Genomic DNA, 49,749 nt, shown 5'->3' on the forward strand with positions numbered 1-49,749 from the left:
TAGGAAAGGTACAGTATAACTCCGGTCCGCAGTGTCTGTCATGCCGAACTTGTTTCGGCATCCCCTTGTTTTTACGGGTACTCCGGAGAAAGCTGGAGATGCTGCGACGTCAGCATGACAGTGGCTAAGGGTGCTGTCATCCCGTTCTCCGCCACGGAACGTTATCTCCTCTACAGGCAGGTGCTTCGAAAATGGCAGTAGCTGCCAACATACGCCTGTTCTTGGGTTTTGTTATCCCGAACGGCCTCGGCGTACTGCCTCACAGCGCTGGCTACTTAAAAGATCTACTGCCATCATCATGCTTGCCTCCTTTGCTTTTATGATAAAGAAGAAAGGGAACTATACCTGCAGTTCCCTTTCTTCTTTATGTACTTACACTGGCGTAGGGCTATAACCACATGCGGCTTGAAGCTCAAAACTTGCAGCTCCTAAGCATACTGCTCCAGCATTCTTTCCATGTCCTCTTTGCTGGCAGGTTTCGACAGGTAATCGTTGAAGCCTGCGGAAAGGTATTTTTCCTTTACACCCTTAATAGCATGCGCGGTAAGGGCCACAATGGGTGTGGGTAGCAGTCCTTGTTCCACTTCCAGGTCGCGGATGGCACGGGTCGCAATATCGCCGTCCATTTCCGGCATCTGTATATCCATCAGCACAAAATGCGGTTTATCGCGGCGGAACTTTTCAACAGCTTCTACGCCGTTGCGGGCAACGATGATTTCGCTGTTGGCAAATACCCGCTCCACCATGATGCGGGTGTAGAGCAGGTTGGTGGCATTGTCTTCTGCAATCAGGATCTTTTTCCGGCTGCCTTCCACCTGTTGAGCGGGTGCTGCTGCGGGCAATGCCAAAGGGTGGGAAACCTCTGCCGGTGGTGCCGGCAGCAGGTTGTTGAGTGCCTCGAAAAGTGCCGTTGGTGTAAGCGGCTTGGCAAGCGTGGCTGCCTGCAGCAGCTGCACGTTACTGTTATCCATAGTTGTGTTTGCTGCATCGCACAAAAGCAGCACGGCTATGGCTTCGGGCCCTTTTTTCATTTCGTTGCGCACCAGTTCCAGTAGTTGGTGTCCTTTGATCACCGGCATTTGCTCATCAATGATGGCCAGGTCAAAATCGGGGGTAGTAGCCAAAAAGGTCATGGCTTCGGTAGCACTTTTTGCCTGCACCACTGCCAGCCCTTTATGGCGCAGCCAGCCGCTGATGGTTTGGCGCAACCCTTCATGATCGTCCACCACCAGTACCTTCTTCAGCCTGGGGTGGGTACGGGTGTCAAATGCAGGCGCCTCAGTGCAGGGCAGCTCCAGGCTGAAACGAAAAGTGCTGCCAGCGCCCAGGGTGCTATCCAACTCCAGGTTGCTGCCCATCATCTGCAGCAGGCTGGAGCTAATGGCCAGTCCCAGCCCGGTGCCGCCATACTTGCGGGTAGTGGAAATATCGGCCTATGCAAATGCCTGGAAAATATGTTTGCGGTTGGCTTCGGCAATGCCGATGCCGGTATCGGAAACGGAAAAGTTCAGCCGGGCTATGCCCGGTTCGGTGCCTGGCAGGTAGGCGATGCGGAAAACGATGGTTCCTGCTTCCGTAAATTTTACGGCATTGCTGAGCAGGTTGGCCAGCACCTGCTGCAGGCGCATACCATCCAGCAGGTAGTGGCGGGGCATGGCGGGATTTATATCCAGCAGCAGCTCCACGGGTTTGTTGCGCAGGGTATGTTTTACCAGGCTGCAGGTATTTTCGGCCAGCTCCACCAGGTCGGTACGGTCCATATCCAGTTCCATCTTGCCCGCCTCTATTTTACTGAAGTCGAGGATATGGTTGATGAGTTCCAGCAGCGACTGTACCGAGTTGCGCACCTTGTCGATATACTGTTTTTGCATTTCGTTGAGGCCGGTTTCCATCAACAGGTCGGTAAAGCCCACCACGCCGTTGAGGGGCGTGCGTATTTCATGGCTCATATTGGCCAGGAAATCCGATTTGTGGCGGTTGGCATTGGTGGCCTCGGCTGCCAGCAGGGTAGCCTGCTCCGTTGCTGCACGCAGGTGCTGGGTTTGCTCGTTGCGCATGATCACCGAGCCAAGGTTGTGACCCAGGATGGCCAGCAGGTGCCGCTTGCTGCGGTCCCACACCACACGGGTGTGCACCGCATCAAAGCCAATAAACCCGTACAGTTTGCCTTCGGCCATAACAGGCAATGCCAGTAATGATTGCACGCCCTGTGGTTCCAGTATGTCCCGCTCGGCCTGCCAGCTGGGGGGCAGTTCGCCTACGTTGGGAATATAAACTTCTTCGTTGGCCTCCAGTTTTTTCATCCATTCTGGAAAGATCTCGCAGGGTATACCCTGGAGGTTGTCTTTTTCTGCCGACACCCCGTCGGCACACCATTCGTGGGTATTGCTCATAATGGTACCCGATTCGGAAAGGGCAAAATAGTAGGCGCGGTCAACCCCGGCAAAGGACCCGATCTGTGCCAGCACCGATTCCAAGGCGACATCAAATCCCTGCTCGCTGCTTTGAATGAGGGTGCTGGTGGCATCTGCCAGCAGGGTATCGAAGGCGGCATGGAAACGCAGGGCCGCCTCGTTGCGGCGTTCCTCCGAAATATCGATGATGGAAAGCAGGTAAAAAGGTTTGCCTGCGGCATTTTCGTAGCTCACCAGGCCTCGGTACCAGGTATTGTTATCCCTGGTGCGGCTAAATTCAAGGGCTATCTCTTCCCCGCTTTGGCGGGCCTGCTCAAAACAGGCTTTTGTTTGCCGGGCCAGTTCGGCATCCTGTACTTCATCGATGGTTTTACCCAGGTAAGTCCGTTTAAGCTCCTGCTGCAGGTTGGCGTTGTGGGCAAATACCTGCTGGTGCAGCAAGTCTTCGTTTAGCAGAAATACGGTTTTGCGTGCATGACGAACCAACCTGGAAAATGCCGGCTCAAAAGGAATGGCGCTCATAAGATGCGGATGTCTGTTGTAAAATACATTGGGTTTCAAATGGCCGGTACTACCTGGCTAATGGAACGGCGGCACAGCCATTGTTCTTAGGTGCGGGCCACTGGCCCATTCAGTATCCCAGCTTTGAAACGGAACAGGTGCAAAGTTGAGCCGAAAACACATACCATGTTCTGGCCTTTAACGACCCGGGTGCCGCTGGCAACAAAAAGTGCCAGCTTCTGTAAGCCGGCACTTGAAACAGGTACCTAAATGTTTGCATAGCCTGGAGTTTACTCCAGCAACCCGTTGATGGGTATCTGGTCGAGGTAAGGTTGTAAAAACCGCATGTCGGTAAAGGCCTTGTACTCGCACACTTTTTTGCTTTGCTGGTCGCACAGCAGTTCTACATAGAATTGATCCAATTGAAAGAGGAAGCGGATTTGTTCCGGCGCTTTTTGCTTGGCTACCAGGATGCCCTGGTGCAGCACTGCTTTGTTCTTGTCGTTTTCCTCCAGCACGATGAATTCGGACAGTTTCATAACGGATGCATTTGAGGTGATACCCTTGCGGGCAATAGGGCTTAAATGAACCGGTGATGCAGGCGGACTGAAATAGCTACGTAAAATTTTGAATCCCGGACTGCACAAGGTTGCGTGAGGCTGTTATTTTATAGGGCTTCCATTTGGAGCAACCGGGCTTGAGGCTGATGCGATGTGAACCGTTGGGCGGTTTGTTTGAAGATAAGCAATTGCTGTTACACCAACAACAGCTAAGCGCGAACATTGTTCTGGAAAAAAGAAAAACCCCGGCAGTACCGGGGTTTGTATCAGGCGTCTTTAGGTGGCGGTGTGCCCCGGAAGGCATCGGGCTTCTGGGGTGTTTTGAGGGTAATGGGTTTGCCTTCCCTTGCCGATTGATAGATGGCTTCCATGATGCGGTGGTCCTGCAGGCCTTCGGCGCCGGGAGTATAAGGTTCCTTGTTGTGCAATACGCACCAGGCCATGTGGTCCATTTCCAGTGCAAACTGGTTTTGCTCCGGTATTTCGGGCGCCTGCTTCCAGTCGTACTGCTCCTTGGCCTGAGACATTTCCAATTGCAAACCATGGTAAGCAAAGGCGGGGTCCAGTCCAAACCAGGCGCCGTTATCGGCCAGGCAGCGGTACCTGCGCGACTGGTGTACGCTGTAGCTGGTTGCCGCATTTACCAGGATGCCACTGGGAAAGCGCATCTGCCAGAGCACCGATTCCTCTACCTGCCGGAACCGTTCGTCGCCGGGGGTATTGTACACCGATCCCATCACCCATTCGGGTTCTTCGCCGGTGAGGTAGCGGGCGGTGTTGAGGCAGTAAATACCGATATCGGGCAGTGCGCCACCGCCGGCCAGCTTTTTATCCAGCCGCCACTGCCCGTTGTTGGCAATATTCTGTGCGTTGAACATTTCCATTACCCGCACCTTGCCATGGGTTTTGTTGCGTACCAGTTCTTTGACAAAAGCGTTTTTGGGCTCATACTGTATGCGGTAGGCGATCATCAGCTTCCTGCCCGCTTTTTCGCAGGCATCGATCATCCGCTGGGCTTCGGCCGATGTGTTGGCCATGGGTTTTTCGCACAGTACATGTTTGCCCGCCTGCGCCGAGCGAACGGTGAACTCTTCGTGCATGCTGTTGGGCAATACGATATATACTACCTGTACTTCGGGGTTGTTGCGGATGGTATCGAAGTTCTGGTAGCTGTACACACTGGTGGATTTGATGCCATATTGCGCAGCCACCTGTTTGGCCTTTGCGGCATCGCCGCTCACCAGGGCTACCGGCTTGGCATATTTGCACTGGCCAAAAGCAGGCAGCAGCTCTTCAAGGGTCAGATGTCCGAGGCCTACCAGGGCAAAGCCGATCCGCTTGGCCGGGTCGAGGGGAGCCGGCACTTTTGCCGGAGCCCTTTCCGATGGATGATCGAGCGGGTAAAGCTTAACCGGGATGGTATCGGTAAGCGGCTGGCCGGCTCCCTGTGCGGCTGCACTGTTGCCGGGCAGTTGACTCAGCCCGGCAGCGGCCAAAAAACCCATACCGGCATCGGCCAGGAACTGCCGGCGGTTGCGTGCAGCGGGCTGCAGCAGGGATTGGAAAATGGAGGTGTTTTTCATTTTTACGTATGTAGGTGAGGGAGAAAAATACAGTAGTTGGTAGGTGGGGTAAGTGGAGGATGATGATGAACAACGGACGATGGACGATAGACGATGGACGATGTTAGATGCAGGTATATAGATGTGTAGAAGTGCCGCAAGGCACCTCTACACATCTGATTATTTGCCCTGCGGTTTTACCAGCCAGATGGTGTTAGCGGCATCGTCGGCAACCAGCATGTTGCCCTGTTGGGTAAAGGCAATGCCTACCGGGCGGCCATATACTTTTTCATCCTCGCCGGTAACAAACCCGGAAAGGAAATCTTCGGGATTGCCGGAGGGTTTGCCGCCGGCAAAAGGCACAAATACCACTTTGTAGCCGGAAAACTGGGAGCGGTTCCAGGAGCCATGCTGGCCGATAAAAGCGCCGCCTTTGTATTTACCGGGCAGGCTGCCTTTCTGGTCGAAGGCCAGCCCCAGCGATGCGGTATGGGCACCCAGCGGTACATCGGGTACAATGGTTTGTTTTACCAGTTCGGGTTTTTGCTGGTCCTTCATGCGGGGATCTTCGTTTTGCCCGAAGTAGGCATAGGGCCAGCCGTAAAATCCACCAGCCCGCACACTGGTGAGGTAATCAGGCACGAGGTCGTCGCCAAGCCCGTCGCGTTCATTTACTGCCGTCCACAGGGTGGAGGTGCCGGGTGCCCAATCCATGCCTACGGGGTTGCGCAGGCCTGCGCCATATATTTTTTCGCCGCTGCCATCGGGGTTGATTTCCAGGATGGCGGCCCGGCGCACTTCGTGTTCCATGCCGTTCTCGCCCACATTGCTGCCCGAGCCAACGGCTACATAGATCTTGGAGCCGTCTTTCGCCGCCAGCAGGTTGCGCGTCCAGTGGTTATTGTATCCACCGGCGGGCAGTTCCAGGATTTTTTTGCCCGCGGCCTTGATGCTGGTTTGCCCTGCCGTATAGGGAAACTGCAGGATACCATCGGTATTGGCTACATAAAACTGGTTGTTGAGTACCAGCATGCCCAGGGGCTGGTTGAGGCCTTCCAGGAAAGTAGTGCGCAGTTCGTAACGGCCATCGCCATCCGCATCGCGGAAGAGGGTAATGCGGTTGGCACTATTGCCCAGGTTCTGCGATTTGGCCTTTCCGCTCACCACAGCCTTTGCCTTGTCTTTGATATTGGGTTCGGTATTGGCTTCGGCTACCAGTATATCGCCGTTGGGTGTCGCGTACATCCACCGAGGGTTGTTGAGGCTATCAGCAAATTTGGAAACCGTAAATCCTGCCGGCGCCTGTGGTGTGCGGCCTTCGGGCCAGCCAATAACATTGCTGAACTTGGTACTGCTTTCGGTAGCAAAAGGTGCGGGAAGATTTACCTGTTGTACTGCGGTCTTGGCTGAAGCAGTATCGCCGGCATGTTCGGCTTTTTGCTGCTGGCTGTCGTTGCCGCAACTGCAAAGAAGCAGGATTGTAAAGCCTGCCGTAAGGGTAAAAGCGTGCATCGGTTTAGGTTTAGATCATTTTGCTGTCAAAACCCATGCCCTTTGGGGATCGTTGTTGGGTATAGCAATCGGTTATGGTAAGTCGCTTAAAAACAACAGACAAAGAATCGCAGGCAACTATTGGTATTGTACCGGCTTGCCGCAGCCTGCAGGCTATGGCTGGAATGTATAAAGACGGTCCTTGTAAAACCGGTAATTGCCCGTTCCTGTTCCCAAGCAGTTCCCACCTTGTCCCTACGCTGTCCCTAGTATATCCTAAGTATATCCCCACCTTGTTCCCACTTTACCGAAAAAGTGGGCGGTTGTTCGGGAAGCAGGTGTAAGCAAAGCGTTTCTTTTTGCGTTTGAAAAATGCTTTGGTAGCTTCCGGTTTGGGTGGCAGGAGAACAGATAAGGTGCAAAAGCAGGCCAGGCTTTTTATTCCGGTACTGTTCAGCGTAAAGCCTTTAGGGCTTTAACGGTTATCGATACAGGAGGTTAACGGAAGATGTTGTGTCTTTAGGCTGTTATCCGTTGTCCGTCCTCCGTAGTCTTGCCTGCACAAATGCACATTATCCAATATCTTCCAGCCGCAAATAAAACGATACACATGCAAGCCATTTCCACCGCTATCTGCTCTTTCGGTATGTCGGGCAGGGTATTCCACGCACCCTTCATCAGCCTGCACCCTGGCTTTCAGCTCCACAGTGTGTGGGAGCGCAGTAAAAAAGAAGCCGCCCAATTTTACCCCAGGGTAAAAAGTGCCGATACCCTGGAGGATTTACTCGCTGATGATGCCGTGGAACTGGTGATTGTCAATACCCCCAACTACACTCATTTCGAGTACGCCAAAAAAGCACTGGAAGCAGGCAAGCATGTAGTGGTAGAAAAACCTTTTACCACTACTACGGCCGAAGCCGATGAGCTGAATGCACTGGCAAAAGAAAAAGGCCTGGTGCTGGCCGTTTACCACAATCGCCGCTGGGACAGTGACCTGCTCACGGTAAAACAGGTATTGCAGCAAGGCCTGTTGGGTGAGGTGGTGGAAGCATCCATTTCCTTCGACCGGTTCAAGGAAGAACTGAGTCCCAAGGTGCACAAAGAGCAGCCGCACCCCGGCACCGGTGTGTTGTACGACCTGGGTTCGCATCTCATTGACAGCGCACTGCTGCTTTTTGGTATGCCCGAAAAAGTATTTGCCGATATCCGCATTGTGCGGCCCATTTCACAGGTAGATGATTATTACGAGGTGCTGCTGTATTATCCCAATAACCTGCGGGTGCGGCTGCATTCCAGCTACCTGGTGCGCGAGGCGGGCGCCGGTTTTATCCTGCATGGTGCCAAAGGTTCTTTCCTGAAGTCGCGGGCCGATATACAGGAAGCCGACCTGCTGGCGGGCAAAAAGCCCGAAGGCGCCGGATGGGGCCGCGAACCCGAAGGTGCACAGGCTTTACTCCATACCGAGAAAGACGGCATGGTAATCCGGGAAGAAATACCCATCCTGCAGGGTAACTACATGGGCTTTTTTGATGGCCTGCAGGCTGCCATCCGCAATGGTGCGCCTGCACCGGTACCGGGTACAGAAGCTGCGCGGGTGATCCGCATCATTGAAGCGGCACACCAAAGCAGCCGCGAGGGCAGGGTCGTGGCGCTGTAGGGTGGACCATGGAAGATGGATCATGGACCATAGGTAGGGACGACGGACAATAGACCACAGACTACGGGTGAGAAAAAACAGACCACGGAAAACTGACGACGGACCACTAGTGAACTTGGACTTTAAACTCTTGCTATTGCAGGTGCTTTGTATCCAGGCACTGTTCTTTGTCGTCCGTCGTCCGTGGTCCCTCCATGGTCCATGGTCCATTGTCCATCGTCCATCGTCCATCGTCCATGGTCCATCCTCCATCCCTTCTTCCCTCCGGAAAATCTTACCTTGGTGCCACATCACCCCACCCTCCATGGACCATCGACCCCCTACCATCAAGGAAATTGCGCGGCAGCTGAATGTTTCCGTGTCTACCGTTTCGCGTGCCCTGAGCGATCATCCCCGTATTGGTTTGCAAACCCGACTCCGGGTGCAGCAGCTTGCCCGCGAACTCAACTACGAGCCCAACACGCAGGCCATATTTTTCAAGCAAAAGAAAACCTATGTCATCGGGGTGGTGCTGCCCTTTATCCGCGAAGAGTTTTTTTCGCAGGCCATCAGTGGTATGGAAACGGCGGCCATGGCCCACGAATACACCATCCTGTTTGGGCAGAGCTATGATGACACGGAGCGCGAACGCAAAGTGGTGGCGGCCATGAAAAAACAAAGGGTGGATGGACTGATCATTTCCCTGGCAAAGGAAACCCGCCGCTTCGATCACCTGCAGGCACTGGAGTCTACCGGTACGCCGGTAGTGTATTTCGACCGGGTACCACCCTTTGCCGAAGCGCATAAAGTATACTGCAACATGTACCAGGGTACCGCCGAACTGGTGGGCTGGCTGTATGGAAGGGGGTACAAGAGGGTTGCCCTGATCAACGGCCCCGAGAAAATGCCGGCCAGCCGCGAAAGACTCAATGGCTATATTGAAGGCGTGTCGCGGAAAAAACACAAGGTGGACATGCAGCTGGTGGAGACCACTGATTTTTCCCGCGACAGTACCTACCGCGCCATGGAAAAACTGCTGTCGCTCAAGCACCCGCCGGTAGCCATTATTTCCTTCAACGATTATGTGCACATGGATGCGGTGCAGTATGCCCACCGGCAGGGGGTGGCGGTAAACAAGGACATCGTTTTTGTGAGTTATGCCAACCTGCCCATTACCAGCTATACCGCTTTTCCGCCCATTGCCTCCATCGAGCAGTATCCCTACGGGCAGGGCGAAAAAGCCATGGACCTGTTGATACAGGTTTTGAATGAAAAAGGACTTCCGGATGCCGGCACCCGCTATTACTGCGAGGAGCTGGCACCTACCCTTGTAATGCATTGAACCTTTTGGCCGGGGCCGCTTGTTGTTATCCTATCCATAACACTCATCACCCTTTCGCCTCTTATGAAATTTGCTTACTTCCTGATCGCCCTGCTGCTTTTGGTTGGCCGCACCACCTTGCAGGCACAAACCCTGCTGCCGGGTTTTTCTAAAGCCGAGTATACCGAGCTGATGCGGGTATCGGCACGTACCACCTTCGACACCGTTTATGCCAATAAACATCCTGCTCCGGAGCGCTTCCGGATGGTGTACCGCTCGCCGGTGAGCGGGCTGGACAACCTCTGGGATCTTTGGGCCGATGGGCAGGGCACGGCTGCCATCTCCATCAGGGGTACCACCAAAAAACAGGAAAGCTGGCTGGAAAATTTTTATGCTGCCATGGTGCCTGCCAAGGGCAGTTTGGTTTTGCCTGGCAATACCCATTTCAGTTACCAGCTGGCACCCCAGCAGGGTGCTGCCGTACATATGGGCTGGCTGATTGGTATGGCCTCCATGGCGGGAGATATGCGCAGTAAAATAGATTCGGCTTACCGTGCGGGCACCCGCAACCTGCTGATTGTAGGACATAGCCAGGGCGGCGCCATCGCCTACCTGCTGACGGCTTACCTGCTGCAGTTGCAACAGCTCAGGCAGCTGCCTGCCTATCTCCGGGTTAAAACCTATTGCAGTGCGGCGCCCAAACCGGGTAACACGCAGTTTGCCTATGCTTATGAAGCCATGACCTTTGGCGGCTGGGCATTCAACGTGGTTAACAGCGCGGACTGGGTGCCGGAAAGCCCTTTTACCATCCAAACCATTTCCGATTTCAACAAGCAAAATCCTTTTGGAGGGGCAAAGGACGCCATCCGGAAAGTAAAATTTCCCCAAAGGCTGGCCCTGATGCATGTGTACAACAGGCTGGATAAAACCACGCGGAAAGCGGATAAAACCTACCGCAAATACCTGGGCCGGATGATTGGCAAACAGGTGGCCAAACTAATGCCGGGGCTGGATGTGCCCGATTATGTGGCTTCCAACAATTACGCACGGGCAGGAACGCCGGTGGTGCTGCTGGCCGACAGTGCCTATTTTGCCCAGTACTCCGACACTTCGGCCAATATCTGGATCCATCATCTTCATGCGCCCTACCTGCTGCTGTTGGACAGGCTGGCGCCCAATGCTACCGCTATGCAATCCATTCCCGATGGCAGCTGGGAGTTGTCTTTTCTGGCCGGAAGCCCGCAGCCGATTGCCGAATTGTACCCCGGACGCAAACCCTCTTTGCAGTTTGACGCCGCCAATGCAAGGGTTGGCGGTTCCACCGGTTGCAACCGTTTTAGTGGCGGGGTAACCCTCGGCGAAAAATCCATTCATTTTGCCGCCATGGCTTTAACCAAAATGTATTGCCCCGGCGAGGGCGAAAAGCGGTTTTTGGATGCCTTGCAGCAGGCCAATGCTTTTGCTTTGACTGACAGCGGGGAGCTAACCTTACTGCGTGACCAGGAGCCGCTGATGCGGTTGCAAAAGCGTTAGGCGGTTCAGGCTTTTAAGTACCTGTATGATTCAAAACTTAACGGCATGAATACGTTCCTGCTTTGTTTTATGTGGGTAGCTGCTGCCTGTGCTACCATCCCGGAACAGCAATCCGACAGGTTCGCCGATACTAGTGTCCTCGAAGCATCCGACAGCCGCATGGCAAGAGTGGCCGGCGCTCGGTAAGGGAAGTGGCCTTTTGGCGCAGTGGCAAAGGCTGGCTGGAAGGTGCCGGCTCCACGGCTGGCCGCAAAGGCCGCGATGCGGTACGCAGTTTCGCCGATCGCAGAAAACTCCAGTTTGGCAACGCTACCTGCCTGCCGGTGCCTTGCGGGTGATGGATACCTGCAGTTTTTCAAGAAGCAGGAGGGCTGCGCCAGCCTTTCTTTTTTATTCATTTATTCTCCTTAAAATGCCTGGGTTGGACCGCTAAATGCCTTTGGTACCTTACAGCCATCGGCCTTCTTTTGCACAACCGTTTGCATGAACGCCATGCCTTGATATTACCTACTTTTTGGGTGCACGGGAACACCGGGACTTGTAGTCCGGTAGCTAAAAAGAGCCTGTGCAGGTGCAACAATTTTACCCGGTAGTGCAAATACCAAACTAATAATGGAAATAGGGCAGGTGTTAGCAGCATATGGAATAGAGGAGGCAACTGCTTCTGTTTCGCCATTCGGATCAGGGCTGATCAATTATAGCTGGAAAGTGCAGCAGGGCGATGCCGTTTTCTTATTGCAAAAAATCAATCATTTTGTTTTTCAGCAGCCTTGGGATATTGCCCATAATATTTCCGCAATTGGCCAGTACCTGGGTAAGTACCATCCGGAATATCTTTTTGTAGCTGCCTTGCCTGCGCTGAATGGCAGGCCCATGGTGCACCTGCCCGAGGCAGGCTATTTCCGGCTCTTCCCTTTCCTGCAACAGGCGCATGCCTTCGACGTGGTAGCCACACCGGAGCAGGCTTATGAAGCGGCAGTTCAGTTTGGCCGCTTTACCCGCATGCTGGCCCATTTTGATGCTACACGTTTGAAGCCTACCATCCCTCATTTCCATAACCTTCCGTTGCGGTTTCTGCAGTTTGAACATGCCGTGCAGGAAGGCAACCCGGAACGGAAGCAACTGGCTGCCCGCACCCTTGCGGAGCTGTTTGACCTGCGCCACCTGGTGAGGCGGTATGAAGCCATTGCAGCCAATGCTGATTTCAGGATACGGGTTATTCACCACGATACCAAGATTTCCAATGTGCTGTTTGATGGCCGGGATAAAGGCCTTTGCGTGATTGACCTCGATACCGTGATGCCCGGTTATTTTATTTCTGATGTGGGCGATATGATGCGCACCTACCTGTCGCCGGTAAGCGAGGAGGAGCAAGATTTTTCCAGTATTGAAGTGCGCCTGCCCTTTTATGAAGCCATTGTAAGCGGTTACCTCCAGGAAATGCAGGCGGAGCTGAGTGAAGCCGAATGCGCAGCCTTCTTTTATGCGGGCCAGTTTATGATATATATGCAGGCCCTCCGTTTTATTACCGATTACCTGAATAATGATGTGTATTACGGCCAGCGTTACCCGGGTCACAACCTGGTGCGTGCCCAAAACCAGCTGGTTTTGTTGCAAAGGCTGATGGAAAAAGAGCCTTTGCTGTGCCGCTACCAGGGGGTGCGCAAAAGCGCATGATAGGGTTATGAGTTTTTGGTTTTTTTGTTGGAAAAGGCGGGTTGATTAAAACAGCCTGCCACAATACCAAAAACCAAAAACTCAATTGCTTTTTTGGTTAAACAAACTGCGCCTGGCTATTGATGAAATTGACCAGTGCTGCTGTGTTTTTCATTTTCAGCTTGCGCAAAATATTATAGCGGTGCGCTTCGGCGGTCTTAGGGGTGATAAAGAGTTTGTCTGCAATCTCCTTAGACGAGAGTCCATCGCGGATCAGTTCCACGATCTCCAGTTCGCGGTGCGACAGGCAGTTGATATTGGGCTGGTCGTCCGCTTCGCTGAATACCTGTTGGGACAGGTTCTCCTTGATCTCGTTGCAGATGTACTTGCGGCCATTTTTGATTTCCTCGATGGCTTTGATCATTTCAAGGGCTGTTACATTCTTGGTTAGATAACCTGCTGCGCCCACCTGTATCATTTTGCGGGCATAGCTGGGCTGGGTATATGCCGAAAGCCCCAATACCTTTACCTGTGGCAGCTTCTGGGTGATGTGCAGTGTTGCGGTGATGCCATCCATCAGGGGCAGGCCAATGTCCATCAGCACGATATCGGGTTTCAGCAGGAGTGCTTTTTCAACCACTTCCTTGCCGTTGTTGGCCTCGCCAACAACTTCTATTTCAGGCTGGCTGTTCAGAACAATGCGCCAGGCCTGGCGCAGGAGCATGTGATCGTCGGCAACGAGGATACTTAGTTTCTTCATGGATGGTTTTTTGGTTGGTTTCAGAGGTTCCTTGCGGAAGTGGATACAAACTGGTGTGCAGGGCAACAGGGCCTGCGCCCACCGGGTATAAATACCAGGGGTTTATACTAGGCTACAGGTTGTGCAATAAACTTAAAGTGGAATGACCGGTTTAGGCAATGCCGGTGCGGGATGATACCAGTAAGGCTTGGATAAAAGGCAGAAGCCGTGGGCATTGCCCATGCAGCAGGTGGATTCATTTGTTTTGGGTTTAATGGCTTTACAAGGATTTGGATCATGGGGCAGCGGGACAATTACTAAGCCGGGCTGCGTATTTATACTTACAAGAGTAGTGTAAAAAACCATTGAGCCTCGTGATAACCAGGATTTACTTTTTCACATTGGGTGCACAGTAGTATAGATTCGATTTTTTTGTTTGTCTGTTTACGTTTAGGTGTACCTGTTATTTAATCCTGCTCAGGTTAACCCCTTGCCCGGTATTTACCTTATCCGGTAGCAGCAGTTCAATAAAGATGGTCAATTCATAAAAGAAGAGATTGGCGGGTGTTTATGGCAAGCAGCGCTATTGCACTTGTGCATAAAAAAAGCCCACTGTGGAAACAGCGGGCGACTAACGATTGCTTGCCATATGAAAGAGGTAAAATAGTTTCTATTGTATCTTTTGCCAAAACCAGGCCAAAGTGTGTTTTTTGATTTGTTTCTTCACAAATTTAGAAAATGCCTGCGTAAAACAAGTATATTATTTAAAATAATTTGAAAAAAAGGAACAATTTTATCCTGCTGACAGCAATGATTAAAGCTAAATAAAGTCAAACCTGTCATATTATAACTGATTTAATTTATGAATTTTATTCCAGATCTTGAATCATGGTGTTGGTTAAAGAACGGTGTGCAAGGTACACAACCCTTTGCCAAAATGGTACCACTTATCGATTGGCGTGGGTTTTTTCCAGATAAACAGGCTCCTGGCCGTGGTAAGCGGTGGCACCTGGCTGCGAAATGTCACTTCTTTACCTAACTTCCCCTTACCGTTTGCCATGAACCAAAGAAACCTTTATTTACGCAGGGTTCCAGTAGTGCTGGTGCTTACTGCAACTCTGATTGCTTGTAATTCCCTAAACCGATCGCAACAGAAAATGGATGCAAATGCCAATATTCCGGCCGATACTGTAGTGTTGGCGCCCGGTGCTACACCCAAACTGGTATCCAAACAATTTGCTTTTACTGAAGGTCCTGCAGCCGACAAAGCAGGCAATGTGTTTTTCACCGACCAGCCCAATGACCGGATTTGGAAATGGTCGGTAGATGGCCAGTTGTCCGTCTTTATGGAGCCTACCGGCCGGTCCAATGGTATGTTTTTCGACCGGAAAGGCAACCTGCTTTCCTGCGCCGACCTGCGCAACGAAATCTGGCGAATCAGTCCGGACAAAAAAGTGGAGGTTTTATTAGGCAAGGTGGGCGGTAAAAAACTCAATGGCCCCAACGACCTGTGGAGCGATAATGCAGGCGGTATATATTTTACCGATCCTTTTTACAAACGTACCTGGTGGGATCATTCGGAACCCGAAATCCCAGGTCAGTACCTGTATTACCTGCCCGCTGGCGCTGCAGAGCCCAGGGTTGTGGATTCGGCTTACAACAAACCCAATGGCATTGTGGGTACGCCCGATGGGCGTTATCTCTATGTGGCGGATATTGGTGCCAATAAAACTTACCGCTACGATATGCAACCCGGCGGAAAGCTCAGCAACCGCAGCCTTTTTGCTGCCATGGGCTCGGATGGCATGACCCTCGATGAAAGAGGCAACCTGTATATAACCGGAAGAGGCGTAACTGTTTTTAGTCCGCAGGGTAAACAGATCGCCCATATTGATATACCGGAAGGCTGGACGGCCAATCTTTGTTTTGGAGGCGCCGCACGCAAGATGCTTTTTATTACAGCTTCAAAGGCGGTGTACACCGTTGATATGGCAGTAAAAGGCGCCTGGTAGCCAGATTGTCGCCTGGGTGTCCTTAAAATGGGTTTGGCTCCTTTACCTAAAAGATTGATTTTCTTAAGTATATATCTATAAAAAAAATAATGGGTTTTTGCTTGCACTTAACCCTTAATATTTCCGAACTTTAAAATAGGTTCTCAATAGCAGATAACCATTTTTTAGTTCGGCCTGCCACTTTCGCGGCGGGCCCTTTTTATGTCCCTACGCGCCGGTGGCCGCCAATTGTATGCCAAACGGTTTTGGTTGGTACCTCCTTATCTGCTGATTTTTACGCCATGAATTTCCCCCTTAAGGATCGCCGGACTTTTCTGCGCAACAGCATACAGGTGCTGGGTGCCCTGGCCTTGCCAGGTTCCGGATTCTGCCAGTGGGCTCCGGTTCCGCTGTTTGCCCACCTGTGGGTTTATGCCAGCAAATACCCGCCCCGGTGGGATGCTGCACCGGTGCTGGACCAGGCATTTGCAGATATCAAAGGCGCTGGCTTTGCCGGTATCGAGCTGATGGCGGTGAACCTGGAACAGGATGATGCCGTAGGGCGAATTGGAAAACTGGTGGGCAAATATGAACTGCCCGTTTCCGGGGCTTCCTTTGAGGCCAATATGTGGGACAGGGAGCGGCATGATGCCATTTTGCAGGATGTGGTGCTCCTCACCGGGAGGCTCCGGGAATTGGGCGGCAGAACCTTTGGTTTGTCAGTCGGCGATGCAGGCCGCAAGAAAACGGATGCCGAACTGGAGGTGCAGGCAGCCACCCTGAACGAAATCCTCAATATCTGTGACAAAAGAAATATTATCCCCAACCTGCACAATCATACCTACGAACTGCGCGATGGTTTGTACGACCTGCAGGAAACCCTGCGGCGGGTGCCCGAGCTCAGGCTGGGACCGGATATCAACTGGCTGATCAGGGGCGGTGTTGATCCTGTTGCTTTTATAGACACTTACGGCAGCCGCATCGGCTACCTGCACCTGCGCGACCAGCACGCCAATGGCCGCTGGACGGAAGCGTTGGGTGAAGGTGCTACCGATTTTGCAGCCATTGCCAGGGCATTGCGGCGGGTAGGATTTTCGGGTGCTGCAGCAGTGGAGCTGGCCTATGATGCTGAGCCCAGCCGCACAACAGCACAAAACTGGCAGATCAGCCGCAATTATATGCGGCGTGTTTTTCAATGGTAATCAATGGATGTTGGTTGGAAAGCTGCCGTGCGATCATTGGGTAGCCAAGGTGTTTTTGGTTCGAAATAGAAACCGGTATTGCTGTAAGTTGTACAACTCCGCGGTAACTGTGTTACATTAGAAAGGAACATTCCCTTGCCATGATGAAAAAGATCTTCCTGCTTTTTGCATTAGCCGCCTGCTCCCTCCGGGGGGCCGCACAGGCGCAGCCGGTTATTTTCGACAGCGATATGGGCCCCGACTACGATGATGTGGGCGCCATTGCCATGCTCCACGCTTATGCCGATAGCGGGTATATTGATATTTTGGCTACAGTGGCCAGTACCCGCTACCCGGGTGTTGCGGGTGTTTTTGAAATACTCAATACTTATTTTAATAGGCCGCAGTTGCCCATTGGGGTACCGCATACTTCGGGGCTGGAGCTCCGCGATAGGCAACACTGGTCCGACTCGCTGTTGGCCCAATACCCGCACCGGATACAAAACAATAAGGAGGTGCCCGAAGCGGTAGCTGTTTACCGAAAATTGCTGGCAGCACAACCCGATACCAGCGTGGTCATTATTACAGTAGGCTTTCTCACCAACCTGGCCGACCTGTTGCGGTCGGGTCCCGACCAATATTCAAAGCTGGACGGTGCCACACTGGTGCGTAGTAAGGTAAAAAAGCTGGTGAGCATGGCCGGCATTTTTCCAAAGGGCAAAGAGTTTAATGTGGAAAAAGACGCCGCCGCATCGCAGTATGTTTTTTCCCGTTGGCCTACCGATGTTGTGCTGAGTGGTTTTGAAATAGGAAAGGAAATCAAGGTGGGCGTGCCGCTGGTGCGCAATGTTCAAATACGTAACAGTCCGGTAAAAGATGTGTTCCGGATCGCCATACCCATGGACCCGCAGGATAGTGCCGGCCGGATGAGCTGGGATGAAACGGCGGTGCTGGTGGCGGCAAAAGGAGCAGCACCCTGGTACCGACTGGAACGCGGAACCATGACGGTGGCTGCCGATGGCAGCAATGGCTGGCAGGAGGGTAGCGGCAAACATTTTAAAATGGTCGCCGTAGCGCCTCCAAAAGTAGTGGAGCAGCTGATTGAAAAAGCCATTACCCATCAGCCGGTTAAATAACTCCACCCCTCACAGGTTTTAAAAGCCTGTGAGGGGTGTTCCATAACCTTCTTCCAAAGCCTGCCATCATGAACAAGCTTTTTGCTGCTTTCATTTTGTTGGTTTCTGTTTGCGCCCACGCCCAGCACCCTACCATTGGGTATATTGAAAGGCTGCATCCTTCCCTCGATAAGGTGCTGAACCCTGCAGGCGCCATCGAAATCCTGGACAGCGGCTACACCTGGGTGGAAGGTCCACTGTGGTTGCCCAGCCAAAGGGCGCTGCTGTTTAGTGACATACCCTCCAACCGGGTGCTGCAGTGGACGGAAGCCGGGGGGAGTAAAACTTATGTGCAGCCTTCAGGTTATACCGGGTCGGTGCCCAGGAGTGGCGAAGTGGGCTCCAATGGATTGCTGCTGCTTGCCAATGGGCAGCTGCTGCTTTGCCAGCATGGCGACCGCCGCCTGGCGGTGATGGACGCCCCGCTTTCTGCACCCACAGCCCGGTTTCACACGCTGGCAGCAGCCTACCAGGGCAAGCGGTTCAACAGCCCCAATGATGCGGTGCAAACCAGAAGTGGCATTATCCTGTTCACCGATCCGCCTTATGGCCTGGAAGGAAACGACAAGGATACCGCAAAGGAATTGCCCTTCCAGGGTGTGTATCAGCTGGAACAGAACGGCAAGGTGCGGCTGCTTACCGACACCATCAGTCGCCCCAATGGCATTGGTTTATCGCCTGATGGAAAAACTCTGGTTGTTGCCAATTCTGATGCCGGCAAAGCGGGATGGTATGGCTATCAGTATGATGAAAAAAACGGGTTGCAAAAGGGGCGGATGCTGCTGGATGTAACTCCGGAAGTGCGTGCCATGGGTGGTGGTTTGCCTGATGGGCTTAAATTCAACCGCCTGGGTTATTTGTTTGCTACCGGTCCGGGTGGGGTATGGGTCTTTGATCCCAAGCTGCAGCTGGTTGGCAGGATCCGGTTGCCGGTACTTGCTGCCAACCTGGCCCTGGACGAAACGGAAAAGACCCTATACATTACCGCTACCCAATATGTGCTCCGGTTAGTGTTGCGCTAAAGATTCCAGGGTGCAACAACACCTGCAACCACCCCATAAAAAAATGTCGCACATTTGATCCAAAGAACTGATTTTGATTCCATTGATACAAATCTCGGAAACCATCGGCCGTTTTCACCCGGTACTGGTGCACCTGCCTATAGGTATTATGGTTATTGCCGTGGCTATGCACTGGTTATCTGAAAACCCCAGGTATGCCATTTCGGAACAGGTGCTGCGCCTGCTGTATGGGGCGGGCATCGGCGGGGCCCTGCTGGCGCTGATTACCGGGTTTTTGTTGAGCAATCATGGCGAATATGAGGATGGCACCCTTGCCCTGCACATGTGGCTGGCCATTTTTACCGCCACATTATCGCTGCTGGTATTTGCCCGGCTGGTACAGCGGAAAAGCGATGCCCGCTGGCTGGCCCTGCTGCTGGCGGCAATGATCCTGTGCACCGGGCATTGGGGCGGCGTCCTCAGTCATGGTGCAGATTACCTCAACAGATCGGGTAAAAAAAACCAACAGGGCGCTGCGCAAAAGGAGCTCCAGAACACGGATAGTGACCCGTTGTTGGTGAAAAATATACAGCCCTGAGTGCTGCCGCTTACAAGATTGTGCTGCCGAAAGCTTAAGGTGTTTTACCTAAGCTTTCAAGGTTTTGACCGGTTTGTGATGTATCTGCTTTCTTTTGGATGTAGCTTGAAGCCTCTTCAATTGCAACCTATGAAGTTCAAAGCAGCCTTATTTTACCAGGACACACTTGTTTATTACAGCATTTACCACCTGGGTGAAAACTTTTTCAAAGCCAAACTGGACACCGAAGGGGAGCCTGCGCCCAGGCTGCTGGAGCTGCGCCGGTACAACCGCTCCTGGGCCTCTGATTGCGGCGACCTGCAACTGGTAAGTGAACTGGGCGCCGCCATCGAGCAGCGCATCCTGCAAGCCTGACACAACAATACTGTGCTTACATAAAGAAGCCGGCAAAGTTGCCGGCTTCTTCGTTTTGTGTTAGTTTATCAGTCCAGTAAAAAACTAACCGGGGCTTCAAACTTCAGTTTTAGCTTTTTAAAATCTACTTCCATTGCGGGCTCTTCTGCCATTTCCATTGCTGCACTTTTGCGCATGGCCTGGGCATATACCATTGGGCGGTCGTACATCTGCTCCATTGGTTCGTTGATCTGGTACACGGCGCCCACCTTTGCACCCACGGCTTCAGCCAGCACCCGGGCTTTTTCGCGGGCATTTTTGAGGGCCTGTATTTTTAACTGCTCGCGGAAACTATCCATTTTGGTGTGCGACAATTTCTGGATGTAAAAGTTCTGGGTAGCTTCGTCATCCAGCTGCTGCACCACCTGTTCCATCTGTTTTACTGAGTTCAATTTCAGCAGGTAAGAAGTGGAGGCTTTCATGTCGGGTGTTTTCTGCTTGCTGCGGCGGTACCACTGCCAGTAGTTGTTGTCAAAACCGCTGGCATTTAGCAGGCTCACCTCTTTCTCCGTCAGCCCAAGGCTTTTCATCCTGGCCAGGAACTCGTTGCTGATCTTTTCAATGGAAACCTTACCCGTGCCTTTCTTATCATATTCCTGCAACTGCACCTGCACCCACACTTCGTCGGGTACCACTTCCATTTCGGCGGATGCCGTAACATTTACCAGCCTTGGGTTGGCGGGTGCAGGTTGGGCATTGGCAAAGAAAAAGCCGGCAACAGCGGCAAGGGTCATCATCAAATGTTTCATGTTCCTGTGTTTATGAGTGAGACGGTTGAAGGGCTTGTTTGTCACAAAATAAGCCGGTACTTAACAGAAACTTAGCGAATAGGGGGATTTCGGAAGTGCGATCTCGGATCTTGGATTTTTGAAATAGTGGAAATATGCTTGGTTGACAGATTCCGAAATCCGAAATCCCAAAGCGTCTTTCTGACAATTATCAACCCGCACAATAAGGCTTCTTCCTTAATTTAGCCCCCATGTCACAGGTTAATCCCACAACCACCGAACCCTTGTTGCTGCCTTATGCCTACGATGTGGAGGCCCTCAAAACCCTGTTGCAGGAAATGTTGCAAGCGCAGTTGCCTGTTGCTGCCTGGCAATGGCTTCAGGAAAAATCCGCAGCGGTAAACCAATCCGGAAATTCCGCCTTTGCCGTGGCTTTTGCCGCCATGCCCCGCAAAACGGGCAAAGCGGTAGTGACACTATCTGAAGAACAGGAGCAAAAGCTTGCCGCCGCCCGCAAAGGTTTGTCCATCCAGGGCTGGACCCTCGACCGCCTGGCCCGGGTGTGGCTGCTGCTCCAACTGGATGCAACCGACCAGCAGGCTTACGTGGCCCGCATCGAGCAGCTTTTTCCCGCCGCTGAAATGAATGAGCTGGTGGCTTTGTATTCGGCACTTCCGGTACTGGCCTATCCAGAAGCCTGGCGCGGCCGCTGTGCCGAAGGTATCCGCAACAATATTGGTACGGTGCTGGAAGCGGTAATCACCAACAATCCTTACCCTGCCGAACAACTGGCTGAAGGCGCCTGGAACCAACTGGTGATGAAGGGTTTTTTTACCGAAAAAAGAATGGACCAGGTGGTGGACTTTGACAAACGAGCCAACCCCGAGCTGGCGCAAATACTGCTTGATTTTGCCCACGAACGCTGGGCTGCCGGCCGTGCCGTGCCGCCGCTGTTGTGGCGCGGGGTGGCGCCTTTTGTAAATGAAAAAAACTTTGCCGACCTGGAGCGTGCTTTTTTCTCCGAGAACAGCCTGGACCGCGATGCTGCTGCTCTTGCCTGTGCCCAAAGCAGCTATGCGCCTGCACGGGCATTGCTGGAAAAACATCCCGAGCAAAAAGATGCCGTTGCCAGTGGTGTAATAACCTGGACATCCATTGCAGAAAAGGCCGCGCTAAACGCATAGTTGCCGCTGCCCAACGAAAAACTAAAAACAAAAAACTATAAACCGCTCCCGATATGTGTTGCCATCAAATAAGTGAAGAAGACCTGCAGAACCGCGAACGCATGCCCCTGTACATGGACCTGATACAGGGCATGCAGTTTTTCGATCCGCATGTGCACATGACCTCGCGCACTACCGACGACTACCAGGCTATGGCCGATGCGGGCGTGGTGGCGCTTATCGAGCCTGCTTTCTGGCTGGGACAGCCCCGCACTGGTATCGACACGTTTCGCGATTATTACAGTTCGCTGATCGGGTGGGAGCGTTTCCGCTCTTCGCAGTTTGGCATCAAGCACTACTGTACCATCGGCCTCAACAGCCGCGAGGCCAACAACGAAGCCCTTGCCGAACAGGTAATGGAAATACTGCCGCTCTTTATTTACAAAGAAGGCGTGGTAGGCGTAGGTGAAATTGGTTTTGACGACCAAACCGCCGCCGAAGAAAAATACTACCGCCTGCAACTGGAGCTGGCCAAGGAAGCCGGCCTGCCCGTGCAGATTCACACACCACACCGCGACAAAAAGCGCGGCACCACCCGCAGCATGGACATTGCCCTGGAGCATGGCCTTGATCCGGCCATGGTGATTGTGGACCACAACAACGAAGAGACGGTAAAAGAAGTGCTGGACAGGGGTTTCTGGGCGGCCTTCACCATCTATCCTTTTACCAAGATGGGCAATGAACGGATGGTGGAACTGGTGCGCCAGTATGGCCCCGAGCGCATCATGGTAAATTCGGCCGCCGACTGGGGTATTTCCGATCCGCTGGCGGTGCCCAAAACTGCAGCACTCATGGTACAGCGTGGTATTGCCAAAGAAGACATCCATAAAGTGGTGTATCAAAACGCACTGGATGCCTTTGCGCAGAGCGGCCAGATTGATGTGGCCGACTTTACCACGGTAAAGGCCATCGACCAAAGCCAGCGCTTTGAAGGCAATACCGTATTGCGTGGCGGGCAGGCACCCAGGGTAGATAAGGATTCGGTATTTATCCGGTAATAATATTGTTCCATTTAGTTGCATGGCCACCAGCAAACATCTTTAAAGCTAATGTTGGATCGTTTCCCCCTTTTGCAAACAGAAAGGCTCAATCTTGTTGAAATCAAACAGGCGCATTTGGGCGACATCTTCCGACTCTTTAGCGATGAACAGGTGACCCGGTTCTATAACGTGGCGACTTTAAACAAAGCGGAAGAGGCGCAGAAGTACGTTGATTGGTTTTGCAGCCGATTCAAGGAAAAAGCAGGAATTCGTTGGGGGATCGCAGTTAAAGGCGAGGACCGCATCATTGGTACGATAGGTTTCAACAACTTTACAAAAAAGCACCGCGCCAACTTGGGTTACGATTTGCAATCTGAATATTGGAATAGGGGCTATGCCACAGAGGCAATAAAAGCAGTAACGGCTTTTGGTTTCAAAGAGCTCGAGGTAAACCGGATTGAAGCAGAAGTGATGCAAGGCAATACCCAATCAGAAAGCGTATTGCTTAAATCGGGTTTTACAAAAGAAGGCATACTAAGAGCATGGATGTACTGGGACAACAAACATTACGACATGAGCATGTTCTCCCTTTTACAATCTGATGTACTGGGCCACCGGTAAGCCGTGGCAGGTACCCTGGAGCTTGTGTTGTGTAGATGGCTTTTTTAAGGCGAACCCGGTTTTGTCACTGGTCATTTACCTTCAATTTTGTTCCGCGTACTGGAAGTGCCGATGCCCATGCAAAGGCTCGCAATGTTTCATTTTTTCTTGCCGGTTGCCTGACCCGGCAACTGGTAACCGGCAACTTTTTAATTCGCCTGATTTGAAAAAGCTTATAGGCTTGCTCCGTCTTGCCAGACCCGCCAATATTGTTACGGCCATTTCCGACATTCTTGCCGGAGTGGCCATTGCCTTTTATGCCCTACCCGCAGCAGGCGCCATCACGCTTGCTATGTTTGGCCGCTACGAGTGGCTTTTGCCGGTATTGCTGCTGGTGGTAGCTACCAAGGGCCTTTACGGCGGCGGTGTGGTGATGAACGATGTGTTTGACGCTGAACTGGATGCGGTGGAGCGCCCCGAAAGGCCCATTCCCAGCGGACTGATCAGCAAGGGAGCAGCAAGTGCCTGGGGCATGGGTTTGCTGCTGGTGGGCATTGTTGCTGCAGGCTTTGTACACTGGCCGCAGTTCTTTTCCCTTTCTTTCTGGCTGGCGCTGGCTACTGCAGGTGCGGCCCTCTTGTACGATGGCTGGGGCAAGCACCAGGATATTTTTGGTCCCGTCAATATGGGGCTTTGCCGTGGACTCAACCTCTTGCTGGGTATGAGCCTGGTACCCGAAGCTGTGCTGCATTATTGGTACCTGGCACTTGTGCCCATTGTATTTATTGCTGCCATCACCATGATCAGCAGGGGCGAAGTGCATGGCGGGAAAGCCAGCACCCTGAAATGGGCTGCTTTGCTTTATGTCCTGGTGATGGCAGCCATTGCCATCCATAGCTGGATCAATGATACCCTTGTTGCTACCAGTATTTTCCTGGTGCTTTTTGGTATTATGAACGCTGTTCCCCTCTTCCGGGCTAATGCAAATCCTACAGGTCCGAATATCGGCAAGGCGGTTAAAGCCGGTGTGTTGTCGCTGATCCTGATGAATGCGGCCTGGGCGGCGGCCTTTGGTGCGCCCCAACTTGCAGTAGGTATGGTACTGCTCCTGCCGCTCTCCCTATTTTTAGCAAAAGCTTTTGCCGTAACCTGATCCTTGTTTTTACTACCTTTCGCACCGCTTTGCGGCAAGGCCGCATTTCCTGATCCCATTAGTTTTTCCTTATGACCGAATTCCTGCAGCAAACGTTCCAGGTGCGTTTTGAATATAAAGTAGCTTTTACGGAGCACCTGTTTGCGCCGTCCAATCCTGCTTTCCGTGATTTTTTGGGGGCGCAAAAAAGTGCCGTTGCCCGCAAACTGCTTTTTGTATTGGATAAAGGTGTTGTTGCGGCACATCCTGAATTGCAGCAGCAAATCCGCGATTATGCCGATGCCATTGAAGGCTACAAACTGGTACCCGAAATGATGGTGATTGAGGGCGGCGAGGGCGCCAAGAACGATATCGCCCTTTTCGATAGCATTGTAGAAGCAGTGAATGCCTATGGCATCGACCGGCACTCTTACATTGTAGCTATTGGCGGTGGTTCCCTGCTCGACCTGGTGGGTTATGCCGCGGCCGTTTCGCACCGGGGTATCCGCCTCATCCGCATCCCCACCACCGTACTATCGCAAAACGACTCGGGTATCGGGGTGAAAAACGGAATCAACTGGTTTGGTAAAAAGAACTTTCTCGGCACATTTGCGCCGCCCGTGGCCGTGTTCAACGACTACCATTTCCTCACCACACTCAGCGATGCAGACTGGCGTTCCGGTATGTCGGAAGCCGTGAAGGTGGCCCTGATCAAGGACGCGCCTTTCTTTGAATGGATGGAAGCCAACGCCGCCAAGCTGGCGAAGCGCGATATGCCTGCCATGCAGTACCTCGTAAAGCGTTGTGCCGAACTGCACATGCAGCATATTGCCGGCGGTGACCCTTTTGAAATGGGCTCTTCCCGCCCCCTCGATTTTGGGCACTGGAGTGCGCACAAACTGGAAACCCTTACCAATTTCAGCATCCGCCACGGTGAGGCCGTAGCCATGGGTATTGCGCTGGACAGCGCCTACTCCCTGGTATCAGGCAGGCTGGATGAAGAGAGCTACCACCGCATCATTGCCCTACTGCAAAATCTTGGCTTTGCCATTACGCATCCCCTGATGGAGATCAATGACGAGCACAGTTCCGTGATTGCCGGGCTTAATGAATTCCGCGAACACCTGGGCGGCCGCCTCACCATCATGCTGCTGGTAGCCATTGGCAAAGGTGAAGAGGTACACGAACTTGATAATGGTTTGCTACAACAGGCGAGTGCGTTGTTGCAGCAGGCAGTGGCGGCTTAAAAGAAGCTTGTTGTCCTTTGTGTTTCATATTTATGTAGGCACTGCTAATTACGGGCACAAAATGAAAGTCGGTTGCAACCTTCGGAGGTTTGTCATGCTGAACTTGTTTCAGCATCTCCTCCTGAAACATAGGCCCTTTTAAAATAAGGGGATGCCGAAACGAGTTCGGCATGGCAGTCACTGCTATAATTTAGAACCGATCAATAATAAGGATTGAGTTGTTGACTGCATCAATACTGTTCTGCAAGTACTCTGTCGGCTATTCATATTAAAGCCCTATGGGCTTCGCCACAAAACGAACTAATAAACCAAAATCAATACGGGAAGGTCATCATGCACACACCTTACGGACACCTGAGCTATTGCACCAATATTCATCCCGGCGAAGACTGGGCCGGCCATTTTGCACAACTGCAGCAACATGTGCCTGCCATCAAAAAGCGCCTATGTCCCGGTGCACCTTTTGGCATTGGTTTGCGCCTGGCCAACAAGGCATCGCTCGACCTGCAGGATGCCGGCATGCTGGATGCATTCAAGGCATGGCTGCAGCAGGAAGGCTGTTATGTGTTTACCATGAACGGCTTTCCCTATGGCGGTTTTCACCACACGGTGGTAAAGGCCGATGTGCATACCCCCGACTGGCTCACCGAAGACCGGGTAGCCTACACCATCCGCCTTGCCGAAATACTGGCGCAACTGCTGCCGGCAGGTGAGGAGGGCAGCATTTCCACCAACCCGCTTTCTTACCGCTACTGGCATGAAGCAAACAAGTATGCAGCGGTGTTTGAGAAAGGCACCCACAACCTGTTGCGGGTAGTTGCGGCACTTGTTGGTATCAAACAAAAAAACGGTGTTCTCATTCATATCGACCTGGAGCCCGAGCCCGATGGCATGATGGAAACAGGTCCCGAGTTTATCAACTGGTTCAAACAATACCTGCTGCCGCTGGGTGTTCCGTTTTTGCAAAAAGAATTGGGCCTTGATGCCGCAGCCGCCGATGCTGCCCTGCGCGAGCATGTGCGCCTGTGCTTTGATATCTGTCATTTCGCCATCGGTTTTGAAGATTATGAAGCGGTGCTCAGGGAGATGGAGCAGGAAGGCATCCGCACCGGCAAGATACAGGTGAGCGCTGCCCTGCGCAGGGAATTGCCTGCCGATGCTGCCGAACTTAAAACGGTACTGGATGCATTTGCCCGCTTCAACGAGCCGGTGTACCTCCACCAGGTAATTGCCCGCCAAGAAGATGGCAGCCTGGTGCGGTTCCGCGACCTGCCCGAAGCGCTTGCTGCCAACCAGGATGCTGCTACCGAATGGCGTGCCCATTACCATGTGCCGCTTTTTGCTGCCGAGTACGGCATCCTGCATTCCACCCAGCCCGATATTGAACGGGTGCTGGAGCTGCACAAGCAGCAGCCTTTTGCCACCCACCTGGAAGTGGAAACCTATACCTGGGATGTGCTGGCCGAAGACCTGAAGCTGCCCATCATCGACTCCATTGTGCGCGAACTGGAGTGGGTGCTGGGTAAAATCAATTCCTGATTTTGGGCCACCAAGCCACTAAGTCCCAAAGGAGCACGAAGATTTCTTTGTGTTTTCTTTGCGCCTTTGTGTCTTTGTGGCAAAAGATATTCCGTGCCTTATTGGTACTAAATTCCTTTTTTTCTTGTCTCTCCCTCTGCGCAGGGCTGCCATCGGAGGTGAAGGGTGCCGCGCAGCGGAAAGAGGAGTTATTGACCATTGACCATTCACCTTTGTCGATTCACGCCCATGCAAAAAACGGTAGTTATTGATATTGTAGGCCTGTCGTCCGCACTCATTGGCGAACACACGCCCTTTTTACAGGCATACCTCAAAGACAGGCAACTGGCTACCATTGTGCCCATGCTGCCTGCGGTTACCACTTCGGTGCAAAGCACCTATATCACGGGCCAGTGGCCGTCCACCCATGGCGTGGTGGGCAACGGCTGGTACGACCACGAGGACTGCGAGATCAAGTTCTGGAAACAGTCCAATAAACTGGTACACGCGGAAAAAATATGGGAACGTGCCAAAGCCATCGATCCCACCTTTACCTGCTCCAAGATGTTCTGGTGGTACAATATGTACTCCAGCGCCGATTACGCGGTAACGCCCCGTCCCAACTACCTGGCCGATGGCCGCAAGATGCCCGATTGTTACAGCCATCCCGCTTCCCTGCGCGATGAGTTGCAACAGGAGCTGGGCCAGTTTCCTTTATTCAAGTTCTGGGGGCCCGGCGCCGATATCACTTCCACCCAGTGGATTGCCGATGCATCGGTATATACGGATAAGAAATACAATCCCACGCTTACGCTCATTTACCTGCCCCACCTGGATTACTGCCTGCAGAAATTTGGTCCAGATACGGGCAAAATAGGCAAGGACCTCCGCGAGGTGGATGGCGTAGTGAAAAGGCTGGTAGATCATTACAGCACAACTGGTGCCCGCATTATTTTGTTATCGGAATACGGCATCACGCAGGTGGACCGACCCATACACATCAACCGCCTGCTGCGGCAGGAAGGATTGCTCGGTATCCGGGTAGAACGCGGGCTGGAACTGCTGGATGCAGGTGCTTCCCGCGCTTTCTGTGTTGCCGATCACCAGGTGGCGCATATCTATTGCAACGATCCATCAGTGTTGCAAAAAGTGCGGGCGCTGGTGGAAAAGCAACCCGGCGTGCAGCTGGTATTGAACAAGGAAGAACAAAAAGCTTATCACATCGATCATGAGCGTTCGGGCGACCTGGTGCTGATGGCCGATGAACACAGCTGGTTCACCTATTATTTCTGGCTCGATGATGCCGTGGCACCCGACTATGCACGGGTGGTAGATATCCATAAAAAACCGGGTTATGATCCCGTGGAGTTGTTCATGACTTCGAAGGCACGTGCCGGGTATAAACTGCTCCGCAAAAAAGCGGGATTTCGTTATGTGATGGATGTGATCCCGCTGGATGCTGCGCTGGTGAAAGGATCACATGGATCGCTGGCAGCGGGTAAAGGATTTCACCCGATACTGATAACCGATGGCGCACAAAAGGCAAACCTGCAGGCCACCGATGTGTATGACATTATCTGGCAACACCTGCAGGATTGAGTAATTTAGAAGACCCAGATCTTCCATCTCTCAGAGCGATGGAAGATCTATGAAACAGTAAACAGTTCTCTTTTTATAACACTAATTAGTTGTATGAAATCTTCAACAAAGAATGCCGGGAGCAGGCATGCCGCTCTTGCATTGTTGCTGAGTACGGGTTTGGGGTTGCAGCAGGCCAACAGCCAGGATTCGCTGCCCCTCCAGGACCTCTCGCCCTTTAAGCCTGCTTCCAAAACCTGGCGCATTGCAGGCGATGTGCAGGCCGACCTCGCTGCTGCCAACACGCTGAAAACAGCTTCCGGCAGCGGTGTGCTGGTAAATATGCCTACCGACAAAGAACATGGCCAGGACCTGTTTACCAACCTGGTACACGGCGACGCCGATGTGGAATTTGAGTACCTGATGGCCAAGGGTTCCAACAGCGGGCTGTACCTGCAGGGCCGCTACGAAATACAGCTGTTCGACTCCTGGGGCAAGCTGCATCCTTATGCCGGCGACAATGGGGGCATTTACGAACGCTGGGACGACAGTAAACCTGATGGCCAGAAAGGCTACGAAGGTCATGCACCCCGCCAGAACGTGAGTAAGGCACCGGGCCTGTGGCAGAAAATGCGTATTTCGTTCCAGGCGCCCCGCTTTGATGCTTCGGGTAAAAAGGTTGAAAATGCCCGCATTCTCTCCCTTCAGCTCAATGGTGTGACCATCCACGAGAACGTGGAGCTGAGCGGCCCTACCCGTGGCGCGATGGAGAACAACGAAGTGCCCCAGGGCCCCATCCGCATACAGGGCGACCATGGTGCGGTGGCTTTCCGCAACATCAAGCTCACCCAGTTCGATAACCCCCGACCGCAGATCAGCAACCTTAAATACAGCGTATACAAGGGTAAGTATCAGGCCGAGCCTGCCAGCTATGCATCGCTTGCTCAAGCCAGCACGGGTGCTGCCAATGCCCTGTCGGCAAGTGTATCGGACCTCGACAACGAGTACCTGATCCGCTATACCGGTACCATTAAAGTTGCAAAGCCCGGCACCTACAATTTTGCCCTGAATGTACCCGGTGGCGGTGGTGGCTTGCGCATCAACAACAAGGTGGTGGTGCCTGTGTCCGAGCGGCAGGGCAGGGGCAGCGTGGAACTGCCTGCCGGCGATCTGCCTTTTGAAATGATTTATTCCAAATTCCAGGATTGGGAACGTGCCAACCTGGGCCTGCGCATCTCCGGTCCCGGTGTACGCGAATACATTGCTTCGGATGCCAACAGCAGTACCGGCGGCGATGTGGTGGACCCCATCCTGCTGGACGCACAGCAGAATACCATCCTGCGATCTTTTGTTGACCTGCCCGGCCGCTACCGCGTGGTACATGCCATCAATGTAGGCAGCAACAAAGGCCTGCATTTTACCTACGATATGGACTATGGTACCATGGTGCAGCTGTGGCGCGGCGATTTTGTTGATGCCACGCCCATGTGGCACGACCGGGGCGATGGCTCTTCGCGTCCCCGTGGTGCGGTGCAGTATTTTGGCAAACCTGCCTTTACCCTTGCCGCCCTCACCGGCACCGACTGGCCTGCCGATACCGTAGGCAGTGCGTTCCGTCCCAAGGGCTATGTGCTGGATGCCGATGACCAGCCCACGTTCCGCTACGAAATTTTTGGCGGAAAGGTGCAGGACGCCTTCCGGGTTACTGCCGATGGACAAGGCCTGACTCGTACCATCACCGTGGAAAACACCCCTGCCAACCTCCATGCGCGACTGGCAACCGGCAACAACATCGAGCAAGCAGGCAATAACCTGTACCTGGTTGATGGAAAGGCCTATTACCTGCGTATTGACGATGCCGGTGGTGCTGCTGCTGCCATCCGCAACAACAGCAACGGTAAGGAACTGATCGTGCCGGTAAAAGGTAAGCTCACTTACACCATTTTGTACTAACCAACGAAAATTGTCATGAACTATATACAGTTGATCAAACGTGCAGCGGCGCTCTGTTCGCTGGCTGCGCTGGCCCTGAACGGCGGCGCACAGGAGTCGCCAAAGGAAGAAGACTTCTTCCGTATTGCCCGTCTTTCCGCCCCCGAAGGCACCATCCTCGAAGTAGGTGGCCTCACGGTAATGCCCAACGGCAACCTGGGTGTGGCCACCCGCCGCGGTGATGTTTTTATTGTTGAAAACCCCACCTCTGCAAGGCCTTATTTCCGCAAGTTTGCTTCGGGTCTGCACGAAGTGCTGGGCCTGGCCTATAAAGATGGTTCGCTGTACTGCGCACAACGCGGCGAGCTCACCAAGCTAACCGATACCAACAAGGACGGCAAGGCCGATGTAATTGAAACCGTGTACCAGTGGCCGCTGTCGGGTCACTACCACGAGTATAGCTTTGGTCCCAAGGTGGCGCCTGATGGTTCCTTCTTTGTGTCGGGCAACGTAGCCTTTGGCGATGAAGAATGGTACCGGGGTGAGAGCCGCGTGCCCTGGCGTGGCTGGGTGATGCGCATCACTCCCGAAGGACAAATGCAGCCCTGGGCAACCGGTGTACGTTCTCCTGCCGGACTGGGTATGATCGATGGCGAGCTGTTTTACGCCGACAACCAGGGCGACTGGTTGGGCTCGGGTGGCATTGTGCATGTGAAAAAGGGTTCCTTCATGGGGCACCCTGCAGGCCTGCGCTGGAGCCAGATGCCCGGTTCACCGGTGACGCTTACCGAGGCGCAATTTCGCGCCAAGGTAGACGAGCGCCGCAACAAGGACGCCAATGGCCGTGCCATCAAACCGGAAAATATCCAGAATGAAAAGTTTGTGACCATCGCCGAAATGAAGAAGGAATTCCCGATGATACAAACGCCTGCCGTATGGCTGCCACATGGCATCTACGGTATTTCCAACTCGGAGATCCTGCCTATCCCGGATAATACTTTTGGTCCTTTTGCCGGCCAGTTGCTCATCGGCGACCAGGGCCAGAGCAAGATCATGCGGGTATTTATGGAAAAGGTGAATGGTGAATACCAGGGTGCTGCCTTCGATTTCCGCGCCGGCTTCCAGAGCGGTGTGCTGCGGATGGCCTGGAGCCCCGACGGTTCGCTGTTCGTGGGTGAAACCAACCGCGGCTGGGGTTCGGCAGGTGATGCCAACCAGGGCCTGCAACGCCTGATATGGAACGGCAAGCTGCCCTTCGAAATGCGTGCCGTACGTGCCATGCCCGATGGTTTCGAAATTGAATTTACCAAGCCGGTAGATAAAGCTTCGGCAGAGGATATTGCTTCTTACAATGTAGAAAGCTTCCTGTACAAGTATCATCCTGTTTATGGCTCTCCAACGGTAAATACCAGGGGGCATGATATCAAAGGCGTAAAGGTTTCAGAAGACGGCATGAAGGCCCGCATCATCGTGGATGGCCTGCGTCCTTCCTATATCCACCACATCCGCCTCGATGGCGTGCGTGCACAGGAAGGCTCTTATTCGCTGGTGCATCCCATGGCTTATTATACCCTGAACAATATTCCCGAAGGGGAAAGGTTGACCGGCACCGGTATCAGCACCAAGAACTCGGCGAAGAGCCCCAAGCAGACCACACCTGCAAAGGCACCTGCAAAGACCGCTCCGCAGAAGACTACCGCTGCGCCGCTGAAGTCGCCCGATGACCCGGCAAACCGTAGTGCCGCCAAGCCTACCGCACAAAAAGTAACGGCCCCTACCTATGCCGAGGTAAAACCTTTGCTGGCAAAAAATACCTGCCTGGCCTGTCACAATGCCGATAAAAAGCAGGTAGGACCCGCCTATAAGGATGTAGCTAAAAGGAAGTACAGCGTGGAAAAGATCGTGCAGCTGATTTACAACCCGCAGCCGCAAAACTGGCCCGACTACGCTACGCCCATGCCGCCCATGCCACAGGTGCCCAAGGCTGAAGCGGAGAAGATCGCCCGTTGGATCAACTCGCTGAAATAAGTTTTGTTGCTACACCTAACAGGTTTTAAAAACCTGTTAGGTGTTACCCTCCGCCAAACCTATAAGGTTTTTAAAACCTTATAGGTTTTTTTGCAACAGGCAACCAATGCCAATCCTTGGAGGTTTTTAGAAACCTTCAAGAATTTCTCAACAAGCGCCTGTTCTGCCGACAGGCGCTTTTATTTTGCCATTTATGTTGTGCTGTTCACCCAACAGGATATTTACCTATTTTGGGTGGCTGTTTGCCCACAGGGCCATGCATTTATTTTAAAACCAACCCCTGCGCGATTGCCATGTTTGTTCACCACGTATTTTTCTGGCTTAAGGAAGGCCTGAGTGAGGCCGATATCCAACAATTTGAAAACGGTGTGCGTTCCCTGCTCACCATTCCTTCGGTAAAGTTTGGCGATATAGGCAAGCCTGCCGCTACCGATCGGCCCATCATCGAGCGTAGTTACTCTTATTCACTGCTCACCGTGTTTGATGATTTCGAAGGACATGAAGCCTACCAGGTGCCGCAAAGCGATATCCATAAAAAGTTTGTGGATGAGTGCCAGCACCTGTGGGACCGCGTATTGATCTACGATTCGGAATCTGAAAATACCATTGGGTAAGGGTCTTGCCCTTTCTTTCGTTATGGCTACAACCAATAATAAAAAGGCAAGAGGCCGCCTCATCTGGGGCGTCGTTTACCTCGTGGCGGCCATCCTTGTTTTGGTATCACTCCTTAATGAGCGGGATACGATGCGGATCGGCTTCCGGGCCGTGATCCTGCTCTTATTCCTGGTGCGGGTATTTGAACATTTCCGTGCCTGGAGCCGCCTGCGTAAGGAGCCCGACCAGGATGAAGTTTTACCTTAATGAAACTTTTGTCTTGCTGCTATTGAAACCGCACCATTCCTTCAAACCTTTTTTTATGCAAGTAGTTCAGAACAACCCCGGTGTGCAGCCGCCTGTTTCTTCAGGTGGCGCTTCGGCTTATGTGATGCGGATTTCCTTAACCGCAGCCCTTGCCGGTTTCATCTTTGGTTTTGACACCGTGGTGATATCGGGTGCCAACCTGCCCATCAAGGAGCTATGGCAAACCTCGCCCTGGTTTCATGGTTTCTTTATCATGTCGATGGCCCTGTGGGGTACGGTAGTAGGTGCCATCTTTGGTGGCTGGCCCACGCAACAATTTGGCCGTAAGAAGACGCTGATCTGGGTAGGTATCCTCTTCACGCTTTCTGCATTCGGAACAGCCTTTGCGCCTGATCCCTACACGTTTTCTTTCTTCCGGTTCTTAGGTGGTTTGGGTATTGGTGTGTCGTCGGTTGCGGCCCCAACGTATATCTCCGAAATTGCCACACCAGCCACGCGTGGCCGGTTGGGTGCCCTGTACCAGTTCAATATCGTATTCGGCATCCTGGTGGCTTTCCTTTCCAACTACTTCCTGGAAGGGGTAGGGGGTGAAAACGACTGGCGTTATATGCTGGGTGTGCTGGCCATTCCTTCGCTGATTTATTCCGCACTGGTGTTTGGTATTCCCGAAAGCCCGCGCTGGTTGCTGTCTGATAAAAACGACCGTGCCGGGGCAAAGAAGATTTTAACCCAGTTGGGCGTGGCCGATGCCGAATCGGAAATCGCTACCATTGAAGCCAATAACCGGCAGGAAGCCGCAATGGGCAAACCCTCGCAGTTCTTTAGTGCCAAGTACAACAAGGTGATCTGGCTGGCTTTCTGGATTGCATTTTTCAACCAGGCATCAGGTATCAATTTTATCCTGTACTACGCCCCTGAAATCCTGGAGCGTGCAGGCCTTGCAGCAAAGGATAGTTTGTTCAATTCGATTGCCATTGGCGGTACCAACCTGGTGTTCACGTTTGTGGGACTTTACCTCATAGATAAACTGGGCCGCCGCACCCTGATGTTGATTGGCTCTTTCGGATATATCCTTAGCTTGTCGCTGGTGGCCTATGCCTTTTATGCAAAAGCCGGCGCTGGTTTCCTGCTGGCCAACCTGCTGATTTTTATTGCGGCTCACGCCATCGGGCAGGGTGCGGTAATCTGGGTGTTTATTTCTGAGATCTTTCCCAACAAAGTGCGGGCTATGGGCCAGAGCTTTGGCGCCAGTACCCACTGGGTTTTTGCCGCACTGATCACGCTGATCACACCGGTATTCCTCGATGCGGATGAAGGCATTTTCAAAGACAATCCCTGGCCCATCTTTGCTTTCTTTGCCTTTATGATGTTTTTGCAGCTGGTATGGGTGCTCACAAAGATGCCGGAAACAAAAGGAGAATCGTTGGAAGAGTTGGAGCAAAAACTGGTATTGCATTAGGGAGCTGCAAGCTATTAGCTACAAGCTGCAAGTCATTAGCTGCAAGCTTATAGTTACAAGCTGCAAGCCTTTTACCTCCAATAGCATTTGCAGTCTATTGTTTAATAAGAGATTCGGCTGGATATTGAAAAGAAGAGGCTGTCTCAAAAGTTTGGGGCAGCCTCTTCTTATTCGCGTAGGTGATGAAGTCTATTTTCAATTATGCGATTCTCAGCGCCATTAAAAACCTTTTGAGACATCCTTTTTCTTCTGAAAAAGAAATCGGCAATTATTGAAGCCTTGCAGCTTTAGCTAAAAGCTTGCAGCTACCCCTTTCCCCACTCCTTGATTTTTTCTTTGGTGCCATCCTGCCCAAACCTTAACTTGTGTCTGCCTGACGCAATGAAGCGTACGGCCGTTTGCCATGAATGCCCCTGATTGCCTTGCTTTCAACTGCTGTAATAGCGCACATGCCGCTATTTGCCTTCATGCATACTGCGGCTGCCTCTATCTCCCAACCTTTCCCATAAACCCAATCGACTTGTCATGAAATTCAATCGTCGCATCCTGCTGGGGCTTTGCCTGGCTGCTCCTGTGCTGGTGATGGCCCAGGGCAACAGTGCCACTGCTGTTAATTTGAAGAGCGATAAGCCTGCCCTTGTTGCCGGTAAAGATGTTGCCGTGGTGCAAACCTCTTTTGGCAAGCTCCGTGGGTATGTACACAACGGCATTTTTACCTACAAGGGTATCCCGTATGCCAAGGCGGAACGCTTTATGCCACCTACCAAACCTGCGGAGTGGACCAATGTGCGCACAGCCTTTAGTTATGGGCCTGTTTGTCCTACAGATGTAACCACACAGGTGAACGACGAAATCGAATTTCCTTTCAACCACAACTGGGGTTTCAGCAATGAAAACTGCCAGGTGCTGAACGTGTGGAGTGCGGGTATCAACGATAGTAAAAAACGCCCGGTGATGGTGTGGCTGCATGGCGGCGGCTTTACTGCAGGTTCTTCAATTGAGCTGCCTTCCTATGATGGGGAAGCGCTGGCTAAAAAAGGCGATGTGGTGGTAGTATCCATCAACCACCGTCTCAATATTTTGGGTCACCTCGACCTGTCGGCTTTCGGCGACAAATACAAGGCTTCCGCAAACGTGGGCATGCTCGATGCGCTGGCAGCCCTGCATTGGGTGAAGGATAATATCGCGCAGTTTGGGGGTGATCCCAACAACGTAACCATCTTCGGCCAGTCGGGTGGCGGCGGCAAGGTAACCACCCTGATGAGTGCACCTGCTGCCAAAGGGTATTTCCACAAAGCCATTGTACAAAGCGGCAGCTACCTGATGAACGGCATCCCCACAAAAGAGATGACGCAGAAAGTAGGCGCAGCCCTGTTGGAAGAACTGGGTTTACAACCTGCGCAGGTAGATTCGCTGAAAAATGTTCCTTACGAAAAACTGCTGGCTGCAGGCAAGAAGGCGCAGCAAAAAGTAAATGCAGCCTTGCGGGCTGAAGGCCGCACAGCAAACCTTGGTTGGGGTCCTGTGCAGGATGGCGACTTCCTGCCATACCAGCCTTCGAGTGCAGAAGCCTTGCAGCTTTCCGCCGATGTACCCATGCTGGTAGGCACTACCAAGAATGAGTTCACCGCTTTTGCTCCCAGCGGCGGCGACCTGACCATGGATGCCATAAAAGAAAACCTGAAGAAGCGGTATGCCGATAAAGCTGATGCCTATATGATGGCTGTGAAAAAGGCTTATCCCAATACCACCCAGCCGTTCCAGTACACCGATATCGACTTTGCCTTCCGTCCCGGCGCGGTAAAGCATGGCAACAGCAAAGCTGCATTGGGCAAGGCGCCTGTTTATATGTACCTGTTCAACTGGCAAAGCCCTGTGAATGATGGCCGCTACAAGGCCATGCACTGTATGGAACTGCCCTTTGTATTCAACAACATTCAGCGCTGCGAAGAAATGACTGGTGGCGGCAAGGAAGCCTATACCCTCGCCGACCAGATGAGCGGCGCCTGGATCAATTTTGCCCGCACCGGCAACCCCAATTACAAGGGCCTGCCCAAATGGCCTGCCTATACCGAGGCCGGTGGTGCTACCATGCTGTTTGATGTAAAGAATGAAGTGCGCAGCCACCCCGACAAGGAGTTGCTGGATATTGTGACAGCGAAACCGATGTAATGGGAGCTGCAAGCCATTAGCTACAACCTGCAAGTTCTTGAAGCTTGTAGCTAATGGTTTGCAGCTTTATATCAACCAATGCAATAAACCATGCTTAAAACGCATTTCTGGGCCCTTTGCTGCCTCTTTGCTGTTTTTGCCAGGGCTCAGCAGCCTTTGGGTGGAAAGCCGGTAAAAACGGCCTCAGGGTTCGTTTCCGGTGTATTGGCTGCCGATAAGGCGGTGGTCAGCTTCAAGGGCGTTCCCTTTGCTACACCGCCTGTTGGTGCGCTGCGGTGGAAAGCGCCGCAGCCGGCAGCTGCCTGGAGTGGTGTGCGGGCCTGTACCGATTTTGGAGCCAGTCCCATACAGGGCAAGCCCGCACCGTTCAGCATGTGGTCGGCGGAGTTTCTGATTCCGGCGGCAGGACCCATCAGTGAAGATTGTCTCTACCTCAATGTTTGGACGGGTGCCAAAAGCAACCGTGACAAACGCCCCGTGCTGGTATGGATCTATGGTGGCGGGTTTAACAGCGGCGGTGGCAGTGTACCCATTTATGATGGCGAAGCATTGGCCAGGCAGGGCGTTGTATTTGTTTCGTTCAACTACCGCGTTGGTGTCTTTGGATTTTTTGCCCACCCCGAGCTCACCAAAGAATCGGGTGTAGGTGCTTCGGGCAACTATGGCCTGATGGACCAGGTAGCTGCGTTGAAATGGGTGCAGCAAAATATTGCCGCCTTTGGTGGCGACCCGGCCAACGTTACTATTGCGGGGCAATCGGCAGGTGCCATGAGTGTGAACTGCCTGGTGGCATCGCCTTTGGCAAAAGGTTTATTCAACAAGGCCATTGCACAAAGCGGCGGCTTGTTTTCGCACAACTGGATGCAACTGGCCGAAGCCGAAAAGCAGGGGATGAGCAATATGCAAACCCTGGGTGCCAGCAGCATTACGGAACTGCGCAATGTGCCCGCCGAGGAGCTGATGCAAAAGGCGCAGGGTTTCCGCAGGCCCATTGTTGATGGTTATGTGCTGCCCGATGCCATCGTCAACATTTTTGCACAGGCAAAGCAAAACAAAGTGGCCCTGCTCACCGGCTGGAATGAAGATGAAGGCTTCCTGCCCGGGCCGCTCAAAAAAGCCGATGCCTACCGGCAGCAGATCGAAGAGCAGCAGGGTGCAAAAGCGGCAGCCTTTTTACAACATTACCCCGCCACGGATGACGCCGTGGCGGAGCAGTCGCAGTACGACTGGGGCCGCGACCAGGTGTTTGGTGCCCACGGTTTTACCTGGGCCAATATGCAGGATGCACAAGGGTTGCCGGTATACCTGTACCGCTTTACCCGCAAGGTGCCCGCCACTGGTGCATACAAAAAGTACGGCGCCTTTCACACCGGCGAAGTGCCTTATGCCTACAACAACTTGAAGTTTGTAGACCGGCCATGGGAGGCTGCCGACCGGCAGCTGGCTGCCACCATGTCTTCGTACTGGATCAACTTTATCAAAACCGGAAATCCAAATAGTGCAGGACTACCGCAGTGGCCTGCTTATCATGTAGCCAACAAGCAGGTGATGCTGTTGGGTGCAACGCAGGAGGCGACTGTATTGCCGGATGCCGATAGGCTGGCCTTTTTGTATGAACTGATTAAATAAAATTTCGATCACCTGACGGGTGCTTTACACCTGAACACTACAAGGTAATATGATGATTTTAGTGGGGTAAAAGTGGTGGTTGCATTTATCGGAAGCTTGTCATGCCGAACTTGTTTCGGCACCCCCTTTTTTATGCAGGTACTCCGTCACTGCAATCATCAATATTCTACGACTTGGGATTGGGTGTAAAAGACCTGTTAGATGTAGCCCAACTTAAAAGAAACACAATGCGCAACTTATTTTCCCTTTTCCTGATCCTTGCAGCCAGCTTGGTGCATGCCGCACAAACCGATTCGCTGGATGTGCCCAGTGCAGCCATGAAGCAAAACTACAAGGCTGCCGTGGTGCTGCCCGATACATATGCCAAAAACAAGGCGGCAAAGTTCCCCGTGCTTTACCTGCTGCATGGTGGTGGAGGCCATTTCCGCGACTGGCTCACTTCCACACCTGACAAGACCTTGGTGCACCGCCTCGCCGACCAGTACGGCATCATCATCGTAATGCCCGAGGGCGAAACCTTTGGCTGGTATTTGGATGCACCCAACAAACCCGAACACCAGTTTGAAACTTATATCACCAAAGAGGTAATTGGTAAGATCGATGCTACCTATCGAACGGTTGCCGATAAAAAGGGCAGGGTGATCACTGGCTTGTCGATGGGCGGTCATGGCGCACTGTACCTGGCCACCCGCAACCCACAACTGTTTTGCGCAGCCGGCAGCATGAGTGGTGCTGTGGATATGAACTGGAGCAACTGGCGCATCAATGCTGACTTCTTGAAAAGTGTGCAAACCCGGTTCGAAAGCCTGCTTGGGCCCATGGAAACCAATGCACCCGTATATTACCAGAACTCGGTGGTGAACCTGGCCGAGCAAATGAAAAAGAACGCACTGCCCTTGGTGATTGATTGCGGTGTGGATGATTTTCTGATCGAACCCAACCGCGAATTGCACCGCAGGCTGGTGTACAACAAAACGGTTCATGATTATACAGAACGGCCCGGTGGCCACACCTGGGACTATTGGGAGAATTCACTGCCTTTTCACGTGCTGTATTTTTCAAAAGTGCTCAAGGCAAATAAGGTGTTGTAGTTAAGTAAGTGTCGCAAAACAGAAAGGGGCTGGTTAGCCCCTTTTTATCTTAATGGATTGGATAAATGTAGGTGCGCATTGGTTTCACGAAGTTGTCATGCCGAACTTGTTTCGGCATCCCCTGCATTTATCGGAACACCTGGTGATACAAGGAGATGCCGAAACAAGTTCGTCATGACAGCTCCTGGTGCAGCAGCTTGTATTTCTTAAACTAATATCATATCCCAAGGTTAGTAGCCAGAAACTCATTGCGGAATTTACCCTTTGGGTCATACTGTTTTACCAGCATTTTGAAATCCTGCATCTTGGGGTAAAGCGCTTGCAGTTGTGCCGGCTCCATGGTAAACAGCTTACCCCAATGCGGCCTTACGGCAAAAGGTTTTAGTGCCGCTTCAATTTGGGGCAGCACTTTCTTTACTGCGGGCCAATCCTGTTGCCAGGTGAAATGTATGGCCAAAGTATCCTGGCCGTATTGTGGGCTCAGCCAAAGATTGTCGGCGGCAATGGTGCGGATCTCCGAAGTAAGGATGTGGGGGTTGACGGCTTTGCTCAATTGTGCCACGGCCATTACCGCCATTGCGCCCTGTTCGATGGGGACAAAATATTCGGATTGCAGTTCCTTGCCGCTGCTGGGTGTAAAACCCATTTTAAAATGCGGCAAACGCTCATGCCAGGGGCCGGGTACGCCCATCTGGTCGGTGCAGTTTTCTGCAGGCATGATGGCGATAGGGTGGAGGTTGCGGGTGGCCGCCTTGCTGCCATAGAATTCAGGTGCTATGGAAAATGGCTTTTCGTCAACTAGGCTTTTGATCCATACTTCGTTGAATGCAGGCGCACTCCAGTCGGTGAACAGGCTTACACTGTAACCCGCACCTAAGATGGCGGTTGCATTCCGCTGGAATTGTTTAAAAGGCAGGTCGGTATACACTGTTTGCCGCACCTCGAAAGTGGGTACCATATCAAGGGTAACTTTCGTGATCACGCCCAGTGCGCCCAATCCGACTACCGCGCCCAAAAACTGTTCGCCATCTTTTTGCCGCGACAGCGTGTGGATGGTGCCATCTGCCGCAATAAGCTCAATGGCAGCAACGGATGTTGCCAGGTTTCCGTTGCGCATACCCGAACCATGTGTGGCTGTAGTAATGGCGCCTGCAACGGATATATGCGGCAGCGAGGCAAGATTGTGCACAGCAAAACCTTCGCGGTGCAGGTACTCGGCCAATTGTCCATAGCGGATGGCGCCATGTACCTGCACGGTTCGGGCTTCGCGATCGAGGTGCAGTATCTTGTCCAGTTCCTGTTGCGATAAAAGGTTGTGGCTGCTGTCGGCAATGGTGTTGAAACAATGCCTGGAGCCAAGTGCCTTGATATGGGCGTGTTTCTTAACTGCTTCCTGCACGGCAGTAATAGCATTGGGTGTATGCAGGCGGTTGGTGCTGTATTGCAGGTTGCCCGCCCAGTTGGTGAGCTTGGTATCGGGTATCCAGGAGGCCAGCGGTGCTACTATGGGTGCGCTCATCAGCGTTGCGGTGGTTTTGATAAAGGTTCTTTTATCCATGGTGGCAGGTTGAACAATCGGTAGGAGCTATCCTTGCTGCACCAGGAATGGGTGCAAGTTCGGAAGGCTTGTGTTGGTAAAGTAAAAAATTCTCTATCAAACAGCTGATTTCCTTGCAGTGTTGTTTCACGCGGAGACCGCAGAGGAGCGGATGACACAAAGAGCATATATTAAAAGGTCCATAATGTGCTTCATCCGTTTCTATCCGTTTCATCCGTTCAATCCGCGTTCCTATCCCCCAACAAAAAAGGCAACACCGCAGTGCTGCCTTTCAATTCCAATATCAAATCCTAACTTATATATTCCCCTTCTTCATTTCCTGAACGGCATAGTCCACCGCGCGGGCAGTAAAAGCCATGTAGGTAAGCGAAGGGTTCTGTGTAGATGTAGAGGTCATACAGGCGCCATCGGTTACAAACACGTTGGGCACGGCATGCATCTGGTTGAAACCGTTAAGTATGGATGTTTTCGGGTCGCGGCCCATGCGGGCGCCGCCCATTTCGTGGATGTCCAGACCGGGTGCCTGTTTCGAATCGCTGAATTCGATCTCTTTGAATCCTGCCTTGGTAAACATTTCCGTCATCTGCTCCTGGTAGTCTTTTACCATCTTTTCGTCGTTGTCGTCGTAATCCATGGAGATCTTCAATTGTGGAATATCCCATGCATCTTTCTTCGTGCCGTCCAGCGCCACGTAGTTCGACTCCTTCGGAATGGTTTCGCCCATCATATGCGAGCCCACACGCCAGGGACCATATTCTTTCTTCGCCAGATTTTCTTTAAGAGAAGCACCAAAGCCGTCGCGGTTCTGGTAGGTACTGCGGTTGGCGCCGAAGCCTGCAGCATAGCCGCGCAGAAAATCTGTTTCCTGCTTGTGCACGTTGCGGAAGCGGGGAATGTAACCGCTGGTAGGACGCCGTCCGTCGGTGGTGCTGTCCAGGTGGCCTTCGTGTACGCCGCTAACGCGTGCCCGGTAGTTGTGGAAGGCAACATATTTACCCAGTACACCACTGTCGTTGCCCAGGCCGTTGGGAAAGCGCTTCGATGTGGAATTGAGCAGGATCAGGTTGGTATTGAGGGCTGCCGCATTAACAAAAATGATGCGTGCATAAAAGTCAATGGCGTCTTTGGTGGTATCGTCAATTACCCGCACACCTACGGCCTTGCCTTTTTGTTCGTCGTACAAAATGGAGTGTACAACGGAGTGTGGGCGCAGGGTCATATTGCCTGTTTTCAGCGCCCAGGGTATGGTGGTGGCATTGCTGCTGAAATAGCCGCCAAAGGGGCAGCCGCGCTGGCAGAGGTCGCGCTTTTGGCACTGTGCCCGACCCTGTTGCAGGTGTACCGGTTGCGGCTGTGTAAGGTGTGCGCAACGGCCATAAATCACCTGGCGGTCGTTGTAGTTTTTGGCTACGTTCTGAATAAAATATTTTTCTACGCAGTTCATCTCCAATGCAGGCAGAAACTCGCCATCCGGAAGCTGTGGGATGCCATCCTTATTGCCGCTGATGCCGGCAAATTTTTCCACGTAGCTGTACCAGGGTGCAATGTCCTTATAACGGATCGGCCAGTCAACGGCAAAGCCGTCACGTGCCGGGCCTTCAAAGTCAAATTCGCTCCAGCGCTGGGTTTGACGGGCCCACAGCAGGCTTTTGCCACCTACCTGGTAACCGCGTATCCAGTCAAATGGTTTTTCCTGAACATACGGATGCTCTTCGTCCTTGCAGAAGAAATGTTGCGCGTCTTCTTTAAATGCATAACACTTGCTCACCACCGGGTTGGCCTGTTGCACCTCGTATGGTATCTGCCCGCGGTGTGCAAACTCCCAGGGCATATTGTTGGTGGTAGGATAGTCGGTAAGGTGCTTTACATCGCGGCCACGTTCCAGCACGAGGGTTTTAAGGCCTTTCTCACACAACTCTTTGGCGGCCCAGCCGCCCGAAATACCCGACCCGATGACAATGGCGTCATAAGTACGGTTCTTGGTGCTATCTGCAGTAGTGCCCATGGCAGTACGGGTTTGAAGTGAAGGGAATGGTTGGCTTGTAAAAGGGGAAAGCTTACACGGTTTTTGCTCTTGCTTCCTGCGGCAGCGGTACGCAGCCACGGTAACGGCCAGGTACCAGTTCGTACACCTGTACCTTGGTGAGAAAGTGCTGCGAACTCATATAACCCTGGATGGTAAGTCCTTTCATCTTGTTGTAAAATTGGGTAACCGCTTCAGGCACCTCTTTCTTGCTTTCTATTTGCTGCAACAGCGCGGTACGTTGTGCCGGCGTCAGTTCGGTAAAGCTTTTCTGCTGCTGCTTTTTGCTGAATTGTTCAAATGCCTGCAGCCCTTTTTCAAAAGCCTGCTGGTCTTCGGGACTGTGGCAGTCGTCCAGCATGCGGAGGGCAAACTGGTCCACCTTCAAATCCTTTGCGCCCGGCGTGTTGGTGGCAGGAATAATGGTTTCTGCCAGTTCGGAAAGCAGTTGTTCCTCGCCTGATGAAAGTTTCAGGTGCTTGAAGGATGTTGCTGCTTTTGTATCTCCTTTTTGCATACAGGAAGGCAGCAGCACTACGCCTCCGGCTACGATCAGGAATTGTTTCAATGCAGTGCGGCGACTAATACTCATATGGCTTGTTTAAGCAGGATGAAGATAGGCACTGCGGGCCAATGCCCCCATTAACAGGAAGCAGTAAATGAAAGGAGGGTGAAAAAATGCGAAGCATTGAATAATATAATACCACTTTATTGGTATTTCTATGCTTTTCTTTAACTCCATTTTTAGAATTCCATTAGTTTAAAAGGTTTCCATGCGGAGCCTGCACGCATAGTTTCACAATGGCGTCGAGGGCTTTCTTGTTAGCGCCCTTATCTTGAACTGCGGTATATTTTATATTAGGTGCAGCACTTCAATAGAGCAGTTATTTCTTCCAGACTCTATCAATGCAAACAGAATTTTGCTGCTAACAAATGACCAGGGTTCAGACTTTCTCAGGACAAGGTTTGCTGCTGTTCTGCAAAAGATAAATTTTGATGTCGGTTTGACGCAATGATTGCAGGTGCTGCCAGCCTTTCTTTTACATTTTTTATGGACTAACGCAGTCCTTATTAAACGTTTTTCAGCGTAGTCGGGTGTTGAAAAAATATTTTTGAAAAATAAGCATCTTGTTAACGTTTGTTAACTTTTCATTCCTACATTGTGAGGAGTTAACGATTCTGCTATAACTAAAAAATGATTGCAATGCCATTGAGACTAGCTACGCGCCGGTTCCTTACCGCCGTGTGCCTGACCTTCCTCTCGTCTGTTGCACTTGCGCAACAAAAAACCGTAACAGGTAAGGTTACAGACGCCAACAACCAGTCCATTGCGGGGGCAACGGTTACCGTTAAAGGTACCAACACCGCCACCCAAACCAACCCGGACGGTACTTTCTCGCTTAACGTTCCTGCAGGTGCCACACTGGTTGTTTCCTTTGTGGGATTTGAAAGCCAGGAAATAGCTGTTGCCGACAAGAACACCATCAGTGTAGGACTGAAGAACAATGCTTCGAACCTGAACGAAGTGGTGGTGACCGGTTACTCTTCCCAGCGTAAAAAAGACATTGTGGGTGCCGTTACCATTGTGGACATGGAGAACGTAAAATCTGTGCCTGCTGCCAACCTGGGTGCACAGCTCCAGGGCCAGGCTGCCGGTGTTACCGTGTCTTCTACCGGTGCGCCCGGTTCGCCCGCAGTGGTGCGTATCCGCGGTTTCCAGTCTTCGGGTAACAACAACCCCCTGTATGTTATTGATGGAGTGCCTACCGAAGATCCTTCGATCCTCAACCCGCAGGATGTGGAGAGCATGCAGGTACTAAAAGATGCCACTGCTACCGCTATTTATGGTACCCGCGCTGCCAACGGTGTAATCATTGTTACTACCAAGCAGGGCCGCTCCGGTCGTACCAATGTTAGCTACGAAACTTATGTGGGTATTCAGGAGATTTCCAAGGGCCAGGTTCCCGAAATGCTGAACAACCAGGAGTACATGGAGTACCTGCGCCGCACGGGTGCTACCAAGCACGTTGCATTGGGTAATGGTCCTTTTGCCATTCCCGATTACATCATTGTAAGCCCCGGCTTTAAAGGTGGTGTATCCGCTTCCGATCCCCGCGCTGCAGCCAACCTGTACTCACTCGATCCCCTGTATCAAATCCTGAAAACATCACCCCAGGGTACCAACTGGTTTGATGCTATCAGCCGCAAGGGCATTATTCAAAGCCACCAGCTTTCTGCCAACGGTGGTACTGATAAATTGAACTACTCTGTAGGTTTGAACTATTTCAACCAGCAGGGTACCTTTAAGTTTACCGGTTACGATCGTTATACAGCGCGTGCCAACACTACGTTTAAACCCAAAACCTGGTTGCGCTTTGGCGAGAACATGCAGGTAAGCTGGGAAAACCGCCTCGGTGGTGACCAGCGTGGTGAAGGTGGTGCATGGTCGCAGGCCTACCGCATGGTGCCCTATATTCCTGTATATGACATCAATGGCGGCTTTGGTGGTAACGGCGTAGGCGAATCGGGCAACGGTACCAACCCCGTGGCCAACCTGGTTCGTTCCAAAGACGACAAAAACCAAAACATCCGTTTGTTTGGTAACGTGTTTGCCGAATTACAGCCCATCAAATCGGTGGTACTGCGTACTTCAATGGGTATTGATGCCGGCGACAACTTTGGTCGCTTCATCTCGCGCAAAACTTATGAGCGTGCCGAAAACCAGGGTACTACCCAGCTCACCGAGCAGGCTTCCCGTTACCTGAACTGGACCTTTACCAACACCGCTACTTTCCAAAAGGTATTTGGTGGCGTACATGACGTGAAAGTGCTGGCTGGTTCTGAAGCCATCCGCCGCAAGTTCCGTCAGATCCGCGCCTTTGGTCAGCGCTTTGACTTCGACAACTCAGACTTCATCAACCTGAACCGCGCAGGCAACCAGTCTGGTGACCGCAACGTGTTTACCGATGCGGATAACATTGTAACCATCTCCTCGCTCTTTGGTCGTGTAGACTATGCATTCGATGGCAAATACTTGCTCAATGCTACCGTGCGTCGCGATGGTGCATCTGTATTTGGCCCCAACAACCGTTATGGTATCTTCCCCTCTGTAGGTTTGGGCTGGCGAGTTTCTGAGGAGAACTTCATGAAAGGCATCTCCTGGATATCTGACCTGAAGCTGCGTGGTGGCTGGGGTACTGTAGGTTCGATCTCGAATGCCAGTGCACTGAACGCCATTTCTACCTTTAGTTCGACTCCTGGTACTACCAACTATGACATTGATGGTAATAACACCAGTTCATCAACTGGTTACCGTCCCGGTAACATTGGCAACCCCGACAGCAAGTGGGAAACTACCGAGTCGAAAAACATTGGTCTGGACCTGAGCATTCTGAATGGTAAGTGGAACTTCACTTTTGATGCTTATCAGAACGATACCCGCGACCTGCTGGTGCGCCGCCAGCGCAATTCCATGGATATTATTGCCAACCAGCCCCTGGACAACGTAGGTACCATGCGCAACCGCGGTTTCGAATTCCAGATCAACAACCGGGGCAAGATCACCGGCGACCTGGGCTATGACTGGTCGTTGAACTTCACACATTACAAGAACGAAATGACCAAGTTCAATAATGAGGGTACTCCTTATTTCCAGGGTCTGGATCGTTTCTCCAATGCGTTGATCACCCGCAATGGTCTGCCTGTTTCCAGCTTCTATGGTTACCAGATCACCGGTTTCTACAACACCCAGGCCGATGTGGACAAAGGCCCCAAGCTGGCCGGTCAGGCTGCCAAGATTGGTACCTGGATGTACAAGGATGTTAACGGAGATGGCAATATCAACGGTGATGACGTAACCGTACTGGGCAACCCCCACCCTGATTTCACCCTCGGTGGTAACTTCAGCCTCAACTACAAGAACTTCGACTTCAATATGTTCCTGTTCTGGAACTATGGTAACGAAATCTACAACTATACCAAGTGGTACACCGACATGCGTGGTTTCGTAGGTGGTGTAAGCAAGCGGGTACTGTACGACAGCTGGACACCGCAAAACCAAAATGCCAAGTTGCCCGTGTTGCAGGCCGGCCAGGATGGGTTCAACGTTCCCGGTGGTTTTGTTACTTCCCAGTCCAACTCTTACTATGTTGAAGACGGTTCTTACCTGCGTGCCAAAACCCTGCAGCTGGGTTATACCCTGCCCCGCGGTTTGAGCCAGAAAATCGGTTTGCAAAATGTACGTGTATATGTACAGGCGCAAAACCTCTTCACCATCACCAAATACGAGGGTGCTGATCCGGACCTGAGCCTGATCAACAACAACGGTACCGACCTGTACATTGGTGTTGACCGCTCCGGCTTTCCCAACCCCAAGCAGTTCCTTTTTGGTCTTAACGTGTCCTTTTAATTTTCAAACTCTCAAGTGCTATGAATCATAAATTTCTTAGAACTTCATTGGTTGCCGCAGCTATGGGCGTTGGTTTGTACGCCTGTAAAAGCGAGTTCCTGGAGCCCGTGCCCCAGGGTATTTATTCCGAACAGCAGCTTACCAACAAGCAGGGGCTGAACGGTATGTTGATTAACACCTATGCTACCCTCGACGGGCAGGAAAGCACCCAGTCAGGCGGTGCTTCCAACTGGGAGTGGGGTAGCATCCGTGGTGGCGATGCCTACAAAGGCACCGAGCCCAGCGACCGTGTGGACGATAACCCCATCATGCGTTATGAGGTTACTTCCAACAACCCCATCGTGCTTACCAAGTGGAACGCTACTTTCGATGGTATCGGCCAGGCAAACGTTGTACTGCGCGTACTTGCTAACGTAAAGGATATGACGGATGCAGAAAAAGTACAGGCTGAGGCCGAAGCTAGGTTTCTGCGCGGTCACCACCACTTCGAAGGCAAGAAGGTGTTTGGCAATATTCCGTACATCGATGAAAAGGTTACCGACTTCAAAGTACCCAACACCGATGCTTCGGGCAACTACGTAAACATCTGGCCCCAGATTGAAGCCGACTTTAAATTCGCATTCGAAAAGCTGGATGAGAAAAAAGCCAATAAGGGCCGCGCCAACAAGTGGGCGGCTGCCGCTTACCTGGCCAAGGTTTACATGTATCAAAACAAGTTTGCCGAAGCCAAGGCGCTGTTCGACCAGATTGTAACACAGGGCAAAAACGCACAGGGTGTTCCCTATGCACTCACTACTACCTACCAGGAGAATTTCCGCGTTACCAGCGAGAACAATCCTGAAACGGTATTTGCCATCCAGTTCTCGTATGGCGATGGTACCAACACCAATGGCAACTACGACAACTCGCTCAACTACCCCCACTCGCCTTCTACGCCGGGTGCTGGTTGCTGCGGTTTCTTCCAGCCTTCGCAGAACCTGGTAAACTCGTTCCGCACCAGTGCTGCCGGTTTGCCCATGCCCGACACTTATGACAATGCCGATGTAACAAGCGATGAAGCGCTGACCTCAACAGATGCTTTCACCCCATATGCCGGAACTTTGGATCCGCGCCTCGACCACACTGTAGGTCGCCGTGGTATTCCTTATTTGGACTGGGGCCTGCATCCCGGCCGTGCCTGGATTCGTCAGGCCAGCTATGGTGGTCCTTTCTCGCCCAAGAAACACGTGTTTCAAAAGGCTGATGTTGGTACCACCGGTGGTTCCGTTGGTTGGGGCTGGAACAACACTGCCCTCAACTACACCATCATCCGTTATGCCGATGTGCTGCTGATGGCTGCTGAAGCGGAGATTGAAGTGGGTAGCATGGAAAAGGCCCGCGAGTATATCAACCGTGTACGTGCCCGTGCTGCTGCCTCACCGGTGAAACTTGCCAGCGGTGCTGATGCTGCCAACTACTCCGTTGGTTTGTACACGGCTCCTTTTGCCAGCAAAGACGAGGCCCGCAAAGCCGTTCGCTTTGAGCGCAAACTGGAACTGGGTATGGAAGGCCACCGCTTCTTTGATCTGTTGCGTTGGGGTATTGCCGATACAGAGATCAACAACGCTTACCTGGCCAAGGAAACCACACGTCGTGCCAGTGCACTGGGTGGCGCCAAGTTTACCAAAGGTGTAAGCGAATACATGCCCATCCCGCTCTTTGCCATCTCGCAAAGTATCAAGGACGGCAAGCCTACCCTGAAGCAAAACCCCGGTTACTAATTTTTACCTTGTCCTTATCACAAATAAAAAGCGCCACCTCCGGGTGGCGCTTTTTATTTAGTAGATGAAT

At 52.4% G+C, this 49,749-nt stretch carries 37 protein-coding genes and 1 pseudogene; 28 read left to right on the forward strand and 10 right to left on the reverse strand.

Features of this window, described 5'->3' with window-relative positions; genetic code table 11:
* Positions 1–428: 428 nt before the first annotated feature.
* The 5 genes and pseudogenes from BUE76_RS06485 to BUE76_RS06505 all read right to left on the reverse strand — a co-directional run bounded on the left by BUE76_RS06485 (position 429) and on the right by BUE76_RS06505 (position 6,549).
* Positions 429–1,229, reverse strand: coding sequence for a response regulator (locus BUE76_RS06485; RefSeq protein ID WP_262485826.1), 801 nt, complete (start codon positions 1,227–1,229; stop codon positions 429–431).
* Positions 1,230–1,301: 72 nt separating this feature from the next.
* Positions 1,302–2,936, reverse strand: a pseudogene (locus tag BUE76_RS06490) (ATP-binding protein); the annotation flags it as partial.
* A 269-nt stretch (positions 2,937–3,205) separates the two neighbouring features.
* The gene (locus BUE76_RS06495) at positions 3,206–3,454 is read right to left on the reverse strand and encodes a hypothetical protein (protein WP_073040693.1); all 249 of its coding nucleotides are present in this window, start codon (positions 3,452–3,454) and stop codon (positions 3,206–3,208) included.
* A gap of 287 nt (positions 3,455–3,741) precedes the next feature.
* Entirely contained in the window at positions 3,742–5,058 is a 1,317-nt protein-coding gene (locus tag BUE76_RS06500; protein WP_073040690.1) for a Gfo/Idh/MocA family protein, read from the reverse strand.
* 159 nt (positions 5,059–5,217) lie between these two features.
* On the reverse strand, positions 5,218–6,549 hold the full coding sequence (locus BUE76_RS06505) for a PQQ-dependent sugar dehydrogenase (RefSeq protein WP_073040687.1): 1,332 nt from the start codon (positions 6,547–6,549) through the stop codon (positions 5,218–5,220).
* 589 nt (positions 6,550–7,138) lie between these two features.
* Between BUE76_RS06505 and BUE76_RS06510 the strand changes: the two genes are divergently transcribed.
* From BUE76_RS06510 to BUE76_RS06525, 5 genes are all read left to right on the forward strand, one after another.
* Complete coding sequence (locus tag BUE76_RS06510; RefSeq protein WP_073040685.1) at positions 7,139–8,185, forward strand: Gfo/Idh/MocA family oxidoreductase; 1,047 nt, start codon at positions 7,139–7,141, stop codon at positions 8,183–8,185.
* A gap of 304 nt (positions 8,186–8,489) precedes the next feature.
* Complete coding sequence (locus BUE76_RS06515; RefSeq protein ID WP_073040683.1) at positions 8,490–9,506, forward strand: LacI family DNA-binding transcriptional regulator; 1,017 nt, start codon at positions 8,490–8,492, stop codon at positions 9,504–9,506.
* A 63-nt stretch (positions 9,507–9,569) separates the two neighbouring features.
* A complete protein-coding gene (locus BUE76_RS06520; protein ID WP_073040680.1) occupies positions 9,570–11,018 on the forward strand; it encodes a lipase family protein in 1,449 nt (482 codons plus the stop codon).
* Between the two features lie 45 nt (positions 11,019–11,063).
* On the forward strand, positions 11,064–11,204 hold the full coding sequence (locus BUE76_RS24440; protein WP_158069933.1) for a hypothetical protein: 141 nt from the start codon (positions 11,064–11,066) through the stop codon (positions 11,202–11,204).
* A 426-nt stretch (positions 11,205–11,630) separates the two neighbouring features.
* Positions 11,631–12,695, forward strand: coding sequence for a phosphotransferase enzyme family protein (locus BUE76_RS06525; protein WP_073040678.1), 1,065 nt, complete (start codon positions 11,631–11,633; stop codon positions 12,693–12,695).
* A gap of 97 nt (positions 12,696–12,792) precedes the next feature.
* On the opposite strand, the gene BUE76_RS06530 is transcribed toward BUE76_RS06525, so the two are convergent.
* Positions 12,793–13,434 carry a response regulator gene (locus tag BUE76_RS06530; RefSeq protein WP_073040676.1) on the reverse strand — a complete coding sequence of 214 codons (642 nt, stop codon included), beginning with the start codon at positions 13,432–13,434 and terminating at the stop codon, positions 12,793–12,795.
* Between the two features lie 1,136 nt (positions 13,435–14,570).
* Between BUE76_RS06530 and BUE76_RS06535 the strand changes: the two genes are divergently transcribed.
* The 6 genes from BUE76_RS06535 to BUE76_RS06560 all read left to right on the forward strand — a co-directional run bounded on the left by BUE76_RS06535 (position 14,571) and on the right by BUE76_RS06560 (position 19,713).
* Complete coding sequence (locus BUE76_RS06535; protein ID WP_083596392.1) at positions 14,571–15,425, forward strand: SMP-30/gluconolactonase/LRE family protein; 855 nt, start codon at positions 14,571–14,573, stop codon at positions 15,423–15,425.
* A 281-nt stretch (positions 15,426–15,706) separates the two neighbouring features.
* Positions 15,707–16,606, forward strand: a complete 900-nt coding sequence (locus BUE76_RS06540; protein ID WP_073040990.1) for a sugar phosphate isomerase/epimerase family protein — start codon at positions 15,707–15,709, stop codon at positions 16,604–16,606.
* 140 nt (positions 16,607–16,746) lie between these two features.
* Positions 16,747–17,721, forward strand: coding sequence for a nucleoside hydrolase (locus BUE76_RS06545; protein ID WP_143157217.1), 975 nt, complete (start codon positions 16,747–16,749; stop codon positions 17,719–17,721).
* A gap of 68 nt (positions 17,722–17,789) precedes the next feature.
* Positions 17,790–18,782 carry an SMP-30/gluconolactonase/LRE family protein gene (locus BUE76_RS06550; RefSeq protein WP_083596377.1) on the forward strand — a complete coding sequence of 331 codons (993 nt, stop codon included), beginning with the start codon at positions 17,790–17,792 and terminating at the stop codon, positions 18,780–18,782.
* A gap of 73 nt (positions 18,783–18,855) precedes the next feature.
* On the forward strand, positions 18,856–19,359 hold the full coding sequence (locus BUE76_RS06555) for a DUF2231 domain-containing protein (RefSeq protein ID WP_073040674.1): 504 nt from the start codon (positions 18,856–18,858) through the stop codon (positions 19,357–19,359).
* Between the two features lie 129 nt (positions 19,360–19,488).
* Positions 19,489–19,713 (forward strand): hypothetical protein, encoded by a 225-nt coding sequence (locus tag BUE76_RS06560; protein ID WP_073040672.1) that lies wholly within the window; start codon positions 19,489–19,491, stop codon positions 19,711–19,713.
* Between the two features lie 68 nt (positions 19,714–19,781).
* Here BUE76_RS06560 and BUE76_RS06565 read toward each other — a convergent pair whose 3' ends face one another.
* Entirely contained in the window at positions 19,782–20,501 is a 720-nt protein-coding gene (locus BUE76_RS06565; RefSeq protein WP_083596376.1) for an SIMPL domain-containing protein, read from the reverse strand.
* A 230-nt stretch (positions 20,502–20,731) separates the two neighbouring features.
* Between BUE76_RS06565 and BUE76_RS06570 the strand changes: the two genes are divergently transcribed.
* From BUE76_RS06570 to BUE76_RS06645, 15 genes are all read left to right on the forward strand, one after another.
* Complete coding sequence (locus BUE76_RS06570; protein ID WP_143157216.1) at positions 20,732–21,664, forward strand: EboA domain-containing protein; 933 nt, start codon at positions 20,732–20,734, stop codon at positions 21,662–21,664.
* Between the two features lie 53 nt (positions 21,665–21,717).
* A complete protein-coding gene (locus BUE76_RS06575; RefSeq protein ID WP_073040667.1) occupies positions 21,718–22,701 on the forward strand; it encodes a TatD family hydrolase in 984 nt (327 codons plus the stop codon).
* A 51-nt stretch (positions 22,702–22,752) separates the two neighbouring features.
* Positions 22,753–23,304 carry a GNAT family N-acetyltransferase gene (locus BUE76_RS06580; RefSeq protein WP_073040665.1) on the forward strand — a complete coding sequence of 184 codons (552 nt, stop codon included), beginning with the start codon at positions 22,753–22,755 and terminating at the stop codon, positions 23,302–23,304.
* Positions 23,305–23,506: 202 nt separating this feature from the next.
* Positions 23,507–24,436, forward strand: coding sequence for a UbiA-like protein EboC (gene eboC / locus BUE76_RS06585; RefSeq protein WP_245798308.1), 930 nt, complete (start codon positions 23,507–23,509; stop codon positions 24,434–24,436).
* A 71-nt stretch (positions 24,437–24,507) separates the two neighbouring features.
* The gene (locus BUE76_RS06590) at positions 24,508–25,662 is read left to right on the forward strand and encodes a 3-dehydroquinate synthase (protein ID WP_073040663.1); all 1,155 of its coding nucleotides are present in this window, start codon (positions 24,508–24,510) and stop codon (positions 25,660–25,662) included.
* Positions 25,663–25,995: 333 nt separating this feature from the next.
* Positions 25,996–27,201, forward strand: coding sequence for a metabolite traffic protein EboE (gene eboE / locus BUE76_RS06595; protein WP_073040661.1), 1,206 nt, complete (start codon positions 25,996–25,998; stop codon positions 27,199–27,201).
* Positions 27,202–27,429: 228 nt separating this feature from the next.
* The gene (locus BUE76_RS06605) at positions 27,430–28,779 is read left to right on the forward strand and encodes an alkaline phosphatase family protein (RefSeq protein WP_073040657.1); all 1,350 of its coding nucleotides are present in this window, start codon (positions 27,430–27,432) and stop codon (positions 28,777–28,779) included.
* A 93-nt stretch (positions 28,780–28,872) separates the two neighbouring features.
* Entirely contained in the window at positions 28,873–30,711 is a 1,839-nt protein-coding gene (locus tag BUE76_RS06610) for a 3-keto-disaccharide hydrolase (protein ID WP_073040655.1), read from the forward strand.
* A 15-nt stretch (positions 30,712–30,726) separates the two neighbouring features.
* Positions 30,727–32,718, forward strand: coding sequence for a c-type cytochrome (locus BUE76_RS06615; protein ID WP_073040653.1), 1,992 nt, complete (start codon positions 30,727–30,729; stop codon positions 32,716–32,718).
* Between the two features lie 293 nt (positions 32,719–33,011).
* Complete coding sequence (locus BUE76_RS06620; protein WP_073040651.1) at positions 33,012–33,332, forward strand: Dabb family protein; 321 nt, start codon at positions 33,012–33,014, stop codon at positions 33,330–33,332.
* A 22-nt stretch (positions 33,333–33,354) separates the two neighbouring features.
* Entirely contained in the window at positions 33,355–33,579 is a 225-nt protein-coding gene (locus BUE76_RS06625) for a hypothetical protein (protein WP_073040649.1), read from the forward strand.
* A 55-nt stretch (positions 33,580–33,634) separates the two neighbouring features.
* On the forward strand, positions 33,635–35,038 hold the full coding sequence (locus tag BUE76_RS06630; RefSeq protein WP_073040647.1) for a sugar porter family MFS transporter: 1,404 nt from the start codon (positions 33,635–33,637) through the stop codon (positions 35,036–35,038).
* A gap of 525 nt (positions 35,039–35,563) precedes the next feature.
* On the forward strand, positions 35,564–37,210 hold the full coding sequence (locus tag BUE76_RS06635) for a carboxylesterase/lipase family protein (RefSeq protein ID WP_073040645.1): 1,647 nt from the start codon (positions 35,564–35,566) through the stop codon (positions 37,208–37,210).
* Between the two features lie 90 nt (positions 37,211–37,300).
* Entirely contained in the window at positions 37,301–38,839 is a 1,539-nt protein-coding gene (locus BUE76_RS06640; RefSeq protein WP_073040643.1) for a carboxylesterase/lipase family protein, read from the forward strand.
* A 227-nt stretch (positions 38,840–39,066) separates the two neighbouring features.
* On the forward strand, positions 39,067–39,930 hold the full coding sequence (locus BUE76_RS06645) for an alpha/beta hydrolase (RefSeq protein WP_073040641.1): 864 nt from the start codon (positions 39,067–39,069) through the stop codon (positions 39,928–39,930).
* 217 nt (positions 39,931–40,147) lie between these two features.
* Here the strand turns inward: BUE76_RS06645 and BUE76_RS06650 are convergent, their stop codons facing one another.
* The 3 genes from BUE76_RS06650 to BUE76_RS06660 form a co-directional block, all read right to left on the reverse strand.
* Complete coding sequence (locus tag BUE76_RS06650; RefSeq protein ID WP_073040639.1) at positions 40,148–41,488, reverse strand: D-arabinono-1,4-lactone oxidase; 1,341 nt, start codon at positions 41,486–41,488, stop codon at positions 40,148–40,150.
* A gap of 295 nt (positions 41,489–41,783) precedes the next feature.
* Positions 41,784–43,493: a GMC oxidoreductase gene (locus BUE76_RS06655; RefSeq protein WP_073040637.1), complete on the reverse strand. Its 1,710-nt coding sequence runs from the start codon at positions 43,491–43,493 to the stop codon at positions 41,784–41,786.
* A 52-nt stretch (positions 43,494–43,545) separates the two neighbouring features.
* On the reverse strand, positions 43,546–44,103 hold the full coding sequence (locus BUE76_RS06660) for a gluconate 2-dehydrogenase subunit 3 family protein (RefSeq protein WP_083596374.1): 558 nt from the start codon (positions 44,101–44,103) through the stop codon (positions 43,546–43,548).
* A 612-nt stretch (positions 44,104–44,715) separates the two neighbouring features.
* Between BUE76_RS06660 and BUE76_RS06665 the strand changes: the two genes are divergently transcribed.
* Positions 44,716–47,919, forward strand: coding sequence for a SusC/RagA family TonB-linked outer membrane protein (locus BUE76_RS06665; protein WP_073040634.1), 3,204 nt, complete (start codon positions 44,716–44,718; stop codon positions 47,917–47,919).
* Between the two features lie 20 nt (positions 47,920–47,939).
* The gene (locus BUE76_RS06670) at positions 47,940–49,679 is read left to right on the forward strand and encodes a RagB/SusD family nutrient uptake outer membrane protein (RefSeq protein WP_073040632.1); all 1,740 of its coding nucleotides are present in this window, start codon (positions 47,940–47,942) and stop codon (positions 49,677–49,679) included.
* The last annotated feature ends 70 nt before the right edge of the window (positions 49,680–49,749 follow it).

It is taken from the genome of Cnuella takakiae (assembly GCF_001953305.1).
In the GTDB taxonomy this organism is placed as follows: Bacteria; Bacteroidota; Bacteroidia; order Chitinophagales; family Chitinophagaceae; genus Flavisolibacter; species Flavisolibacter takakiae.

What these genes read in the sequence shown, in the direction of transcription:
- BUE76_RS06495 (WP_073040693.1), bottom strand. Translation starts at nt 3,454, where the DNA reads ATGAAACTGTCCGAATTCATCGTGCTGGAGGAAAACGACAAGAACAAA.
- BUE76_RS06500 (WP_073040690.1), bottom strand. Translation starts at nt 5,058, where the DNA reads ATGAAAAACACCTCCATTTTCCAATCCCTGCTGCAGCCCGCTGCACGC.
- BUE76_RS06505 (WP_073040687.1), bottom strand. Translation starts at nt 6,549, where the DNA reads ATGCACGCTTTTACCCTTACGGCAGGCTTTACAATCCTGCTTCTTTGC.
- BUE76_RS06510 (WP_073040685.1), top strand. Translation starts at nt 7,139, where the DNA reads ATGCAAGCCATTTCCACCGCTATCTGCTCTTTCGGTATGTCGGGCAGG.
- BUE76_RS06515 (WP_073040683.1), top strand. Translation starts at nt 8,490, where the DNA reads ATGGACCATCGACCCCCTACCATCAAGGAAATTGCGCGGCAGCTGAAT.
- BUE76_RS06520 (WP_073040680.1), top strand. Translation starts at nt 9,570, where the DNA reads ATGAAATTTGCTTACTTCCTGATCGCCCTGCTGCTTTTGGTTGGCCGC.
- BUE76_RS24440 (WP_158069933.1), top strand. Translation starts at nt 11,064, where the DNA reads ATGAATACGTTCCTGCTTTGTTTTATGTGGGTAGCTGCTGCCTGTGCT.
- BUE76_RS06525 (WP_073040678.1), top strand. Translation starts at nt 11,631, where the DNA reads ATGGAAATAGGGCAGGTGTTAGCAGCATATGGAATAGAGGAGGCAACT.
- BUE76_RS06530 (WP_073040676.1), bottom strand. Translation starts at nt 13,434, where the DNA reads ATGAAGAAACTAAGTATCCTCGTTGCCGACGATCACATGCTCCTGCGC.
- BUE76_RS06535 (WP_083596392.1), top strand. Translation starts at nt 14,571, where the DNA reads ATGGATGCAAATGCCAATATTCCGGCCGATACTGTAGTGTTGGCGCCC.
- BUE76_RS06540 (WP_073040990.1), top strand. Translation starts at nt 15,707, where the DNA reads ATGAATTTCCCCCTTAAGGATCGCCGGACTTTTCTGCGCAACAGCATA.
- BUE76_RS06545 (WP_143157217.1), top strand. Translation starts at nt 16,747, where the DNA reads ATGATGAAAAAGATCTTCCTGCTTTTTGCATTAGCCGCCTGCTCCCTC.
- BUE76_RS06550 (WP_083596377.1), top strand. Translation starts at nt 17,790, where the DNA reads ATGAACAAGCTTTTTGCTGCTTTCATTTTGTTGGTTTCTGTTTGCGCC.
- BUE76_RS06560 (WP_073040672.1), top strand. Translation starts at nt 19,489, where the DNA reads ATGAAGTTCAAAGCAGCCTTATTTTACCAGGACACACTTGTTTATTAC.
- BUE76_RS06565 (WP_083596376.1), bottom strand. Translation starts at nt 20,501, where the DNA reads ATGAAACATTTGATGATGACCCTTGCCGCTGTTGCCGGCTTTTTCTTT.
- BUE76_RS06570 (WP_143157216.1), top strand. Translation starts at nt 20,732, where the DNA reads ATGTCACAGGTTAATCCCACAACCACCGAACCCTTGTTGCTGCCTTAT.
- BUE76_RS06575 (WP_073040667.1), top strand. Translation starts at nt 21,718, where the DNA reads ATGTGTTGCCATCAAATAAGTGAAGAAGACCTGCAGAACCGCGAACGC.
- BUE76_RS06580 (WP_073040665.1), top strand. Translation starts at nt 22,753, where the DNA reads ATGTTGGATCGTTTCCCCCTTTTGCAAACAGAAAGGCTCAATCTTGTT.
- BUE76_RS06590 (WP_073040663.1), top strand. Translation starts at nt 24,508, where the DNA reads ATGACCGAATTCCTGCAGCAAACGTTCCAGGTGCGTTTTGAATATAAA.
- eboE (WP_073040661.1), top strand. Translation starts at nt 25,996, where the DNA reads ATGCACACACCTTACGGACACCTGAGCTATTGCACCAATATTCATCCC.
- BUE76_RS06605 (WP_073040657.1), top strand. Translation starts at nt 27,430, where the DNA reads ATGCAAAAAACGGTAGTTATTGATATTGTAGGCCTGTCGTCCGCACTC.
- BUE76_RS06610 (WP_073040655.1), top strand. Translation starts at nt 28,873, where the DNA reads ATGAAATCTTCAACAAAGAATGCCGGGAGCAGGCATGCCGCTCTTGCA.
- BUE76_RS06615 (WP_073040653.1), top strand. Translation starts at nt 30,727, where the DNA reads ATGAACTATATACAGTTGATCAAACGTGCAGCGGCGCTCTGTTCGCTG.
- BUE76_RS06620 (WP_073040651.1), top strand. Translation starts at nt 33,012, where the DNA reads ATGTTTGTTCACCACGTATTTTTCTGGCTTAAGGAAGGCCTGAGTGAG.
- BUE76_RS06625 (WP_073040649.1), top strand. Translation starts at nt 33,355, where the DNA reads ATGGCTACAACCAATAATAAAAAGGCAAGAGGCCGCCTCATCTGGGGC.
- BUE76_RS06630 (WP_073040647.1), top strand. Translation starts at nt 33,635, where the DNA reads ATGCAAGTAGTTCAGAACAACCCCGGTGTGCAGCCGCCTGTTTCTTCA.
- BUE76_RS06635 (WP_073040645.1), top strand. Translation starts at nt 35,564, where the DNA reads ATGAAATTCAATCGTCGCATCCTGCTGGGGCTTTGCCTGGCTGCTCCT.
- BUE76_RS06640 (WP_073040643.1), top strand. Translation starts at nt 37,301, where the DNA reads ATGCTTAAAACGCATTTCTGGGCCCTTTGCTGCCTCTTTGCTGTTTTT.
- BUE76_RS06645 (WP_073040641.1), top strand. Translation starts at nt 39,067, where the DNA reads ATGCGCAACTTATTTTCCCTTTTCCTGATCCTTGCAGCCAGCTTGGTG.
- BUE76_RS06650 (WP_073040639.1), bottom strand. Translation starts at nt 41,488, where the DNA reads ATGGATAAAAGAACCTTTATCAAAACCACCGCAACGCTGATGAGCGCA.
- BUE76_RS06655 (WP_073040637.1), bottom strand. Translation starts at nt 43,493, where the DNA reads ATGGGCACTACTGCAGATAGCACCAAGAACCGTACTTATGACGCCATT.
- BUE76_RS06660 (WP_083596374.1), bottom strand. Translation starts at nt 44,103, where the DNA reads ATGAGTATTAGTCGCCGCACTGCATTGAAACAATTCCTGATCGTAGCC.
- BUE76_RS06665 (WP_073040634.1), top strand. Translation starts at nt 44,716, where the DNA reads ATGCCATTGAGACTAGCTACGCGCCGGTTCCTTACCGCCGTGTGCCTG.
- BUE76_RS06670 (WP_073040632.1), top strand. Translation starts at nt 47,940, where the DNA reads ATGAATCATAAATTTCTTAGAACTTCATTGGTTGCCGCAGCTATGGGC.